At 35.2% G+C, this 57,671-nt stretch carries 50 protein-coding genes (1 of these 50 only partly in view); 15 read left to right on the forward strand and 35 right to left on the reverse strand.

Features of this window, described 5'->3' with window-relative positions; all coding sequences use genetic code 11:
• The first annotated feature begins 225 nt into the window (after positions 1-225).
• Entirely contained in the window at positions 226-1,749 is a 1,524-nt protein-coding gene (locus tag C240_RS03215; RefSeq protein WP_271490874.1) for a UDP-N-acetylmuramoyl-L-alanyl-D-glutamate--L-lysine ligase, read from the forward strand.
• A gap of 47 nt (positions 1,750-1,796) precedes the next feature.
• Here the strand turns inward: C240_RS03215 and C240_RS03220 are convergent, their stop codons facing one another.
• Positions 1,797-2,705, reverse strand: a complete 909-nt coding sequence (locus tag C240_RS03220) for an AEC family transporter (protein WP_271490876.1) — start codon at positions 2,703-2,705, stop codon at positions 1,797-1,799.
• Positions 2,706-2,867: 162 nt separating this feature from the next.
• Between C240_RS03220 and C240_RS03225 the strand changes: the two genes are divergently transcribed.
• Positions 2,868-3,284: a hypothetical protein gene (locus tag C240_RS03225; RefSeq protein WP_271490878.1), complete on the forward strand. Its 417-nt coding sequence runs from the start codon at positions 2,868-2,870 to the stop codon at positions 3,282-3,284.
• Between the two features lie 150 nt (positions 3,285-3,434).
• Here the strand turns inward: C240_RS03225 and C240_RS03230 are convergent, their stop codons facing one another.
• The gene (locus C240_RS03230; protein ID WP_271490882.1) at positions 3,435-5,900 is read right to left on the reverse strand and encodes a heavy metal translocating P-type ATPase; all 2,466 of its coding nucleotides are present in this window, start codon (positions 5,898-5,900) and stop codon (positions 3,435-3,437) included.
• Between the two features lie 554 nt (positions 5,901-6,454).
• Here C240_RS03230 and C240_RS03235 point away from each other — a divergent pair.
• On the forward strand, positions 6,455-7,093 hold the full coding sequence (locus tag C240_RS03235; protein WP_271490884.1) for a lytic polysaccharide monooxygenase: 639 nt from the start codon (positions 6,455-6,457) through the stop codon (positions 7,091-7,093).
• 154 nt (positions 7,094-7,247) lie between these two features.
• Here C240_RS03235 and C240_RS03240 read toward each other — a convergent pair whose 3' ends face one another.
• The 5 genes from C240_RS03240 to C240_RS03260 form a co-directional block, all read right to left on the reverse strand.
• Complete coding sequence (locus tag C240_RS03240; RefSeq protein ID WP_271490885.1) at positions 7,248-8,057, reverse strand: ParB N-terminal domain-containing protein; 810 nt, start codon at positions 8,055-8,057, stop codon at positions 7,248-7,250.
• A gap of 4 nt (positions 8,058-8,061) precedes the next feature.
• A complete protein-coding gene (locus C240_RS03245) occupies positions 8,062-8,871 on the reverse strand; it encodes a chromosome partitioning protein ParB (RefSeq protein WP_271490886.1) in 810 nt (269 codons plus the stop codon).
• Between the two features lie 302 nt (positions 8,872-9,173).
• Positions 9,174-10,193, reverse strand: coding sequence for a LacI family DNA-binding transcriptional regulator (locus tag C240_RS03250; protein ID WP_271490887.1), 1,020 nt, complete (start codon positions 10,191-10,193; stop codon positions 9,174-9,176).
• A gap of 138 nt (positions 10,194-10,331) precedes the next feature.
• Complete coding sequence (gene pgmB, locus C240_RS03255; protein WP_271491013.1) at positions 10,332-11,006, reverse strand: beta-phosphoglucomutase; 675 nt, start codon at positions 11,004-11,006, stop codon at positions 10,332-10,334.
• Positions 10,999-13,278, reverse strand: coding sequence for a glycoside hydrolase family 65 protein (locus C240_RS03260; protein ID WP_271490892.1), 2,280 nt, complete (start codon positions 13,276-13,278; stop codon positions 10,999-11,001). Before C240_RS03260 ends, pgmB begins: the two co-directional genes overlap by 8 nt.
• A 243-nt stretch (positions 13,279-13,521) precedes the next feature.
• Here C240_RS03260 and C240_RS03265 point away from each other — a divergent pair, with 243 nt between their 5' ends.
• The 3 genes from C240_RS03265 to C240_RS03275 all read left to right on the forward strand — a co-directional run bounded on the left by C240_RS03265 (position 13,522) and on the right by C240_RS03275 (position 17,419).
• Positions 13,522-15,699 carry a PTS transporter subunit IIBC gene (locus tag C240_RS03265; protein ID WP_271490895.1) on the forward strand — a complete coding sequence of 726 codons (2,178 nt, stop codon included), beginning with the start codon at positions 13,522-13,524 and terminating at the stop codon, positions 15,697-15,699.
• A gap of 86 nt (positions 15,700-15,785) precedes the next feature.
• Complete coding sequence (locus C240_RS03270; RefSeq protein ID WP_271490898.1) at positions 15,786-16,682, forward strand: endonuclease/exonuclease/phosphatase family protein; 897 nt, start codon at positions 15,786-15,788, stop codon at positions 16,680-16,682.
• 101 nt (positions 16,683-16,783) lie between these two features.
• Entirely contained in the window at positions 16,784-17,419 is a 636-nt protein-coding gene (locus C240_RS03275) for an NAD-dependent epimerase/dehydratase family protein (RefSeq protein ID WP_271490900.1), read from the forward strand.
• A gap of 340 nt (positions 17,420-17,759) precedes the next feature.
• Here C240_RS03275 and C240_RS03280 read toward each other — a convergent pair whose 3' ends face one another.
• The 16 genes from C240_RS03280 to C240_RS03355 form a co-directional block, all read right to left on the reverse strand.
• Positions 17,760-18,554: an immunoglobulin-like domain-containing protein gene (locus tag C240_RS03280; protein ID WP_271490902.1), complete on the reverse strand. Its 795-nt coding sequence runs from the start codon at positions 18,552-18,554 to the stop codon at positions 17,760-17,762.
• A gap of 194 nt (positions 18,555-18,748) precedes the next feature.
• Entirely contained in the window at positions 18,749-19,417 is a 669-nt protein-coding gene (locus C240_RS03285; RefSeq protein ID WP_271490903.1) for a hypothetical protein, read from the reverse strand.
• 11 nt (positions 19,418-19,428) lie between these two features.
• Positions 19,429-20,562, reverse strand: coding sequence for a DUF916 and DUF3324 domain-containing protein (locus C240_RS03290; RefSeq protein ID WP_271490905.1), 1,134 nt, complete (start codon positions 20,560-20,562; stop codon positions 19,429-19,431).
• 113 nt (positions 20,563-20,675) lie between these two features.
• On the reverse strand, positions 20,676-21,467 hold the full coding sequence (locus tag C240_RS03295) for a WxL domain-containing protein (RefSeq protein WP_271490908.1): 792 nt from the start codon (positions 21,465-21,467) through the stop codon (positions 20,676-20,678).
• Between the two features lie 72 nt (positions 21,468-21,539).
• Positions 21,540-22,343 carry a WxL domain-containing protein gene (locus tag C240_RS03300; RefSeq protein WP_271490912.1) on the reverse strand — a complete coding sequence of 268 codons (804 nt, stop codon included), beginning with the start codon at positions 22,341-22,343 and terminating at the stop codon, positions 21,540-21,542.
• Positions 22,344-22,682, reverse strand: coding sequence for an LPXTG cell wall anchor domain-containing protein (locus C240_RS03305; RefSeq protein WP_271490914.1), 339 nt, complete (start codon positions 22,680-22,682; stop codon positions 22,344-22,346).
• Positions 22,683-22,694: 12 nt separating this feature from the next.
• Positions 22,695-24,608: a WxL domain-containing protein gene (locus tag C240_RS03310; protein WP_271490917.1), complete on the reverse strand. Its 1,914-nt coding sequence runs from the start codon at positions 24,606-24,608 to the stop codon at positions 22,695-22,697.
• A 330-nt stretch (positions 24,609-24,938) separates the two neighbouring features.
• The gene (locus tag C240_RS03315; protein ID WP_271490920.1) at positions 24,939-25,700 is read right to left on the reverse strand and encodes a winged helix-turn-helix domain-containing protein; all 762 of its coding nucleotides are present in this window, start codon (positions 25,698-25,700) and stop codon (positions 24,939-24,941) included.
• A gap of 23 nt (positions 25,701-25,723) precedes the next feature.
• Positions 25,724-25,987 carry a hypothetical protein gene (locus tag C240_RS03320; RefSeq protein ID WP_271490923.1) on the reverse strand — a complete coding sequence of 88 codons (264 nt, stop codon included), beginning with the start codon at positions 25,985-25,987 and terminating at the stop codon, positions 25,724-25,726.
• Between the two features lie 183 nt (positions 25,988-26,170).
• Positions 26,171-27,271: a tyrosine-type recombinase/integrase gene (locus C240_RS03325; RefSeq protein ID WP_271490925.1), complete on the reverse strand. Its 1,101-nt coding sequence runs from the start codon at positions 27,269-27,271 to the stop codon at positions 26,171-26,173.
• 854 nt (positions 27,272-28,125) lie between these two features.
• A complete protein-coding gene (locus C240_RS03330) occupies positions 28,126-29,307 on the reverse strand; it encodes an immunoglobulin-like domain-containing protein (protein ID WP_271490927.1) in 1,182 nt (393 codons plus the stop codon).
• A 188-nt stretch (positions 29,308-29,495) separates the two neighbouring features.
• Entirely contained in the window at positions 29,496-29,822 is a 327-nt protein-coding gene (locus C240_RS03335) for a hypothetical protein (RefSeq protein WP_271490929.1), read from the reverse strand.
• 17 nt (positions 29,823-29,839) lie between these two features.
• Positions 29,840-30,355, reverse strand: coding sequence for an RNA polymerase sigma factor (locus C240_RS03340; RefSeq protein ID WP_442896571.1), 516 nt, complete (start codon positions 30,353-30,355; stop codon positions 29,840-29,842).
• 1,143 nt (positions 30,356-31,498) lie between these two features.
• Positions 31,499-32,338 carry a sugar ABC transporter permease gene (locus tag C240_RS03345; RefSeq protein WP_271490934.1) on the reverse strand — a complete coding sequence of 280 codons (840 nt, stop codon included), beginning with the start codon at positions 32,336-32,338 and terminating at the stop codon, positions 31,499-31,501.
• A gap of 6 nt (positions 32,339-32,344) precedes the next feature.
• Positions 32,345-33,700: a carbohydrate ABC transporter permease gene (locus C240_RS03350; RefSeq protein WP_271490936.1), complete on the reverse strand. Its 1,356-nt coding sequence runs from the start codon at positions 33,698-33,700 to the stop codon at positions 32,345-32,347.
• An 88-nt stretch (positions 33,701-33,788) separates the two neighbouring features.
• Complete coding sequence (locus C240_RS03355) at positions 33,789-35,024, reverse strand: extracellular solute-binding protein (RefSeq protein ID WP_271490938.1); 1,236 nt, start codon at positions 35,022-35,024, stop codon at positions 33,789-33,791.
• 379 nt (positions 35,025-35,403) lie between these two features.
• On the opposite strand from C240_RS03355, the gene C240_RS03360 reads away from it, so the two are divergent.
• From C240_RS03360 to C240_RS03370, 3 genes are read left to right on the forward strand one after another with little or no spacing between them, the layout of a single operon-like run.
• On the forward strand, positions 35,404-37,269 hold the full coding sequence (locus tag C240_RS03360; protein WP_271490940.1) for a glycoside hydrolase family 13 protein: 1,866 nt from the start codon (positions 35,404-35,406) through the stop codon (positions 37,267-37,269).
• A complete protein-coding gene (locus tag C240_RS03365; RefSeq protein ID WP_271490943.1) occupies positions 37,190-38,842 on the forward strand; it encodes a glycoside hydrolase family 13 protein in 1,653 nt (550 codons plus the stop codon). Before C240_RS03360 ends, C240_RS03365 begins: the two co-directional genes overlap by 80 nt.
• A complete protein-coding gene (locus tag C240_RS03370; protein WP_271490946.1) occupies positions 38,835-40,496 on the forward strand; it encodes a glycoside hydrolase family 13 protein in 1,662 nt (553 codons plus the stop codon). The genes C240_RS03365 and C240_RS03370 overlap by 8 nt, the downstream gene beginning before the upstream one ends.
• A gap of 47 nt (positions 40,497-40,543) precedes the next feature.
• Here C240_RS03370 and C240_RS03375 read toward each other — a convergent pair whose 3' ends face one another.
• Together C240_RS03375 and C240_RS03380 are read right to left on the reverse strand one after the other, a co-directional pair.
• Complete coding sequence (locus C240_RS03375; protein WP_271490949.1) at positions 40,544-41,164, reverse strand: GyrI-like domain-containing protein; 621 nt, start codon at positions 41,162-41,164, stop codon at positions 40,544-40,546.
• 230 nt (positions 41,165-41,394) lie between these two features.
• On the reverse strand, positions 41,395-42,873 hold the full coding sequence (locus tag C240_RS03380; protein ID WP_271490952.1) for a lytic polysaccharide monooxygenase: 1,479 nt from the start codon (positions 42,871-42,873) through the stop codon (positions 41,395-41,397).
• 392 nt (positions 42,874-43,265) lie between these two features.
• Between C240_RS03380 and C240_RS03385 the strand changes: the two genes are divergently transcribed.
• Positions 43,266-44,729 (forward strand): helix-turn-helix domain-containing protein, encoded by a 1,464-nt coding sequence (locus tag C240_RS03385; RefSeq protein ID WP_271490955.1) that lies wholly within the window; start codon positions 43,266-43,268, stop codon positions 44,727-44,729.
• A gap of 61 nt (positions 44,730-44,790) precedes the next feature.
• Here C240_RS03385 and C240_RS03390 read toward each other — a convergent pair whose 3' ends face one another.
• Together C240_RS03390 and C240_RS03395 are read right to left on the reverse strand one after the other, a co-directional pair.
• Complete coding sequence (locus tag C240_RS03390) at positions 44,791-45,552, reverse strand: MurR/RpiR family transcriptional regulator (protein WP_271490959.1); 762 nt, start codon at positions 45,550-45,552, stop codon at positions 44,791-44,793.
• Between the two features lie 20 nt (positions 45,553-45,572).
• Positions 45,573-46,346 (reverse strand): LysR family transcriptional regulator, encoded by a 774-nt coding sequence (locus tag C240_RS03395; protein WP_271490962.1) that lies wholly within the window; start codon positions 46,344-46,346, stop codon positions 45,573-45,575.
• Positions 46,347-46,463: 117 nt separating this feature from the next.
• Between C240_RS03395 and C240_RS03400 the strand changes: the two genes are divergently transcribed.
• Positions 46,464-47,006: a DUF4865 family protein gene (locus C240_RS03400; RefSeq protein WP_271490965.1), complete on the forward strand. Its 543-nt coding sequence runs from the start codon at positions 46,464-46,466 to the stop codon at positions 47,004-47,006.
• A 61-nt stretch (positions 47,007-47,067) separates the two neighbouring features.
• Here C240_RS03400 and C240_RS03405 read toward each other — a convergent pair whose 3' ends face one another.
• The 4 genes from C240_RS03405 to C240_RS03420 form a co-directional block, all read right to left on the reverse strand.
• Positions 47,068-47,631, reverse strand: coding sequence for a DNA-3-methyladenine glycosylase I (locus tag C240_RS03405; RefSeq protein WP_271490968.1), 564 nt, complete (start codon positions 47,629-47,631; stop codon positions 47,068-47,070).
• Between the two features lie 168 nt (positions 47,632-47,799).
• The gene (locus tag C240_RS03410; RefSeq protein WP_271490971.1) at positions 47,800-48,063 is read right to left on the reverse strand and encodes an LPXTG cell wall anchor domain-containing protein; all 264 of its coding nucleotides are present in this window, start codon (positions 48,061-48,063) and stop codon (positions 47,800-47,802) included.
• 186 nt (positions 48,064-48,249) lie between these two features.
• Entirely contained in the window at positions 48,250-48,948 is a 699-nt protein-coding gene (locus C240_RS03415) for a glucosamine-6-phosphate deaminase (RefSeq protein ID WP_271490972.1), read from the reverse strand.
• Between the two features lie 129 nt (positions 48,949-49,077).
• On the reverse strand, positions 49,078-49,845 hold the full coding sequence (locus C240_RS03420) for a C39 family peptidase (protein ID WP_271490975.1): 768 nt from the start codon (positions 49,843-49,845) through the stop codon (positions 49,078-49,080).
• A gap of 248 nt (positions 49,846-50,093) precedes the next feature.
• Between C240_RS03420 and C240_RS03425 the strand changes: the two genes are divergently transcribed.
• Both C240_RS03425 and C240_RS03430 read left to right on the forward strand, forming a co-directional pair.
• Positions 50,094-50,459, forward strand: coding sequence for a hypothetical protein (locus C240_RS03425; protein WP_271490979.1), 366 nt, complete (start codon positions 50,094-50,096; stop codon positions 50,457-50,459).
• 335 nt (positions 50,460-50,794) lie between these two features.
• Positions 50,795-51,190 carry a DUF1622 domain-containing protein gene (locus tag C240_RS03430; protein ID WP_271490982.1) on the forward strand — a complete coding sequence of 132 codons (396 nt, stop codon included), beginning with the start codon at positions 50,795-50,797 and terminating at the stop codon, positions 51,188-51,190.
• Between the two features lie 31 nt (positions 51,191-51,221).
• Here the strand turns inward: C240_RS03430 and C240_RS03435 are convergent, their stop codons facing one another.
• Complete coding sequence (locus tag C240_RS03435; protein WP_271490985.1) at positions 51,222-52,004, reverse strand: hypothetical protein; 783 nt, start codon at positions 52,002-52,004, stop codon at positions 51,222-51,224.
• A 267-nt stretch (positions 52,005-52,271) separates the two neighbouring features.
• Between C240_RS03435 and C240_RS03440 the strand changes: the two genes are divergently transcribed.
• The gene (locus tag C240_RS03440) at positions 52,272-53,009 is read left to right on the forward strand and encodes a class A sortase (RefSeq protein WP_271490988.1); all 738 of its coding nucleotides are present in this window, start codon (positions 52,272-52,274) and stop codon (positions 53,007-53,009) included.
• A 413-nt stretch (positions 53,010-53,422) separates the two neighbouring features.
• Here the strand turns inward: C240_RS03440 and C240_RS03450 are convergent, their stop codons facing one another.
• From C240_RS03450 to C240_RS03460, 3 genes are all read right to left on the reverse strand, one after another.
• A complete protein-coding gene (locus C240_RS03450) occupies positions 53,423-53,881 on the reverse strand; it encodes a low molecular weight protein-tyrosine-phosphatase (RefSeq protein WP_271490993.1) in 459 nt (152 codons plus the stop codon).
• A gap of 143 nt (positions 53,882-54,024) precedes the next feature.
• A complete protein-coding gene (locus C240_RS03455; RefSeq protein WP_271490996.1) occupies positions 54,025-55,719 on the reverse strand; it encodes an oleate hydratase in 1,695 nt (564 codons plus the stop codon).
• A gap of 108 nt (positions 55,720-55,827) precedes the next feature.
• Positions 55,828-56,403, reverse strand: a complete 576-nt coding sequence (locus C240_RS03460; protein WP_271490999.1) for a TetR/AcrR family transcriptional regulator — start codon at positions 56,401-56,403, stop codon at positions 55,828-55,830.
• A gap of 270 nt (positions 56,404-56,673) precedes the next feature.
• On the opposite strand from C240_RS03460, the gene C240_RS03465 reads away from it, so the two are divergent.
• On the forward strand, positions 56,674-57,671 hold the 5' portion of the coding sequence (locus C240_RS03465; protein ID WP_271491002.1) for a hypothetical protein. Its footprint extends 307 nt past the window's final position; the window shows 998 of its 1,305 coding nt (coding positions 1-998); its start codon is at positions 56,674-56,676; the stop codon falls past the right edge of the window.

Below are 57,671 nucleotides of genomic sequence, written 5' to 3' on the forward strand. Positions count from 1 at the left end.
AGATTTTTCTTACATAACTCAGATATAATGTTTATAATTATTTGTTATTTTAAATATTCAAAAATCCAAAAAAAAATCACCCCTGATTAAGATTTCTCTACAATCTTTTTGTGCACCAACAACTGCCTTGATGTTTTTCTGTTTAAATTGTATGATAAATGCCTAAATAGTTTTTTCGTCAGAGACTTGACTTTAGTTTATTAGATACCGCTTGGAGGCGTAATGATGAATATTTCTTTAAACAAAATCCGTGAATGTTTACTTGAAGAAAAGCTTTTAAAAGAATTTATTTTAGCTGATGACTGGTCATTAAATTTACCTAGTCCGCTGGCCGACAAAACATTTAACGCTCTTTCTTATGATTCACGAATAGTAAATTCTACTACACTTTTTTTCTGTAAAGGAATGAATTTTAAATCGGACTACTTGGAAGATGCTGTCAAATTAGGTCTTGAAGTATACGTAGCCGAGACGCCTTATGATGTTTCAGCCACTGTAGGGATTATTGTGACAGATATCAAAAAAGCAATGGCCGTTTTAAGTATGGCATTTTACGACTACCCTCAAGAAAAGTTAAAGCTGGTTGCTTTTACTGGTACAAAAGGGAAAACAACCGCTGCTTATTTTACAAAATATATTCTAGATCAGACAACTAATAAAAAAACTGCAATGCTGTCTACTATGAATTCAACTTTAGATGGACAAACTTATTTTAAATCTCATTTAACAACACCAGAATCACTTGATCTTTACCGTATGATGGCTGCTGCTGTGGAAAACAAGATGACTCATTTCGTTATGGAAGTTTCATCTCAAGCGTATAAGACTAATCGCGTATATGGATTATTTTTCGATGTCGGAATTTTTTTGAACATCACTCCAGACCATATTAGTCCAATCGAACATCCAACTTTTGATGATTATTTTTACTGTAAACGACAATTGATTAAACATTCTAAAACAATGATTCTAAATCATGATTCTGACTATTTCCAGATGTTAAAAGACACTGCAGAACTTTTTGAAACACCTTATATTGTTTATAGCGATCATCCACAAGCGGATGCAGATTATTTCTTTAAGACTAGCGAAGATGACTCTTTAGCATTCTCAATTCAAGCAAAAACTGACTCTCTCGCTATTTCTGGTGACTATCACCTACGTTTGGCTGGCGATTTCAACAAAGGAAATGCCTTAAGTGCTGCTATTGCCAGTGCTCTAGTCGGCGCAACACGAGAAGATTGTCAGCTTGGTATCAAAGAAACAACTGTTCCCGGAAGAATGGAGCTTTTAACGAATACAAATGGTGCCAAAGTCTATGTCGATTATGCACACAATTATGATAGTTTAAAGAATCTTCTAGCTTTTGTCAAAGAAGAACATTCTGATGGTCGTTTACTTGTGGTTATTGGCAGTACAGGGAATAAAGCCATTTCAAGACGTAAAGATTTCGGTACTGTTCTTTCCGAGCTTGCTGACGTAGCTATTTTAACAACGGATGATCCGGCTAATGAAGATCCTATAGCTATTTGTGACGAAATTGCAGCTCATATCACTTCTAATATTCCAACAGAAATAATCGTTGACCGCAGTGAAGCAATCGCCAAAGCATTAGCTATGAGTAAACCTGTAGACGCTGTTATTTTAGCTGGAAAAGGCGCTGACTTATACCAAAAAGTTAATGGTGAAGACACTCCTTACGAAGGTGACTTCCATATCGCTGAACGTTTAATTCATGAAACTATCTAATTCAACAATGGTGAACCAGAAAATTTTCTTTCTGCTTCGCCATTTTTTTATCCCATCAACATCATTACCAGAGTCATCAACACTAAACTAATTAAAATACTTGCTGAAGAAGTAAAACCAACTGTTTCTTCCGGCATACCTGCCTTTACACTATTAATTACAGAAAAAGTCGGCATCGGTGCTACACTTAATACAACTAAAACAATTCTCAGCATTGGATTCAACGGAATTACAAACGCAAATAACAACGCTAAAATTCCACCGCATAGATAACGCCAAAACAAGACTTCTTTGACTAAATGCAATGCTCGCTTTGGTAAACGTACTTCAAAATATAACCCAATCATAAACATGGATAAAAACCCATTCGCTTTAGCAATTAGTTCCAAAATAGCCAATAATTCCAGCGGTAAGTTAATATCTCCGATTCTCAGCAGCAACATAACCAAGTAAGCTGTAAACGGCACCGATCTTAATAGTGATAAAACAATTCGTTTTGCTGACGTTTCCTTTTTACTGCCAATCATTTTATCAATCAACAATGTGCTTCCACCAGTCAACATCACACTATTTCCAATATCAAACATTAAAAGAAACGGAACTGCTAATGGATAGAAGCCTTGAATAAATGGTAAACTAAAATTTCCAATATTGTAACCTGACATCGAATACATTTGAAACTGCTGTTCTAAAATAGAACGTTTTTTACTTACTCGACTGCCAATCAAAATGACTAAGATATTCATAATAATACCCATTATCAATAAGAAAAAAAGCGTTCCTGAGACAGCCACATTCGCTAAACTGACAATTACCGTTGCCGGTAAGGTAATATTTACGATAATAATCGATAGTGTTCCGCCATCTGCTTTACTTAATAAGCCAATTCGTTTCATCAAAAAACCTAAAAAGATCATAAAACAAAAAGCACCCGCTTGTACTAAAATCTCTTTCATCCAATTTGCCCCTCACATTTCGTTTTCCAACACTCTTACAAATTATAGCAAAAAGATCCTAATTCAGCTGGCTTTACTATAAAACATTGTTTCCCTGAGTTAATTCTAGTTGATTGAAGTCATAACTGCTATACTAAAGAAAAATTCTAGGAGGAACACGATATGATTCAGAAAATACTCATAGGACTAAACTTAATTATTGGTCTTGGCGGCGTTGTAGGTGGATTTCTAGCATTATCTAGCAGCGCAAGAGCAAGTGTCGGCATTAGCGAAACAATGTTAAAAAACTCACCGTTTACAACTTTTTTGATTCCCGGATTGTTTTTACTTTGTATAATTGGTTTTGGAAACTTGTTTGTTAGCTATACAAGCATCAAAACAAAACCATCATTTGCTTATTTTGATTGTGTAATTGGGTTAATATTATGTCTATGGATCATTGCTCAATGTATTATGCTACTATCGATTGTTCCTTTGCATGTTATTTTCTTTTTACTAGGTTTTGTACAATTTTTAGGGGGATTATTATTGATTCGAAAAGAACATTTATTGCCGCCATTTTCTGCGCATCAAAATTGAACAATAGTATATTTATTTTGCTGATTAATACAGAAACTCATTGAGTATTACAAAAAACAGCTGTTTTTAATCGTAAATTTTTCTTAAATCAAAAAACCACTATCTTCCTCAACAAAGCAAGATAGTGGTTTTCATATTTTTCATTCTATACTATTTCTTCAATCCAGAAGGTTTGAAGCCTTTCAAACGCAATGCATTCAGCAACACTGAAACTGAACTAAAACTCATCGCTGCTCCGGCAATCATTGGATTTAACAAAGGTCCGCCAAATACGTGTAACAATCCCATCGCCACTGGAATTCCCAATGTGTTATAAGCAAACGCCCAGAACAGATTTTCTTTAATATTTTTGATCGTAGCTTTACTTAACTCTACAGCAGTCGGGACATCCATCAAGTCACTGCGCATTAGTACAATATCTGCAGATTCCATTGCCACATCTGTTCCTGATCCAATCGCAATTCCAATATCTGCTTGAGCTAATGCTGGAGCATCATTGATTCCATCGCCAACCATCGCTACTTTTTTACCTTCTTTTTGTAGTTTCATCACTTCATTCGCTTTATCTTCGGGCAGTACTTCGCTTAACACGCGGTCAATCCCAACTTGTTTTGCAATTGCTTGAGCTGTTCGTTTATTGTCACCAGTAATCATTGCTACTTCAATGCCCATTTGATGTAACTTTTTAATTGCCGAAATACTATTGGGTTTGATTGTATCTGCTACAGCAATAATTCCAGCAATTTTACCGTCTTTTGCAATATACATCGGTGTTTTTCCTTGTTCAGCTAATTGATCTGAAACAGTACTTAAATTTTCCAATGTGATTTTTTGGTCGTCCATTAATTTTTTATTTCCTAATAATAATCTACTGCCTTCAATTGTGACTTCAATCCCATGACCGGGAATTGCTTCGAAGGCGTCTGTTGATGCAAGTGTTAATTGTTTTTCTTCAGCACCATTGACAATCGCTTCTCCAAGCGGATGCTCAGAGCCTTTTTCGGCTGAGGCAGCTAATCGAAGTAGCTCTTCTTTTGTGATAAACTCGGCTGTCACAATATCTGTTACCTTAGGTTTACCTTCTGTAATTGTTCCTGTTTTATCAAAGACAATCGTTTGAATTTTATGCGTTGTTTCAAGCGCATCTCCACTTTTGATTAATACACCGTTTTCTGCTCCTTTTCCTGTTCCTACCATGATAGCCGTTGGCGTTGCTAAGCCTAGCGCACATGGACATGCAATAACAAGTACAGAAATTGTGATTGTCAGTGCAAAAATCCATGATTCCTGACCTAAGAAATACCAAGCTAAACCTGCTAAAATAGCTAAAACAATCACGATTGGTACAAACACACCAGAAATTTTATCTGCCATTTTAGCAATTGGTGCTTTAGAACCTTGAGCATCTTCCACTAGTTTGATGATTTGAGATAAGGCAGTATCTTTACCGACTTTTGTGGCTTTAAAACGAAAGCTGCCGTTTTTATTAATACTAGCACCAATCACATTATCTCCCGCTTTTTTCTCTACAGGAATACTTTCACCTGTTAACATCGATTCATCGACTGAAGTTGAACCTTCCGTAACTAGTCCATCAACAGGAATTTTTTCACCTGGACGAACAACAATAATATCATTTAGTTGAACACTATCCACAGGCACTTCAATTTCTTCATCATTACGCAAAATACGTGCATTTTTAGGAGCCAAGCCCATTAATTTTTTAATTGCTTCAGAGGTTTTCCCTTTAGAGATTGCTTCAAAATATTTCCCTAGCGTAATCAATGTTAAAATCACAGCTGCTGATTCATAATAAAGAGCCATCGTAAAATCATGATTGCCAGCGAAAATCATCCCAGTTCCGTACAAACTATACAAAACAGCCGCACTAGTTCCCAAAGCAACTAATGAATCCATATTGGGATGTCCTTTGAACAATGCTTTGAACCCAACAATAAAGAAACTTCTGCCTAAATAAACGACAGGAATAGTTAAAATCAATTGTGCCATCGCAAAAGTGTCCGGATGCATCATTGGATCTAGAAACATTGGCAAAGGCATTCCGATCATATGCCCCATAGCAATATAAAGCAACGGAACTGTAAATACAGCCGAAATCCAAAAGCGCTGCCACATTTCTTTAATATGTTTTTGTTTTTTCTCCCGATCTTTATCAACTGAATCAGTCGTATCAATTTGTTCAATTGCTTCATAGCCAGCATCTGCTACAGTTTTAGTAATATCGGATACATTGACCATAGTTGGATCAAAATCAACTATCATTTTTTCAGTGGCTAAATTAACAGTTGCTTTTGCGATCCCATTTAGTTTGTTTGTCGCTTTTTCAATTGTTTGCGCACATGAAGCACAAGTCATGCCTTCAATATCAAATGTTCTTTGTTGATTATTACTTAAGGCTTCATACCCGGCATCTGCTACCGCTTTTTGGATCTCTTTTTCAGATAATTGGCTTCCATCATATTCAACACTTAATTTTTCTGTCGCTAAATTGACAGTTGCTTTTGAAACTCCTGATAACTTGCCTGCCGCTTTTTCAACAGTTTGTGCACAAGAGGCACAGGTCATCCCCTCAATATCAAACGTCTTTGCTTCCATTTTTTACATCTCCTTTGATAGACTTTGGTTTTATGACTAATCTTTAACGACTACATTTATAGTCGTTTCATTTCTTCTTTATATTAAAATAGATCAGCAGGTTTGTCAACCTAAATATCTGAAGAGTTTATTGCGCTTTGAATTGATAATAATTAACGCTGATTTATTCTAAAAATCTGAAAAAACATTATTATTTATCTAAAACCCTATCTTATTTTCTACTATATTTCATTATTTTATATTTATAATATAATTATTTTGTATGTAATTACTCACTAAAAAATTTACTATTCACTCTTTTTGTAATTAACAAGAACTAATAGCATTATTAAAAAAACTCCTTGTATCGTAGGATATACTTATTTTAAAGATTAATTTACATAAAGTGAATATATATAATTTTCAAAATCCCTTCCAACTTTTATTCCATGTTATTTAATTTGAAGGAACACCCATTAATTAAATAACGTACATAATGATTGATAAACATTTACAGCATTGATATTATCATCTTGTAAATAATTATTTAACAAAAATTTAAAGGAGATTACATTTTGAAAAAGAAAACTTTATCGTTATGTTTATTAGTTTTAGGTGTTTCAGGAATCGCGATGTTTGGAGGAAGCAAAGAAGTTTCTGCTCATGGTTATGTTAATCAGCCAGCCAGCAGAGTTGTTAATGCAAAAGCAAATGGTTTTGGCTGGGGACCAGGAGAAATTTCATCTCATCCTGCAATTATCTCTACACCACAAGGGATTGAAACAAGCACTTCTAAATTAGATTCAGGAGAATTAAACGGTAAATTAGCATCTGCTGGTTTAGAAGGATACTCACCATTAAATGTGCAAACTTCAAATAGATGGGCTAAAACGTCAATCAATACTGGTGTTAATAACTTTAATTGGCATCACACTGCTGTTCATAAAACAAATAGATATAGATATTACATGACGAAACAAGGTTGGAACCAAAATGAACCATTGACTTTAAAAAACATGGATCTTATTACAGTTATTGGTCAACCAATCGGAGAAAATCTTCCAAGTGGTGAAGGTTTCACGCCTAAAGTAGATGAATTACAGAAAGTAACGATACCTTCTGATCGTAGCGGTTATCATGTGGTTTACTCAGTTTGGGATATTAATGATACAACTAATTCATTCTTCCAAGCGATCGATGTGGATGTAAAATAAATAGTTTAAGCCAGAGGTGTGCGCCTCTGGCTTTTTTGTACCTTGCCGAATATCTATATACGAATTTCTTTTATTTAGCTAAAACCCTCCAATGCGCATCTATTATTTCCCATCTCATTTTTTACTACTCTAATGGTATTCATCCTGACAAATTTCACATTCTAACTTGTACTGGGTTAATTAGATTTTTTATTCTTTCATCTGTTATAGCAACTGTACGATTTTTTTTCATTTTGTATTCAATATAACTATTAGAACCTTCTTTTAAATTATAATTATATGCTCTAACAAACCTTTTAAGGAGCTGTTCTCCATTTCTAATACCTATTATTTTTGTCTTTATATCTTGTTCATTTATTTTCTCTATAAACAATTCCAGATTAAACTTCTTTATCGTATACATATTAAAAAAAGCAATAAATAAACCAGAAACAGATTTTAGCTCCGTCTTATAGATAAAATCATTAAACTTGAATACAACCAGTTTAAACTCTTCTACATCAAGAAAGTTGAAATTCCCTTCTTTAACTATATCAATATCTTTTGTACTTTTATTTAAATTTCCTAGTGCAGCTGAAACCATATCTCCTAAAGGAATATACTTAAATCGATGTATTAATTCGTTTAATTCTGTATAAGCTTCCTTTCCATCTTCCACATATTTATTGATAAAGTCTTGGACACTCCAATTATACACAGTATTATTAAGCTCAATAATATCAGCCATATTTTGGGATATAGTTACATAATATGGTAAGTTTATTCCATATTTTTTAGCAATATAGAATCTATGTTGCCCATCAAGAATTTCGAGTGTACTATTAACAGCTATGGGTGTTAATATACCTTTTTCTAAAATCGAGTTTTCCAATTTTCTATTCACACGAATTTGTCTATTGCCTTCAATTAATCTAAATTGATTATATTCGTTTGTTGTATATATATCGCTTATCACTTTATCCATATCTCTAATCCGCCTTTCGACTCATCTGGAGTAGCAAAAAATCGCGTTCTTCTGATATAATCGGTTTTTCATTTTTAGATAAGTTAAATTTGATTGCTTTTCCTGTAATTGCTTCTTCTCGTAAGCGATAATTATGTGCCTCTAAAAAAACTTCTGTCACCACATCTAAACTCATAATTCCGTTTACTAATTCTTCTTTTCCTCTCATTCCTTTTATCATACGATCTCTATCAAATTTTTTTACTGTGTAAAGATTAAAGTAGCCCAAAAAAGTGTAAAGACTACTTTTTAAGTCTGTACATTTTATAAATTCTGAGTAATCTTCAAGAAATAAACAAAAATGAGGATAATTATAAAATTTAAATCTTCCTTCACGAACATTTTTGCTAGACTTCAATGATAAATTTAGCAGACCTTGGGCTGCCGTCATTAACGAAGATATTGGAATGCTTGAGTACTTCTTAGACAATTTCTGGAGTTTTTCATATTCTAAATTTCCATCACTAACATATTTATTTATATAATCATCAAGTTTCCATGCTTTTTTGGTATTATTTAAATCAATAACCTCTTTCATTCCAAAACCTTGACTTACCCTATATAATATTTTCTTTCCAAATTTTTTTGCGATTTCATAACGACTTTGTCCATCCAGTATCTCCATATTTTCATTAACTGAAATAGGTATTAACATCCCATGCACTAAAATTGATCTTTCCAAACTAGGATTTCTTTTCACTTTCCTATTTCCTTTTAAATACTTAAATTTGTCATAGTCTTCTGTTTCATAAACTTTACCGATATTTCTACCCATTTTTTTCTTCCTCCTACCTTAAAATAATCTCCATTTTTTACATCCAACTTGTATTTACGCTCTTATTTCACACATAAATATACGTTGCTACTGATGATACTTAACCACTATTCCTCCTTTCAACCATCTTATATAAATTGTATCTAAATTTAGTTACAATTTAACAACAGTCAAACGATATATTTCGTAATATTTGTCAGAAAATCGTAACTAATCTGAAAAATATTTTTTTAGTCACAAAAAAACTACCTTATTCTTATAAGAATAAGGTAGTTCATTTTATAAACAGTTCACTTAATTAGCTAGTTTATTCCATTCAAATCAAGCACAGTTTCTCGTTTAATTAGCTGATGAGGTATCACCAACCGCACGCCTGTCGCTTCTTTTTGCTGCAATGATTCGATTAATTTTTGCATACCCATTTTTCCTAGTTCAGCGATATCAATATCGATACTTGTCAAATAAGGATGTACCAGTGTAGCATAAATCGAATTATTGAAACTAATAACAGAAAAATCATCCGGCACACGATAGCCGTACATTTGTGCTAGTTGAATCATTCGCATCGCAAAAATATCATCAATCACAACCGCAGCTGTTGCTTTCGTGTCTTTTAAAAGCTCTTCAAAAGCCACATAATCTTCTGGTTTCTCCATATCTACAGAAGGTAAGACAGTTAAGCCAGCCAGCATCATTGCTTTTTGGTACCCAAAATAGCGTTCATAATAAACGTTCTCATGAGTTGTATTGGTAATAAACAAAATAGTTTTGTGCCCATTTTCAATGAGATAATCTGTCGCGTGTTTTCCTAACAACTGGTTGTCATTATCGACATAAATAACTTGATCTTCATTTGTATATGGCTGACCAATCAAAGAAAATGGAACCTGATTTTCGAACAAATAGTTAATAACCGGATCATCTTTATCCGAATACAGCAAGATAAAACCATCAACTTGCTTTTGCCGATGCATCAGCTGAACATTTTCCAGTAAGGTCTCGAAAGACTGAGCAGTAGCGATAGCTGTAGTCATGCCATGTTTGCGCGCTTCATCATTAATTGATTCAATAATTTCCAAGTAAAACGGATTACCCATCCGCTCACGAGAATCCAATGGCGGCAAGATAACACCCACAGCTCCTGATGAACGCTTCCCTAAATTTCGAGCAGCAATATTCGGAACATACCCCATTTCTTCCATTACTTTATATACTTTTTTCTTTGTAGCATCTGAAATGCTGGGGTGATCGTTAATCACTCTGGAAACTGTAGATGTCGCAACACCGGCCTTTTTAGCCACATCTTTTACTGTAATCGTCATCGGTTCCACTCCTTTCATAGTTAGTCATTAGTTTATTATTTACATTCAAATCAATACTGTCGTAGAAAATAATACCATAGATTGAACCTTAGTTGCTATCGTGATTTTCGAATCTAAGGCTTTTTTGGCTGGATGCACTTATTTTTCGGTTCTTTTTATTTCCCAAATTGATGTTAAAAATGAAAAAGTCAGTTCTTTGGTCGATGCGACTAGTGGAATTCCCGAACCTAAATCTGCTTCACGCCCAACACCAATTGGTACAGCTCCACTTGCTAAGATTGCTTGAATCCCTGCTTTTGCATCTTCAATACCAATACATTCTACTGCTGATAACCCAACCTCCTTAGCAGCTAATTCAAAAATTTCTGGATCGGGTTTTCCTTTAGCTACTTTCGCTGGATCTGCAATACCGTCAAAATAATCCATTAATTTCATTTTTTTTAATAGAAATGGCCCATTTTTACTAGCTGATGCTAGAGAGATTTTTATTTCCTGTTTCTGTAACTGTTGCAGTAATTCCAAAATCCCCGGATAAACATCTGCTTCACTAACTTCCTGAATCATGTCTACATAGTATTCATTCTTCCGTTGCGCTAATTCAGCAAATTGTTCTGGTGTAAAATCTTGTGAGCGTCCACCATGAGCTAACAATAATTTTAGTGAATCTTCCCGACTCACACCTTTTAGTTCTTCATTAAACGTACGATCAATGCTAATCCCGATTTCTTTGCCTAAACGCTGCCATGCTTGGTAATGATATTCCGCTGTATCCGTTAAAACACCATCCAGATCAAATAATACTCCTTTAAACATGTTCATTCACCTTTTCCATCGCTACTGTTAATTCATCTGATAAGAGCATTTTATTTCCATATAATGTAAGTGGTAATTCCGTTCCTGAAATCAGTTCAATACGCACATTATTTTGATCCACTGTTACATAAATCAAACGGTCACGATAATTTACATGGAATGCATAATTCGTCCAAGTACTTGGTAAAAACGGTGCAAAACTTAATGTTTCATTCGCTGTTTTCATTTGAGCAAATCCTTGTACAATCGCCAACCAGCTACCTGTCATCGAGGTAATATGCAGACCATCTCCTGTATCATTATTGTAATTATCTAAATCAAGTCGAGCTGTGCGCTGATACATTTCTACAGCTTTTTCTTCCATTCCTAATTCAGCAGCCAAAATTGCATGGACACTTGGTGATAAAGAAGATTCATGTACCGTCATTGGTTCATAAAAACGGAAATTACGCTCCTTTTCTGCTGTTGAAAAACGTTCTCCGAAGAAATAAATTCCTTGTAAAACATCTGCCTGCTTAATAAAACAAGATCGTAAAATCCGATCCCAAGACCAATGTTGATTTAAAGGTAAATCATTTGGAGAAAGTGCCGATCTTGGCATTAAATCTTTATCTAAAAAGGTATCATGTTGAACAAAAACACCTAGCTCTTCATCAAAAGGATAATACATATTTTCGATAATATCTTGCCAATGAGCTTGTTCTTCAGGTGTAATCGTTACTTGTGTTTGCTCTTGATATTTTTGATAGTTTTCTAAAGTATATTGTAAAACCCACGTTGCAATTGTGTTGGTATACCAGTTGTTGTTGATGTTATTTTCATATTCATTAGGCCCTGTTACTCCATGAATCATGTATTTTTGAGCTCGTTTTGAGTAATGTACACGATCTGCCCAAAAGCGGCTAATTTCCGTTAACACTTGCAAACCTTCGTTTTTCAAATAATCATTGTCGCCAGTGTAATTTACGTAGTTATAAATCGCGTAGGCAATTGCACCATTTCGATGGATCTCCTCAAATGTAATTTCCCATTCATTATGGCATTCCACCCCAGTAAAAGTCACCATTGGGTAAAGTGCTCCAGCTAAACCTTGTTGACGAGCATTATGTTTAGCTTGTTCTAATTGATTAAAGCGATATTTCAACAGATTTTTTGTGACTTCGGGTTTCGCTAACGCCAAGTAAAGCGGCACCGCATAAGCTTCTGTATCCCAATAAGTAGCACCGCCATACTTTTCACCAGTGAATCCTTTCGGTCCAATATTTAAACGCTCATCTTCGCCATAATAAGTCGTAAACAGCTGGAATAAGTTAAAACGAATACCTTGTTGCGCTGCATCGTCACCTTCGATTACAACATCTGCCAATGCCCAACGTTTTCCCCAAGCTGCTGTTTGTTCTTTTAGAAGTTCTTCAAAATTCTTCGAGCTTCCTTCAAGTATGCGGCAAGCTTTTTCTTGCTGTTCTGCTTCTGGAACATCGCGGCTCGTCAAAACAATCACTTGTTTTTCTAGTGAAATTGTTTCATTTGCTGCTAGTTCTGTTTGGAAAGTTTGCTGCACTTTAAGCGCTTCTGTTTCCGCAATTCCAGTGTTAATTTCGGTTAAATGTTTCATTGCAGCAGTGACACTGAATTGTTCAATTCCGAAAGCATTTGGAATCGTCCGAGTAGTTAAAAATCCGACCGTTTCTTCAAATCCAGATTGTTGTGCTTCCCAAAACATTTCGTCGTAATTGCTATCTTCATTACGAACATCGCCATCAATTTTTGATACAATCTGAATGTCTGCTGTCCCTTTTAAAACTGTTGCTGTCACTCGAATGACAGCTAATTCTTGTTGAACAATACTTAAAAAACGTTCAAAACGGAACTCAATACTGGTATCAGTATTTTCAAAAATAAACGTACGTGTTAATAATCCATTTTTCATATCTAATTCTAAATAAAAATCTTTTGGTTCTTGAACACCTAAATCAAGTGCTTCTCCATTTACAAAAATATCCATTGCAATAAAATTCAGTGCATTAATTACTTTACCAAAATAATCCGGATAGCCATTTTTCCACCACCCAACTCTGGTCTTATCTGGATACCAAACACCGGCTAAATAGGTTCCTTGATGATGATCTCCTGTGTATTGTTCTTCAAAATTACCTCGCATTCCCATATAACCATTACCAATAGATGTTAGTGATTCTTGCAGGCGACGTTCGCTGCGTTCTAATTGATGTGTTGCAATTTTCCATGGGTCTATCTCAAATAAGTGATTCATTTGCTTTCCTCCTATTGACTGTCTCATTTCATACTATCATATTAAACGCAACCGATTGCGTTGTCAAACATTTATTGTTCAATTATTTAATTTTCCTCTATCAAAATCTATATATCTTGAATATCTAGTATAAGGTCACTTGGTAAGTAAAGTTTTAATTTAAGAGTTTACAAAAATAAAAATCTCCTTTATACTAATACCAACGAAATCGATTGCATTAAAATTGCAGAGGAGAGAAAACGAATGAAAAAGTTACTAAGTTTTGAATTTTGGCAAAAATTCGGTAAAGCTTTAATGGTTGTCATCGCGGTTATGCCAGCGGCTGGATTAATGATTAGTATCGGGAAAACAATTCCGTTAATTAATCCTGATTGGACAGCACTTGTCACAACAGGCGGCGTGATTGAAAATATTGGTTGGGCTGTTATTGGCAATTTACACATTTTATTTGCTTTAGCAATTGGTGGAAGCTGGGCGAAAGAACGGGCTGGCGGAGCTTTTGCTGCTGGATTATCTTTCATTTTAATTAACCGAATTACTGGTTCAATTTTCGGCGTAACTAGCGCCATGTTAGCTGATGATAAAGCCTTCACACATACTTTATTCGGTACAAAAATTATGGTTAAAGGCTTTTTCACTAGTGTGTTAGAAGCACCCGCTTTAAATATGGGAGTTTTCGTCGGGATCATCGCTGGTTTTGTCGGAGCTATGGCTTTTAACAAATATTACAATTATCGAAAATTACCTGATGCTCTATCATTTTTTAACGGAAAACGTTTTGTGCCTTTCGTTGTAATTCTTTGGTCAACAATTGTTGCAATTATTTTAGCTATTATTTGGCCTTATATTCAAGCTGGAATCAATAATTTTGGTTTATGGATTGCTCAATCACAAGACACTGCTCCTGTTTTAGCACCATTTTTATATGGAACTCTTGAACGTTTACTACTACCTTTCGGGCTGCATCATATGCTTACAATTCCAATCAATTATACGCAACTCGGCGGAACTTATGAAATCTTATCTGGCGCACAAGCTGGAACACAAGTATTCGGACAAGATCCACTTTGGTTAGCTTGGGCAACAGATCTAGTTAACTTAAACGGCGCAGGCGATATGTCACAGTACAATTACGTTTTAAACAACTGGACGCCAGCTAGATTTAAAGTCGGACAAATGATCGGCGCTTCCGGCATTCTGATGGGTATGACCTTAGCGATGTATCGCAATGTTGACGCTGACAAACGAGCTAGTTACAAATCAATGTACATTTCTGCAGCTTTAGCAGTCTTTTTAACTGGAGTTACTGAACCTTTAGAATTTATGTTTATGTTTGCTGCTGTACCCCTTTACATTGTTTACGCTGTTATTCAAGGTGCAGCCTTTGCGATGGCCGATATTATTTCATTACGGGTTCATTCTTTCGGAAATATCGAATTACTGACTCGCACACCTTTAGCGATCAAAGCTGGTTTAGGTGGAGATTTACTAAATTTCGTGATTTGTGCGATTCTTTTCGGAGTTGCAACTTACTTTATCGCTACCTTTATGATTAAGAAATTCAACTTTGCAACACCAGGAAGAAATGGAAACTACGATAACAACGATGACCAAACAGATTCAACTATATCCAGTAGTCAAAATATCGGCAATAACGATCCGCAAATTATCGAAATCATACACTTATTGGGTGGAAAAGAAAATATCGTTGACGTTGATGCTTGTATGACAAGATTGCGTGTAAGCGTTACGGATAAAGAAAAAGTTGGATCAGAAGATGATTGGAAAAAAGCTGGAGCTATGGGCTTAATTGTAAAAGACAGCGGCGTACAAGCTGTTTACGGACCTAAAGCTGATATTCTAAAATCAGACATCCAAGATTTACTTGATTCAGGAGTGACAATACCTGAACGTCAGAAAAATACTTCTGGAGACACTCCTAACGTAGAAACAAACTATCAAGATGTTTCAAAACCACTTGTTCCAGTTGCTGAAGGAGAAGTCATTTCAATTGAACAAGTTGATGATCCAGTCTTTTCACAAAAAATGATGGGTGACGGTTTTGCTGTAATCCCCATAAACGAAACGATTTACGCACCAATCGCTGGAACAGTTACTAGTATTTTCCCATCTAAACACGCTTTAGGTATTCAGACTGACGAAGGCGTTGAGGTATTAATCCACATGGGGCTGGATACAATCGAAATGACCGAATCCGCGTTTACCATCCACGTGGCTGAAGGTCAAAAAGTAACCGCTGGCGAAAAAATTGCTACCGCAGATTTAGAAAAAATCAAAGCAGCTGGCAAACAAACAACAATGATCGTCGTGTTTACCAATGGCGAAAAAATCAAAAAATTCACATTAAATAAAACAGGTAATCAAGCACCTGGAACCATTATTGGACAGTTAGAAGTCTAAGTTTATTACTTATAGGGTTAGCACGAAGCATTTCAGGCTTTGTCCTGACCCTATTTTTCGATCAAATCGCCGCAGGAGGAACAATTATGAAGATCTTAACTTTAAATACTCACAGTTGGTTAGAAGATCAACCTTTAGAAAAATTAAACCAGCTAACTGAACAAATTATTAAGGAAGAGTACGCATTAATCGCTTTGCAAGAAGTGAATCAACGTATGGACAGTTTGCCTGTCATTTCAAATCATGGTTTCCACCCAACAGAAAATCAATTATCAATCCACGAAGATAATTTTGCATACTTACTTGTTCAACAATTAAAAAAACGAGGGCATCACTATCACTGGAGTTGGGCATACAACCATATTGGCTATTCTATTTATCATGAAGGCGTGGCATTACTTTCCAAATATCCAATTACCCCAAGAGCAATTACCGTTTCAGAAGAACAAGATCCAGCTGACTATCGTAGAAGGGTAATGTTGATCGGGCAAACACAACTTGGAGATAAAACAATTACCGCTTTAAGTTGTCACTATTCATGGTGGACAGAAGCTGGCGGTTTCGCTCACGAATGGCAGCAGACAGAGCAATTTTTACAAAAAAGCACTGAACCTTTATTAATTATGGGTGATTTCAACAACGCAGTTACAGCAAAACATACAGGTTATGAGTTAGTAACCAATAGTCCGTTAAAACTTCAAGATAGCTTCATAGCTGCGGATACGAATATTGGTGAACACACGATCGAAAAAGCGATTGATGGCTGGGGAGAGAATCAGGAAAAATTGCGGATTGATTATATTTTCACTTCAGATGATTTCAACATTTCAACATATGAAATAGTCTTCGATGGAAAAAAAACACCAATAATCAGCGATCATCTTGGCGTTTCCGCAACGATTCAATATAAATATGATAGCAACATTTCTGTAACTACTAAAGAAAACCCGAACTCAGAACTCCTTAGTACGCAAACTGACTAACTTATTCCAGTTCATTTTTTTGAAAAAAACAGCTAAACTTTGCTAAACTTATAACAGGAAGCGTTTCAAGGTAAATTTTTTTCTGAAAGCAGGAACTTAATATGAAGATAGTCATTTTTGGAGGCAGTGGTTTTATTGGTCAAAAATTAGCTGAAGAACTCGTTAACAGAGGTCACCATGTCAGTAGTATTTCCCGCAGTGGAAAACCAGCTGATTTAACTACTCCTTGGAGTCAAAAAGTTGAGTGGATTCATTCGGATATTTTAAATGACACTGCTTGGCAAGATACCATAGCTACTTCCGACTGGGTTATCGATACCATCGGAATTCTTTTTGAAAAACCACAAAAAAATATTACCTATGATCGGTTTATTATAGAACCCGTACGGATTCTTTTACATTATTTAACCCAAACAAATAGCCGAGCAAAATTACTTTTCCTTTCAGCTAACACTGCGCCACTACTCTTAAAAAAATACATGAATGCGAAACTTTCTGCTGAAGAATTAATTAAGGAACAAAGTCCGCGCAACCTGATTGTTTACCCTAGTCTAGTAGTCGATCATGAACGGCCTTTTTCCATGATTAGTGCTAAATCAATTCGATTTAGCAAAAAAATCCCCGGATTACGCCAACTTGTTAAAGGTTATGATCCGATATCTAGACAAACGTTAGCAATCGAAATTGCAAATGTTATCGAAGGAAAAAGCTCTGTTTATACCAAACGGCGACAATAGTGTGCAGTACTTCAGGCATAAATTCTAATAAAAAATAAGAACACCTTTACTAAGATAAATTGACTAAACAAATAAATTAGTAGGGTGTTCTTATAATTGGAGCATAAATCAATCAAATGATTCTTCCTTGGTTGATTCATACTCTAAAAGCAATTGCTAATCTTCGTTTGTTTTTATATATTAGGAAACATCTAGAAAGATAATAGCGCTGGAACCTAACAAATCATTACTAAATCTAACCAAATGAGACCAGTTAGTCAACATAACAATTTCAAAAAACTGTCTTAGAAACTAAGTATAATTGATTGCCACTTACTATTTCTCTTAAAATCCATTCAATTTATCTAGACATACTAGGCTCCACTATAACATTTCTGTTAGCGCTAGTTGTTAACCTTGTAACAGGATCAGTAACAGAATACGTTAAATTATACAGTCCTGGAATATCTGTATTAACTGTTCCAGTTACACTGATTTGTGACGTTATGTTACTTCCGCCAGCGCCTACTGCCGTCACTCCATCCATCGGATCGAACGAAGTTCCTTGATCAATCATTACATCTTGCACGCCTCTCAATTGTGGTGCGGATGCATTTATATTCTGATTAATCATAAGCGTTCGAAAATCTAATGATTTCCCAAATTTACCTACCAATTCAACCTCAACTCTGTCTCCTGCGGCAAACAAGTAGTCTCTATTAAAATTAATTCTTGCAAGACCTGAGGCATCTAGTAACCCAGGCGAACGTTGCAGTGATACTGTTCCATTATTAATTACACGCCCGTTTCGGATATGTCTCCACCTCACCGTCTCGCCTTTAAAATACATACAAGTACCTACATATATCGTTGGCGGATTATTCCTCTCGAAATAAAGTGTTCTAATTCTATTTAGTGACATTCGAGCTGCAACTTCTTCACTGTCTAACGTTGCATCATCTAACCCTATTATCTCTTCAGCAGCATCACTTGAGCTTTCAACGCTTTCTTCAGCAAATACTGGTGCAATTCCGCTCAGTAAAGAACCTCCCAGTAAAAAGATAATTGATGTAAAATGAATAAGTTTTCTAATATTAATATTGATAACACAACTCCTCCTTTTGAAATAGTAAAAATAGTTTTTATATCTATGCATTTATAACTTTTCAATACGAAAATTAAGAGCAGAGACAATCAATAAGACAATTTTGCGAGATTGTTATGCTGACTAACTAGTCTCATTTTTTTTAAGTAACGTTCACAGAAACATTCTTTTCTAATCTAGATAACCTAATAATTCCATCGAAAGATATAGAAGTTTGTTGATGTACTATCAATCTTCATTTCAGATTATCTTTCTTCTGAAAAGACGTCTTCATTCACTTTATAATATACAAAAGTAGCTTGCTCATATTTTTGCACTTTAGTGATATCTTTTAAAAATTCTTCTACTAATTCTGGGTTGCCATAGAAATTTTTAATTTGAGTACTGACATTCATCCCTAATTGCTTGGTTGCGTTGTAATAGCGATTTAAGGTCAGTTGACCTTCTTCGGAATTTAAGTTGTTGGCTTTTTTTGTTCCGTAGCTGGCCATTGCTGTTGCTAGATAGCGGATATTTTGTTGCAGTTTTTCTTCCTCGTCTCCTTGATCTCGTGCTAAAATTAATTGTTCTTCAAAATCTCGGAGAAGATAATAACCTCGAATCACCGAATCAGAATCATCTGCGCTTAAGTTCATAGCTTGATAGTAGGAAATGTAGGCGGATGTACCTGAAAAAGTCAGAGTTAAAATTATCAGCCAGACAATCCAGATTAAGTTTTTCTTTTTCTTTCGTTGGTATTCTTTTCGTTGCATCGCTATTTTTTTGTTTTTCTTTTTATTCTTAATTTTTTTCCTCGATAATTTGGTCAGCTTTTTTCGTTGAACAACATACTGGATGAAAAAAAAGAATATCCCAAGGAAAGAAAGGGTGGCAGCCGCAACACCGCCTATAAAAATGGTTTCTAAAATAGACATTGTCTCAGCCCCTATTCACCCAGTAGTCGTTTTTTCCCTTTGCTTTGGCTTGCTTTTTTCTTTTTGTTAACTTTCTTTTCTTCTAATTCTTTTTGTTGTTTCTTTTTACGAAGGTACGTCATAATCCCGAAAATCATCCCGATGATTAGTAAAACAGCTCCAACAATCAGCGCAATTAGCTGCCAGTTCAGTCCTTTTTCCTGCACCAAACCAACATCTCGTTCGTTAAATTTATCCGCATCTTCTTGGGTGATTTCAAATTCTTCTGTCCATGCCCATTTTTGATCACCCGAAGTGATTAAAATGTTCGCGACATAGGTTCCCGAAACCATTCGTTCACCGTTCATGCTAATGGGAAATTGAATAAATGAATTTGGTGCCATACGCATCGCTGTTTGTTTTCGCTCGTATAAAACAGTGTCGTTTCCTTTGGCATTGATTTGGGTTTCAACCGTCATATTGTTCAAAAATGCTGGGATGATATTGGAGAAATCAACGAAAATGGCATTTCGGTAATTGCTTTGACCAGCAAATACCTGGTTTAATTTCAAATTTGGTGTTAACTTACCCTCGGATTCTTGAAGTAACATCGCAATAACATAGGCATATTGATTAATAATTCTAGAGCCGCCTTCGTCCGAGATATTATCCTCTTGATTGACTTTCATTAGTTGAATACCACCAGCGATTACACCTTCGATACCTGTTTCCGGCATTTTGATTTGTAGTTCAAGCGTTTTTGTTTCGCCCGCTTCTAAGTCAACGAATTCTGGCCCTGTTACAATATCAGCAAAATCAAATTTTAGAGATTCATCGTTTTCGATGTCGGAATCTCCATATTCAATGACACCATTTTGATTGGTTACCGCACCGTTTAGTCCAACATTGACTGTTAGTTTTTCTTCACTCGGGTTGGTCAAGGTCACGTTTATAGTTTGTTCCTGGCCTTTAGCCATTTTTAGTTTGTAATAGCCAATGTTGTCTTCCATTTGATTATCCGGAAAGTGGACTCTATAGGTAAATCCCGTCGCCCCAGCAAGATCATCATTATCATCAGCATGTGCTGTGTTTGTAAAAAGGACACTCGGCAGAAGCATCAATACAATTAATGAAATAATTTCTATTACGTTTATTCTTTTTTTCATGTTTATAACCTCATGTCTTTTTATTTTTTCTATGTATGGGAAAAATTATTTTTTTAAAAGCAAGCTGGCGAGAAATCTCGTCAGCTTACTTTAGGAAAAGCTGCAATAATGAATTAAGCTTCTGTATCGTCTTCGTCTGCAGTCGGTGCTGCTACAACTTTCCACGTTACTTTCGCTACATAATCGTCTTCAGCCATGTTTGAAGCAGTTGCTGCTGGAACTGTTAGTTTTACTGAGTTCGCATCTGTTTCGTTTCTGCTGTCACCAAAAGCCATGATGTAACGACCCTTTCCTTCTTCCTTATCTTGGTCTGCAGTTACAACTGCGACAGCATCATTACTTTCAGTTAATTGGAATGCTCCTGTGCTTGATGGAATTACGTTTGTGTTATCACCTTGTGCTGCTATAAATCCATTACTGAAGTTAATGGTTGAACCCGTTAATTTATTTGTGTCTTTTCCTGTAAATTGTTGTGTCATTTGTGCTGTTACTGTATAACCAAACGTTCCTCCAGCACGAACATCACGCCATTGAACATACGCTCCACGTGTTGTTGCATTATCGCCTTCACCAAACATCATTGGTGATGCAAATGCAGTTACTTCATTCGCAGATGTTTTGATTGTGCCAAATTCTAAGTTTGTTACTTTTTCAATCATTAATGGTCCACGATCTGGATTTGTAATTTCATCTGGCCCTTCTGGATTGGGTTCTGGTAAAGTCTCTCCTGGTTCTTCCGGATCAACGGTGTCTATCTCTTCATCGGGATCTGTTCCACCTTCTTCAACAGTTACTGTACCTGTTGAATCTAGTTCTGTTGCATCCGCTAATGCTACTGTCGGTGCTAATGCTCCGATTGTTAGGGCAGCGACGATCGCTGCTGATGATAATGTTGTGAATTTCATAATGTGTTTCCTCCTAGTGTGTTTGTGTATAATTTATTTGATAACCTGGACGAATCCAGAAGTATCACAAGTTTAAGGTAACTCGGCTAATATCCAAGTTATTTCTGTTGCGTATTGTACCGGGTAGATTTTTGTTGCAGTTGGAATGGTTAAACTGATGGCTGAATTATGATACGCCGGTTTACCGGAAAACTCATCCCTCACAGCATTTCCTGCTGCATCTACCACTGGTGACAAAGTGTTTTCCATGTTGTTACTGTTGGTTTCAGAAGCACCGAAGGCAATCGTCCAGACGCCACGGCCATTTCCAGCTGTCGCTGTGGCTAATTCGTAGGCTGTGCCAATCGAATTTAAGGCAATCGTTTCTCGAGTCACCGTTGGTGAACCGCTGTTGCCACTGCTGTTAGCCCAGCCTTTATCTAAGGAAAGGACCGCACCACTTAGTTCTTGTTCGCTGGCTTCTTGAATCACCGTGTTTCGAAACTGGTGATTTTGCTTCACTTGAAGTGTCCAGCCCGTTGAGACTGTTCGTTGATCGGTAATTTGGATATAACTACCTCTTGGCCCTGTATCTCCTAAAAATTGTTGGGCTAATACAGGATAAGTGCGGTTGGCACCTATTAATTTGGCTCGTCCAAAGTCAAGAGATGATACATAATCGATACGAAGTGGGCCGTCCGTAGAAGGTCCTTCTCCTGGATCAGCGATATCATCAGGATTTTCTGGATCCACAGGAAAAGATTCACCACCAACCACATTGACACTACCGGATTGATCCAAACTCTTAGATTCTGCCTCGCCTATTGAGATGAAAAATAAAGTCCCTAGCCAAATGAGCAAACCACTGGTTACTGAAACAAAAAATCGTTTCTTCATCTACTTTTCCTCCTTTATCTTTTTCCAGATAAACCAGAGAAGTAGAAACAACATACCTAATCCAACCAGCCCAAAGCGTTGAATCATCTCACCAGTACTCGGTAATCGACCAACTGATTCTGGATTTTTCTCTGTCGCTGAAGAACCGAAATCACTAGACGACTGCTGAGTCTCATCCTTATCAGAAACATTTTCAACTTCATAAAAAGAGATATTCCCGCCATTAGAAACTTGTCCGCCAGTTCCTTCAGTTGCACAAGTAACTACTGGTATCATTGCTAGGCTAAATATCCCTAACAAAGAGCAGAAAAATAATCGCATCCGGTTCTTTTTTATCATTTCCCACTCCTCCTAAGGCTGTCCAGCCATTATTTTCCATGTAATCATTCCTGTGTAACTCCCTGTATGTAAAATATCAGATGAGTCAATTTGCAGCTTCAAACCATCAGTACCTGCTTGAGTTCCCCAGTAATTACTAATATTGAAAGTACCAGCTATACCCGCAGTGTTCGAATAAACCGTTTGTGCATTCATATCTAAAATCATTTCTTTCCCATTCGCCACATAACGTAAGGCGTTTTTTAATTCCCGTCCTTCATTATTTTTCATAGGGGTGGATAAAGTCGCTGTTAATATCCAGCCACTACTGACTCCAGCTCGCATATCTGTAACAATCAAAGGTTGGTCGATTTTTGGATCCTCCACTCGTTGGGTAGTAGCATCATAAGTCAGTGTGCCAAAATCAAAGGCAGTAGGTACAGAAGCTAACCTGAGCGTACCTTGAATCTTATATTGAACAGTTACTTCAACACTATCCAGTGCTACACTGGTTTCATTTGGCGGACGTTCTACCACTTCATAACCTGATTGTTCTAAATTATTTAATTGGTCAATTACTTGCTGTTCCTTCGTCAGATCAACAAGATCACCTAATTGATAATTATCAATGATAATAGTATAGCCAGGTAATAATTGATCTAACTCATTGATGAATTCTACATTTAAAATAGTTTTTGACTCTACCACAGTTACAGGTACCACAATAGTATTTTGTATGCCGCTAATTTCTGATTCAATCACAACATTTACAGATGTCTCACCTGTCACATCGAAGTTTTTTTCTTCCTCGAACCCTACAACAAAAGGAGTATCGTCTGTTAGTTTATTTTCTAAATTTTTCACAAAATCTAAAGCCGAGACATCAGCTGTAGACGTACCTTGAGCTATTTCTTGGGGAACAGATTCTGCCCATGGGCGTGCCCAAGTCAGAGCATTACCTGAAACTGGATCAGATAGATAATTAGTAAAAGCTGTAATTGGAATCTCAAGGTAGTCCCCCACCAAGTAATCAGGCAATTTAGAATAATCTTTATCAAGTGCTCCTTCCAGTTCAATAACAAACGCTCTGGAACGAAGTGAAGACATCTCCTCTTTAGATAATTGAATAGCAAGCCCATCCTCTTCATAAGTTATGTCCGCAATCTTTGCCAAGTCATTCCCTTGATCGTCTTTAATAGAAATAACAGACATGTCCTTATGATGATTTGTATTATACTTTACGTCTAACTTATAATTTCCATTCGTAACTGATCCAACATCTTGTGTAACTAAATACTTACTTTTAAATTCTTTCTCTTCTTTTATACCTTCAATCTTGGGTGAAGGAGAATTGTTATCAGGCAATACACTGGCCGCCCGTCGATTGAAGATAGGCATTATCACACCGGTAACACTTCCTAGCGGACTCGAATGAATTCCAAATATGTACTCACCAATTTCCGGAGGTGTAAGAAGTGTCAAAGGTCGTGTATTATTGATAATTTCTATTAAATAATTAGAAGGACGTGACTGAATTACATATTCTTCAACATCTGATGTAGGAACAACAATGCCTTTAACAGAAGATTGAGAAATTTCAAAATGAATGTTACGAGAATGCCCCCATGTCGCCCCCAAAACAATTCCCTCTGGTAATGCGGTACCATCACTAAACTTATATTCGATAGTCATAGTCTGTGTAGGATTAATAATAGAAATATCTGGACGATTAAACCACAACCATAAATTATCTGTATCAAATCTAAGTTGCACGCTACTAAGGCGATCTCGAATACCGAATCTCAAATTCGCCTCTATTTCTTTCCCCTCATATATGCCTAAATTCGTTATACGCAAGGTTGAGTTTGCCGGGATTGAATAATTTAGAACAGAATTTATTTCCTGATTATTAACAAATACCTTCGTATCATCTGATCTTCCTAACATTGTAAAGGCAGCTGGAAGTATCTCTCCTCCTGTATCAACTTCTCCATTTTCATTTATAGCTATGAGTTGAGGAAAACCTTGAAGGCTTCTGGAAGATATTTCTTCATCTATTTTGTGGTTCCTTCTTTCAATAGGCACATCTATATTTTCTGCAAATGCTGTATGTAACGTCCAAAAGAAACATGTACTTATAAAAAATATTGCCCAAAGCATAGTTTTAATCTTTTTCATTCCTAGCCTCCTCTTCTATCGTGTCTATATTTAAAAATATTTATTTATATAAGTTGCAGTCATACAGTAGCTTCAAAAGAGGCGTAATAATAAGTACTATCACAATTGATCATTTTGGTATTCATTTCCGTTAGCATCTAAAACACTCACCTCACCTATACCAAAAGTATCATTTAATACATTTGTATCTAGCAAATATCCAACAGAGCGTACAGTTCGTAATAGTTCTGGTTCTATTCCTTGTTGAATAAACTTACTTCTAACATGAAATATCATATTAGCAATCCGATACTTCTTTTTAGCTTCATCTGTCTCTTTTTCTATTGACCAAACTTGATGATAAATCTCATCATATGTAAATACTTGATTAAGACGCGTTGCCAACAACTCCAATAATTTCGATTCTAGATTAGTAAGTCTAATCTCTATATTATTGGGAAGTTCCATACTATGATTTTGATTATTTAACTTTAACAAGCTTTCTTCTGCGCTATTTTTTATGTTTCCTATCAGCCGAGAATCAAGTAAATTCAAAATATTTTTAATCATGACTACCAACTCTTCTTCTGAAATTCGCTTATCTAAAACTCCGATAGCACCCAATTCAAGATTTAGTTTTCGATTGATAGCACTTTCTGTCTCATCTCGGATCCAAATTGGTAACCGTCTTTGTTTTTTGATAGACAGAACTAAGTCAAAAACAGTATTTGAGTTTTGTCCTTCTTTTTGATAGATGATCACTCCGTCTACCTTCTCCAATTGAAGTAACATATCCTTCGGATCAGAAAAAAAGACCCCTCGTAGATTTAACGTTTCTGGCAGAGAAATATTTTGATCATTGATGATGCCAATCGTGTACATATCTATCACTCTCCGTTTTTTTATCATGGTACAACTGGTAATTTTTCTTTTCGATCAGTAGTTGTTTGTTCTTTTAGATACAAGCCGTCTTCAAGTATATCTACGTATAATACTTCTACAACATTAGCCAAATAGTTGGGTATTAGTTGATATACCTCATCTTTCGTTACATAGCTATGAAACACTAATGTTTTTCTATTCCTCCGTATCTGACTTTCTTTTACTGATGATGTAAACTCAACTACATAAACTGTAATATCACTCCAATATTGTTCAATTCGTCCCATTAATGGTTTCCTCCATCCTTCTTTTTATTGATCACTAAAGTATCAACTCTTTTTCATTTTGCATTCTTTTTAATTTCTTGTTTGTACTAAGAACAAGAGAAAATACGATAAACAACTGATATTAAAACTGTGTTCCTTTATTTGTACGGCTATAGTGACGGCTCATACCATTTTTCTATCAAGCTATCTCTTATTCACTAAGCGAATCGCTTCTCTTTTTTCACTTAAAAAAGCTGTCAAATACGTATCCAAAGTCATTTTTGTAGAGTGATGCCCTAGAAGAGCACTTATTGTCACAATCGTTACTCCTTCTTCTAGACAACGTGTCGCGAAGGTGTGGCGTAGCGCATGAAAATGAATATTGGGCAAAGACGCAGACTGACAAATTTTTTTGAACCAATAAGAGATTGTCCTTGGTTCACATGGGGTTGTTCCTCCTAAAACATATATTCCATTTTTAGCTTCTCTTCTATTTTTTAAGCGTTTGCACATGTTCTTCGATAATGGAATTACTCGCTTAGATGAGTGTGTTTTAGGTGAAGTTTCGATGATAATAGTTCTCTTTTCACTAGTGTTCTCCATATTTTGGATTCGTTGAATCGTTCGTCGAACATGTATTGTTTGGTCTGAAAAATCAATATCTTCCCACTTCAACCCAGCGAGCTCACCAATTCTTAATCCAGTTTCTAACGCCAATATAATCGCAAATCCTTGCTCATAGTTCAGTGCATGATTGTACAACCGCTCCTGTTCTAATTTGGTTAATGCAGTCACTTTTTTCAGCTCTGTTTTAGGCAACTGTATATTTTTATATGGATTACTAGGCAATACCCCAGCTCTAACTGAATCTTCCAAATAGGTTCGCAATACTTGAGCGACCGCTCGAATTGAATTAGCTGTTAATACTTGTCCCAATTTGTTTACCCAGTGATTTATGTCTTCTTTGGTTAGCTCCACTAGTGTTATTTGGCCTAAATAAGGAGATATATGATGCTTATACTTGTTAGAATAACTAACAAAGGTACTCTGTTTCACTCGTTGTTGTAAAATCGTAAACCAATATTGACTCCATTGATCTAACGTATCTAAATAGACTGACGAAGCTGATATTTTTGGTGGTTCAGAACTATTCTTTACCTGTAGCATTTTTTCTTTCACTTCTTTGTAAGAACGTCCATAAATATACCCATAGTGAATACGATTATTTTCTTTCCGCCCTTTTACATAACGTCCCTCCCAACGCTTATCTTTTCTTTTATAAATATTTTCTCCCTTTTTCACCATGATAGTAGATCATCCTCTCATATTTTTTTGACGGCGTTATGACGGTTAATACAGTCACTTTTTCACCAGACAGATAAAATATACCAGCTTTTGCAAGAAATGTGAGGGATATATAATTAGAAACTATTCCCTAGTATTAAAAGAACAAGAAGATTATTACAATACGAATATAAAAAAGTTGACACGTGTAAATAAATACGATATTATTGCTGTATAAATTAAAAGTTTCATCATTTTAAATACCGATTTTTTCTCTTGTTCTTAGTACAAACAAGAGATGTTTTGTGTATTATTTTAAGAAAAAATAAAGTGGTCGTTTTCCTCATTTAAAACAACCACTATGGATCTTTAGCGTAAATTATGTCGATAAGACAATTAATTAAATTTTTGAGAAATAAGCCTTCATTTTGAAGGCTTATTTCTGTATTCATATCTGTTACTACCTTGTAAATTTTTATGTCAAGTAAATAATTTCAGCTTTAATTACGTTACTCCAGCAGTCTCCAGACATATAGTTTCTTGTCCATCGTTTCTTCGGAATTTTTAATCACAATACTATTCTTGCTTGGTCCACTCATTACTCCACACCTGAGAAATCAGATACAGTTCAAGTTTAACCTTCATAAAACGATGTTTTAAACAAAATAAGCATCGTTCAATTTTTTATATTGTGGTCAGTCATAACTAATTTATAACTACAGTACTAACTCTACTTATGCAGACTCCCACTTAATAATTTTCTAAATAATTGACATTTTAGTTGTTCAACACAAAAACATATCAAGAAATTGTCCCACCAATTAATTATGACCAATTTTTGCAGATAATTTATTCTATGCTATGACCTACTTAATTTACATAGCTGGCTGTACTAAAATATTTCGCTCTTTGCTGATAGTCAAATTAGTCAAAGGATCTGTGACAGTATAACTCAAAGTATACATTCCTGAAATATTTGTATTCACTGTTCCACTTACGATAACTAAGTTCGTGATATCTTCCCCAAGAGCTCCTCTAGCAGTCACTCCAGACATCGGATCAAAGGAATCCCCCAAGTTGATAATCGTATCATACACTCCATTTAATTCAGGTTCCGTCGCTTGTACCAATATCGTTCTCTCTTTACTGATAGTCAAATTAGTCAAAGGATCCGTAACAGAATAACTCAAAGTATATGTTCCTGGAATATTTGTATTCACTGTTCCACTTACGATGACTAAGTTCGTGATATCTTCCCCAAGAGCTCCTCTAGCAGTCACCCCATACATTGGATCAAAGGAATCCCCCAAGTTGATGGTCGTATCATACACACCATTTAATTCAGGTTTCGTTGCTTGTACCAAGATAGTTCTCTCTTTGCTGATAGTCAAATTAGTCAAAGGATCCGTAACAGAATAACTCAAAGTATATGTCCCTGGAATATTTGTATTCACTGTTCCTTTTACGATAACTAAGTTAGTGATATTTTCCCCAAGAGCTCCTCTAGCAGTCACTCCAGACATCGGATCGAAGGAATCTCCCAAGTTAATAGTCGCGTCATACACCCCATTTAATTGAGGTTCAGCTGGGTTGACAGCACTATCCATTTTGAGTTCAAAGCTATCTACAATTCTTTTAAATGCGTTTAATAAATCCAGCTCAATTTTATCCCCTATCGCAAAAAAATAATTTTCATTAAAACTAATTCTCGCCATACCTTTTGCTGATAAATCTGCTGCCCAAACTTTTGATATTGACTCTACCCCTTCCCTCAATACCTTACCATTACGGATGTGCCGCCATTTTACAGTTTCTCCTGCCCAAAACCTAGTAGTATCCACCACTATTGTAGGTGGATTATTTTTTAAAAAATTGACATCCTGAAATTTGTTATCTAAGGCTCCTTTTACTGTATGATCAATTTCTATTTGATTACCATTCTCAGAAACTTGTGCATTCTCTTCTGCAGAGACCGATCCAATTCCACCTAGTAAAAAGCAACCCATCAAAAGAACAAGTGATGCGGAAGTAAAAATTTTTTTTATGCTAATATTCAAAACACATTTCCTCCTCTTGAAATAATTTTTATAAGCTAATATACCCTCTAAAGCTAAAATTTTATATTGTAACATTTAGAGCCAAAACAACTAGCGGGACAACTTCTTAATATATGTTCTTGCTGAACAACAAGAGTCATTTACTAAAGTTTTTGTAAACGATTCCAAAAAAGAGACATTCATGATTCTCAGCTGATTTTATTATTAATATCCGGTTGTATTTCCGGAAGAAAGACATATACTTCTATCCCCTCCTCAATAGAATCTTCATCTATAATTGTTTCAATGATCTTATCTAATATAGGAACACGTTCAGCAAAAGTTCTAAATTGTTTGTTTTCAAGAGCCATTAGTAATAAAACAATCGAAGAAAATGCTACAACTACAGATACTATTAACTTTTTTTTTAACTTCTTTTTCCTGAAAAATCTTGCTTTTTCCGATTGGAACCTATCTACAACTTCTTGTTTTATGTCTGCAGAATTACTAAACGACTTATTTATTTCGGGTATCATAATCCCTCCTCTACATTTTATTCCAATGCTTTTCTTAGTTCGTTTAAGGAACGATACATCTTGGTTTTCACTGTATTTTCATTCATATCTAGGATATTTGCTATATCTTTCAGTGTAAACCCTTCAAAAAATTTAAGGATAATTATTTCTCGAGCCGGACTAGAAAGTTGTTTCAAAATAGAATGTATATCAATTTTAGAAAAGGCTTTATCATCAGTAAAAGAGAATAACGAAATTTGCTCGTCAAATTGGATAATTGAAGGTGCTCTTTTTTGTTTACGCCATTTGTCTACTGCTGTAAAAACTAAAATTTTGTAAAACCACAGTGATACATTTTCAATTTTCTTTCTACCATTCAAATTATTTAACGCTTTCTGAAAACTATCCTGAATAAGATCCAACGCTTCTTCCTTATCATGAGTGTAACTATATGCAATATGGAATATCTTGCCATACTCATTGGTAGCTATGCTTTCTAGCTCTTTTATATACGTGTTTACCTGCTTCTTTTTCATAAATTTATCAAAAACAATCCCCTCCTTCACCACAATATAAAAATTTTTATACTTTCAAATTGCCACTGTTAGCTAAAATGCAACTACATCCTATCACCTACTTTTTCGTAATAATTTTTTTGTCACTCATAAATTAAGACGAATTGGCAAGGATAAAAGTTTCAAAAAACGAAATATTTAAATTTAATACCATCTATATAAAACTAAATCACGAAAAACATATAACATTCGATAAAGAATTAGCGCTAGAAAATCTTTCAATCGCTGTGTTGGTTAACCACGCCCCAATTTTACTTTTAATAAATATCCACTAAAATGAACTATCGGCTAATAAAGTTTAATAAGTGAACACAACTAGCTATAGCATCAACGATTCTACAAAAAAAGTTACATACAAATAAATGCAGTAACTCTCTGTTAACCTTATTAAACAAGCTTTTCATTTCCAATTCCTCGTTGGCAAATCTTGTACTTTTTAAAAAATCTACTTCGTGAATATGTTTCCCGCTTAAGCAAAAAAACAGATACTACTTTTGCTGTAATTGATGGATTTATCAATAAAAAAATAGAAAAAAGACTCCTATAGCATCCATTCCTGCTGCAAGTAAATTTCTCTGATCCACTGTCAGTGATCAGCAAGGAAAATTCAGAAACTCACTTTATGTCCCTCTGTACGAATAACTGTAACAAATTTTTCTCAACATCTCATGAAAAGATTTGCTTAGGGTAGCGCAAAACTTTACCTTAGACAAAAGCTAATACTAACAACTTCAAATAAGTTAAAAATGACTAGCACTCAGCTTCAATTACTTGTTGATAATAATACACTGAGGTAACTACTTTGCTTGAATCTACATGTTCTTTCTATCCACACTGTTTATTTTTCTCATGCCCACACTCTATTAGAATCGGAAATTAAAAAGTTATCCATACACTTAGTTGTTACGAACTTCAGTGAATATGTTTTTGATTTACCTAGCGAGATTCATTATTTATTATTCAGCTATGTTGGGTTTAACAACTGATCCCTAAAAAAACTATTATCTTTCACATAGAGGAGAAAAATAGGTATAAGATAATCAAAAAAACCGAAGTTTGAAAATCATTTTCACGATTTTCAAACTTCGGTTTTTTTTAGCTTTGAACTTAGTATTATTTTATTTACCCTTTCACTGACCCGCTCGTTATTCCTTCTACATAATATTTTTGCATAAAGATAAACAATAGCGTAATCGGCACAGCAATCAGCACACACCCAGCTGTAAATGCCATAAAGTACTGATCGATTTTATCTTTCGTCTGCATCGTAAACAACCCAATCGCTACCGTATATTTGTTCACATTGTCTCCTAAAATAATCTTGGCAAAGATAAAATCCATCCACGGCGCCATAAATGCCATTAATGCTGTATAAACAATAATCGGTTTACTTAACGGCAAAGTAATCTTGGTGAAAATCTCAAATTTGCTGGCACCATCAATCATCGCTGATTCATCCAACGCCATTGGAATTGTATCAAAAAAGCCTTTCGCAATATAAAACCCTAAAGCTGCACCTGATGAATAGACCAAAATCAACGCCAATAAACTGCCTGTTAAATTCATCGCTTTTAAAATATAGTAAACCGCAATCATACTCATAAAACCTGGAAACATATTTAACACCAACGCCAATTTCAAAAACGGTTTTCTCGCTCTAAAACGCAAGCGGCTCAACGAATACGCCATCGCAATCGTAATCAATGTTGATAAAATACAACTACAAATGGCCACAAACAACGTATTGAAAAACCAGCGAACAAAAGGATACGTCGAACTAGTCAACAACATCTTATAATTCTCAAAAGTAAACTCTTTCGGAATAAAATACGTCACAAATGCTCCGCCTTCTCCACGAAAACTTGTTAACACAATCCAGACAATCGGAAAGATCCAAACGATAGATAAAATCGTCAATAACGTATAGTACATGATTAAATTCATTCTTTTTTTCGATTTCATAAATAGTTACGCCCCTTCCGTTTTAAACGAACTGCTTCTTGTGTAAGCAAGTAATGAAAACACAGCCGAAAGCACAAAGATAATAATCCCGATAACTGATGCTAAATTGTAGTCAGCTGCATTTACGGTTAACTTATATAACCACGTAACTAATAGATCCGTCTCACCAGCCGAGTGAAAATTACTATTAGCCGGTTGTCCGCCAGTTAACAAGAAAATCACATTGAAGTTATTAATATTTCCAATAAACTGTTGAATTAAACTCGGTGCCATTACAAATAAAATCTGCGGAAACGTGATATTTCTAAAAATTTGAAACTTATTCGCTCCATCAATTTCAGCCGCTTCAATCTGATCTGACGGTAAATTGGTAATAATCCCTGTTGCAACTAACATTGTCACTGGAATACCAACCCACATATTCACAAAAATAACCGTAACTTTCGCTAATAACCCATCTGTTAAAAAAGGAATCGGCTGATCGATCCAGCCCCAATTTTGCAATAACGCATTTACTGGTCCAGAACCATTAAATAAATTCGCCATCAACAATAAACTTACGAACTGCGGCACTGCCATCGTAATGACAAAAATCGTCCGCCAAACTTTTTTCCCTTTCACTCCTTTTGAATTAATCAACAAGGCTAGTAACACACCAAAGAAAAATGTCGTCGCTGTCGCTAATACCGCCCAAATCAAGGTCCATGTCAAAACAGGAAAAAAAGTCTTTGCTATATCTCCGGTAATCACATTCCCAAAATTAGCAAAACCTACCCAGTAAAACAAATTTTTCGGCGGCAAATGATTATGATCGTAGCTCGTAAAGGCAATTGAAATCATATACAACAATGGTAAAATCGTAAATGTTAAAACACCTAACAACGGAATACTCATCAAGGTAATATAAAACTTTTCATTCAACAAACTATTTAAATCTTCTTTTAATGTCGGTAAACGCCGCCCGTCTTCTTTCAACACAAAGATCTTTCGAGCGCTTCTTAAATTTACAACATATAGAAAAATAAAAAGTAAAATCAGAATAATTGCAGCAATCCCAAATAATAGCAGCAACATCGAATTATCCCCCGGCTGCTGTATCTCAATCCCTAACTCTTCATCCATTACCCAGCCTTGCGATTTCGTCCCTAATGTCCGAAGCATTGACAAGGCATGAAAACCATTGAATACTAACCAAGCTACAAATCCAATTTGCAGCAGTAAAAATGCTAATCCTTTCACAATTTGGCGATTCATTATATTAGCAGTACCCATAAAGATAAATGAAAGTTTTATAGGTGTATCGCCTTTTTTAAATAGTTCGCGAAAAGTAATCTGTCCATCTGACGTTGCTTTTAGCTTCATTGTACGTTCACTTCCCATACTTTAGAATTGTAAGGCTGAAGCAAACATTTTTAGTTTACCCCAGCCTTATAGAATTAATTACGTTAACTTAATTTCCTGATTTGCTTGTATCTGCCACTAACTTATCCAATTTAGCTAAATAATCATCTTCAGCAATTTTGCCGTTGTACGTATCATTAATCACAGCATCTGCCGGTCCCCAGAAAGAAACCATTGCAGGCAATTTCGGCATTACCACTGAATGATCCGGATCACTCATCGTCATCACTGCTTCAGCGACAGTATCTGATTTCACTTTTTCATCTTCTTGCGCTTCTTTATTTGCTGGAACTGTCCCATTTTTCTCGAAAACAGTTAATTGATTTTCTTTACTCGTTAGAAAATCAGCTAATGCCATTGCAGCAACCGGACTTTTCGTTGAGGCATTGACCCCGAATAATTTAACTCCCAAGAAAGCTTTCTGCTGTACTTCACCATTTCCAAAATCGACTGTCGGATATGGCGCTACCGCAAAATCATCACCTAAGGCTTTTTCTACATCATTTTTAGACCAAGGACCTGATAAAAATGCATCAATTTTGCCATTGCCTAAATTAGATAATGCATCTGCATTTGATTGGATGACACCAGGATTATCTTTTTGTGCACGAATCCATTTTAGAACCTGAACACCATTTTCATTATTAAAGTTCGTTCCATTGATATCTTCACCATCTGCACCATATAGCTCATCTCCGTTAGACATAAACAATGGTGTGAAATTATAATTTGCGCCTGCTTCGCCAAAGTTTGCACCTAATTTGCCTTTAGACGTCATTGTATCCCAGCTTTTTACATCGTCTTCCGTTAGTTTAGCTTTGTTATAATATAAGATTTGCGCTTCCACACCATATGGATAGCCGTATAGTTTACCATCATAAGTTGCTGCTTCTACCGCACTTTCAGTACTATTTTCTTTGACGCTATCTTCATATTTTGTATTAGCATAAATAATCCCTGCATCAACCATTTGTCCTAGTTGATCGTGAGGCATCATGAAAACATCCGCTGCCGCACTAGGATCTTTTTTCAAATTTTCTTGCGCTGTTGCAGATTCACTTGGTTTAATCGTTACTTTCCAATCTTTATGTTCTTTTTCAAATTCCTCTACTAACGGCTTATACGTATCAACAAAAGCGACATCTACCCACAGCTTTATAGAAGCGTTTTCATTTTCGCTCGAACTATTACTTTCTGATGAGCCCCCACCACAAGCTGCTAATAAAAATGCTGCAGTTCCCACTGTCGCTCCTAATGCTAAAAGTTTTTTCATGTTTCTTTTCATCTTTTGTTCCTCCCGGAATTTATTTATTTGTTTATCTTTTTACATTATGCAATCGTTTGCGTTATATGTCAAACAAAATTCATAAAAAAACCGAAAAAAATTTATTATTCTTTGCTTAAGGATAATAGCAAACAGTTGTTTTTCCAAAAAAGTACTGTTCAAAAGCTATAAAAACGTGAATAAACTTGGATTCCCCTTTGATATACTGATAAACAAAGCGATTTTCATTATTCTATCTTCTATTTATCAGTTTATACAAACAAATGCAATCGATTGCGAAAAATATGTTGAAAACGTTTTTCTTATATGGCATAATATGAGTGATTTTTAGAAAACAGATGGACAAAAAGAATATTTATTGTCAGGAGGGCATTATCAAATGAACACTGCAGCAATCTATCACCAACCCGAAAGCGAATTCGCCTATTTATATTCACCCAACAAGATGCATATCCGCCTACGAACAGGTAGAGGTGATATTAAGAAGGTCGATTTAATTAATGGCGATCCTTATCAGCTTGAACACGCCGAATGGTTTAAAATAACCAGTCCGATGGAAAAATATCTTTCTACAAAGACACACGATTATTGGACCATTGAAACATCTGCTCCTTATAGACGTTTAAGTTACGCATTTAAAATTGAGGGCATGGATGATACTATTCTTTTTTATGGCGATCACGGCTTTTTCCCTTACCAAGAAACGACATTAAAAGCTGCTAGCAATTATTTTAAACTACCTTATTTTCATGAAGCTGATCGTTTCAAAGCACCACAATGGGTTAAAGAAACCGTTTGGTACCAGATCTTTCCCGAGCGCTTTGCTAATGGCGATCCCACGAATGATCCTAAGGGAACGCTACCTTGGGCAAACAAAGAACATCCCGATCGAGACGATTTTTACGGCGGAGATTTGCAAGGTGTTTTAGATCATTTAGATCACTTTACTGATTTAGGCATTAACGGTCTTTATTTTTGTCCGATTTTTAAAGCAAGCAGCAATCATAAATATGATACAATTGATTATTTTGAAATCGATCCCGCATTTGGTGATAAGGCCCTATTTAAAACATTAGTTGAAGAATGCCATAAACGTGGAATCCGTGTAATGCTGGACGCTGTTTTTAATCATATGGGCGATTTTTCACCACAATGGCAAGATGTCATTAAAAATGGTGCCGATTCAGCATTTGCCGATTGGTTCCATATCCACAAGTTTCCAGTTAGCTACACGCCAACTGCCAATTTTGAATTTTCTGATGACATTACCTATGACACATTTGCCTTCACACCACATATGCCTAAGCTGAACACCGCAAACAAAGAAGTTCAGGAATATTTACTAGCTATCGCGAAATATTGGATTGACGAGTTTGATATTGATGCGTGGCGTTTAGATGTAGCTAATGAAGTGGATCATCGTTTTTGGCGAAAATTCCATGACGTATGTACTGATGCAAAATCGGATATTTATATCCTAGGTGAAATCTGGCACTCTTCCCAAAGTTGGCTGCAAGGTGATGAGTTTCATGCCGTAATGAATTATGCTTTCACAGATGCAATCCTTTCTTATTTCGTTTACCAAACAATTTCGTTAAGCAAATTAGTTTCTGAATTAAATCATCAGTTAATGCTTTATCGGGAACAAACCAATCAAATTATGTTTAACGTGCTAGATTCTCATGACACCCCGCGCTTACTGACTATTGCGCAAAATAACAAAGAACTAATGCAGCAAGTTTTAGCTTTCACTTACTTACAGAAAGGTGTTCCTTGTCTGTATTATGGCGATGAATTTTCGATGACTGGTGAAGGAGATCCGGATTGCCGAAAATGCATGAATTGGGATAGCGCTACTCAAGATCAAGAAATGTATGCTTTTGTAAAAGCTTTAATTGCTTTTAGAAAAGAGCATCAACCAATTTTGTCAGAAGGAAAATTACGTTGGCATGATATCGATGAACAAACAGGAATCATTGATTTTGCCTATGAACATGACGGAAAAACCGTACGCAGTATTTTCAATACAGGTACCTCACCTATTTATATTGAAAAAGATACCATAGTATTTTCAGCACGAACGCAATCATTAAACGAAAACATAATCGAGCTCGCACCATACGGTTTCGCCGTATCAGCCGACATGATCGAAAGGATTGATAAAAATGACTCAACCATTGACAAACACACATTGGTGGCAAGAAGCCGTAGTGTATCAAGTCTATCCACGCAGTTTCCAAGATAGTAACGGTGATGGAATTGGTGATTTAGCCGGTATCATTCAACGCTTAGATTATTTAAAAAAACTGGGTATTAGCGCTATTTGGCTGAGTCCAGTTTACCGCTCACCTAATGATGATAACGGTTATGACATCAGCGATTATGAAAAAATTATGGCTGAATTTGGCACTATGGATGATATGGAGCAACTAATAGCAGAAGCCGCTAAAAGAGAGATCAAGATCATCATGGATTTAGTAGTAAATCATACCAGTGATGAACATCAATGGTTCATCGAATCACGTTCAGCTGTTGATAATCCTTATCGTGACTTTTACGTTTGGCGGAAAGGCCGCAACGGATCAGCACCCAATGACTTAGAATCGACATTTTTAGGTCCAGCCTGGCAATTAGATGAAACTACCGGGGAATATTATCTACATTTATTCAGTAAAAAACAGCCGGATTTAAACTGGGAAAATCCGAAAGTCCGAAATACCATCTACGATATGATGAACTTTTGGATTAATAAAGGAATTGGCGGTTTCCGAATGGACGTTATCGACCTAGTTGGTAAAATACCCGATCAAAAGATTACTGGAAATGGACCAAAACTTCATGACTACCTAAAAGAAATGAACGCTGCTACATTCGGCGGAAAGGATCTATTAACTGTAGGAGAAACGTGGGGAGCAACTCCAGAGATCGCAAAATTATACTCTAACCCTAACCGAAACGAGCTATCTATGGTCTTCCAATTTGAACATGTGGCTTTAGACGAAATACCTGGAAAAAGCAAATGGGATCTGCGTCCGCTGCAAATTTCAGAGCTAAAAAAAGTTTTTGCTAAATGGCAAACAGAGCTTGGAGATGAAGGTTGGAATTCTTTATTCTGGAACAATCACGATTTACCTCGAATTGTATCAAGATGGGGAAATGATGGCATTCACCGTATTAAAAGCGCTAAGATGTTAGCAATCTTACTACATCTACAAAAAGGAACTCCTTATATTTACCAAGGAGAAGAAATCGGCATGACCAATCGGACAATTGAAAATATTTCTGAAATCGAAGACATCGAAAGTATTAATATGTACAATGACCGCATTGAAAAAGGTTATTCCGAAGCTGATATCTTTACCTCACTCAATGCTAAAAGCCGTGATAACGCCCGTACACCCATGCAATGGAATGCAGAAAAAAATGCTGGTTTCACAACAGGTACACCTTGGTTAGCAGTTAACGAAAATTATCATGAAATCAATGTTGATGAAGCTTTAACGGATCAAAATTCCATTTTTTACACGTATCAAAAACTTATCAAGCTTCGCAAAACAAATCCTTTAATCATTTGGGGGAGTTTTGAACTATTAGAAGACACTGCTGAAGAAGTTTTTGCTTACTATCGCCATTACCAAGGAGAAAGCTGGTTAATTGTTTGTAATTTTTCAGACCAAGTACAAAACTTTTCTTCAGAACAAATAGTTAACGAAACAATCATAGCAAATACTGAAAAAAACTATCACTCTCTTAACAATCTAGCGCTTGAACCTTACGAAGCTTTCGTTGTTCGCTTAGGAGGAAATAAAAATGCCTAATCTAGTCATTGAACCAAAAACAGTCGGCGCTTCTTCAAAAAACAGTTGGTGGAAAAATGCAGTTGGCTATCAAATCTATCCGCGCAGTTTTAAAGATAGCAATCATGACGGTATCGGTGATCTTAACGGTATTCGCCAAAAATTGCCTTACTTAAAAGAGCTAGGTATCGATTTTATTTGGATTAACCCAATCTATGCATCTCCAAATGTAGATAATGGTTACGATATCTCAGATTATCAAGCAATTCATGAAGATTTCGGCACAATGGACGATTTTCAAAACTTGCTTAACGAAGCTCATCAGCTCGATTTAAAAATCATTATGGATTTAGTTGTAAATCATACTAGCGACCAACATCCTTGGTTTTTAGAATCGAGAAAATCAACAGACAATCCATACCGCAATTATTATCACTGGGCAGATGCAACTAAAGATAAAATGCCTAACGATTGGCAATCTTTCTTTGGCGGTTCGACTTGGACATATGACGAAACTACAGAACAAGCCTATTTCCATGTTTTCGCCAAAGAACAACCTGACCTAAACTGGAAAAATCCAAAAGTTCGCCAAGAAATTTATCAAATGATTCGTTGGTGGCTGGAACTTGGTATCGACGGTTTTAGAATCGATGCAATCAGCCATATCCAAAAAGAACCATGGGATTTCACGATAACTGATAATCAATGGGCTCCCTTTATGAATGTGACAGGTATTGAAACTTATTTAGAAGAGCTAAAAGCTATTTTCAATGAATACAATGTCATGACGGTTGGTGAGGCTAGCGGCGTTCCGCATAACGAAGCTGCTAACTGGACCGGTGATAATGGCTATTTCAATATGATTTTTGAGCTGGAACATTGCCAGCGCATCGGTGAACAAGGCCGTCAAAAAGGTTCCATCCCTGACTTAAAACACTATTTGAATTTATGGCAAACAAGTTTAGCTAACGACGGTTGGAACGCTCTTTATTTAGAAAATCATGACACACCGCGCAGTGTTTCTGTTTTCGGCGATGACTCTCCAGAAGCAGCCAAAGCGTTGGCGACTATTTTACTTTTACTAAAAGGAACACCATTTATCTACCAAGGACAAGAAATCGGCATGACTAACTACCCTTTCCGTTCTATCGAGGAGATTGACGCAGCAGATACGATACACTTTTATCAAACCTTACTGGATCAAGGAAAAATGACTACTGAAGCGCTGGCGATTGCCGTTAACTGGTCTAGAGACCATAGTCGTACACCATTTCAATGGGAAGACACCTTGCATGGTGGTTTCTCCACAACTAATCCTTGGCTTGCTGTAAATAATAACTATCAAACAATCAATGCCGCACAAAAAAATAGCGTCTTCCAACATTATCAATCATTAATTCATTTAAGAAAACAACATGATGCTTTCATTAACGGAAGTTTCCAACTGATTGCACCAGAACATCCAACTATTTTTGCTTACACAAGAACAGCTGAATCTGAAAGTTGGTTAGTTTTAGTACAACTAGATCGAGCTCAGACAACTTTTTCACTGCCTACTTCTTGGAATTACTCCGATTGGGAAGAAATAATTACCACCGATGAAGCCCGACCGTTAAACCAAGAAATGCTTCTTGCTGATTTCGAAGCTCATGTCTACCGTAAAAAAATCAACTAAGTAAAAAAAAGTGATCTAGGAAATCTTACTCCCTAAATCACTTTTTTCTATTTAACAAAATATCTCAATACGGTTTTCATTTTTTCCGGCGCTACTTTTCTTGGATCAGATAGGTAAATTTCTTTATGAGCAAGTGTCGTCTGCTCCAATTGATGCTCTTTACAATATGCTTTCATCACTTCAAATGTTTTGTGCTCATCATCATAAGGACCTACATGCAGCATTTGTAAACATTTACCATCCTCGATCGTTTCAAATTTGACGTTTTGATTATTAGGATTTGGCTTCTTTTGAGAAATTTTTTCTAAATTTGCCAAAGCCAGTTCTTTTGTAACAAAATCAGGTTGACGGATCATAATTTTGTATACCAAATCCGCCTTATCAAATGCTCTTTTTTCTGCTATCGCTTCATCTGACAGTGTCCAAAAACCTTCCAATGGGTAAACAGTATATTCGAAATAACCTGCTGGAGTTACACCATTTTTGGGCATCATACGAATCCCATAGGACATTGCGTATAACGCCGCTGTTTCTTCCCCAAATTGAGGATCATTTGGATTACCTTTTCCAGATATAGTATAAAATTTTTGTTTCGGTACAACAACTTCCGTTGGTTTAGCCTTTGGTAAATAAAGTTCTTTTTCCTGTTTCCGCCATTCGAATTTCATGAACGTTTCCTCCTTTATTTAATTCTCAGAATCTCCACTACGTAGTATTTTACTTTTTTAATAGAGATTATAAAGTGCTTGATTATATTTATTATAACAGGGGAAACAGAAATGAAGTATCAAATTAAAAAAAAGTATTAAATCAACTATTTAACAGTTGATTTAACACCTCTTTTAATACTGCTATGTCGTGGTACTTGTTTATTACTATGTCATACAGATATTCTGGATTACTTTAATTCCCAAACGGCGGCTGTTCCAGGTTTATCACCTTGCGTCCACCACTTAGCTTCGTAAGTATTCCCTTGGAAAGTTACTCTATCTCCACCACTATAGGCTTTGCTAGCTTCCCAAGTCACTGCTGCATCTGAAATAAGTTTCCAAACATCGGATTGGTCTGGACGCTCACCCTTTGTCCACCATCTTGCTTCATATTCTAAGTCATTAAAGATAACTTTATCACCAAAATTATAAATTTTGTCAGCATCCCATGTAGTTTGCCCGCTTGGTGCTTCTTTCGTTTTTACAGAAAATACTGCGCTAGCATCTGAAACATTTCCACCAAGACTAATCGCTTTTACAGTATATTTGTACGTTGTATCAGCTTTTAAACCAGTATCTTTGAAGCTTGTTTTTTCAGTTGTTGCAATTTTTTTGCCATCACGGTAAACTTCATAGTTTTTAACACCTAAGAAGTGTGTTGACTTTGTCCACATTAAATCAACAGAAGTTTCTGTTGTTCCCATTGAGTGAACATTGGTTGGTGCTGTTGGTTTTTGGTTATCTTCTACTGCTGAAGACAGTGTCGTTACTTTGACCATCGAGCTTTTTTCTGAGACTTTTCCATTACTACCTACGGCCTCAACTTGATACACATACGTTGTATCTTCAGTTAAATTTGCATCGTTAAACTGATTTCCACCGACTGTAGCGACTTTTTTATTATCGCGATAAACATTGTACTCTTTTGCGTTTGAAACAGTGTCCCAAGTCAATTTAAGAGAAGAAGTTGTTATGTCTGTCGCTTTAACATTTGTTGGTTTCGCTGGTGCTTCTTCTACTGGCGGTGTAATTTCGCCGTCTCCTTTAACATTTACATCAATTACGTTATAAAAAGCATTTGATGTATCTGCAACATCCCATACAGCTAAAACAACATGGTAACCAGAGCGATCAGCCGGAATATTCACTTGATGTGATTTATTATTCGCTGCACTTGAACCATCATGTTTGATTTCACCAATTAATTCTAAATCTTTTCTCGCTAACGGTTTTTCAGGATTCCAACCCGTTTTTGTAATATAGTAATGCCATTTTGATGTGCTATGAGGAGCTGTATAGTGCCAAGTAAATGTATTCGTTCCTGTTTTAATATCTGCTTTATCCCATCGATCAGCTCCAGTACTATCTAAAACAAAATCCGTAATCTGACCTTTACCACCTTGAGCAGATGCAATACGCCCATCAGCTGGTCCGGCTTGCGGAAACCCTTTATCAAACTCTAATGATTGCGGGTTCGTAATTACCATTCCGTATTTTTCTAGTGCCGCTGTCCAACCAATTGTATTTTTCGCCAACGAACCTCGGTAACCACGTGCAGCAGGTGTTTCTACATAACCATGCGCATTTGCTTCATCTGCATTTAGCAAAGCCATCCCACCAGTAATTATTGTTGTCAACATTGCTAAACCTAATAATTTTTTCTTCATACATTCTCCTCCATTCATCATTTCGCCTTTAATTGGCTCAATATTAGTTTAAACGTTATGTTAGAAAAAAAAGAATCATTTCTGGGCAAAAAAAATCGATACCTGAACGTTTAAACCCTCTCACCCTAAAAATATATAAATATCATACAAAAAACATAAAATATCACAAATGTTATCGAAAAAATATCAGTAAAAAGTTCAACAATGTCACTTAGCAAGAGAAATATGACCTTTATGTGTCAAATTGTTACAAAAAAATTAATATTAACTTCTTTTAATTATCTAGACAAAACGAATTACTCAGAGGTAAAATAATAAATGATTTTAATTTTATTTAAATATATATCATACAATTGTAAAAATAACATTTATTAAAAGAAAGTGTTGATACCTTGAAAGAAATCCTATCATCCCGATTTAAGCGACAATTGGAATTAATAGAACTTTTAGCTGACAATGATTGGGTCCCTTTCACTGCAGCATCAGAAAAGCTGGCTATTCCTATAAAAACTTTAAAATCAGACATTATTGAATTAGAAACTTTACTTGCACCAGCAACAATCGAATCCTCTAAAAAGTACGGAATTCGTTTAACAACAACAATTAATTTTTGTAAAACGAGTATTTATCAAAAATTTTTAAAGAACAGCGTTGAGTTTCAACTGATTGAAAAGATTTTTCTGCATAATTTTTCTACGATTGTTGATTTATCTAACAATCTTTATATCAGTGTTTCTACTATCAAGCGAATGGTTCAAAGAGTGAATCAACTACTTCAGCTCGAAGGTTTTACTATTAACTTAAAAAAAATGCAGCTTGTCGGAGATCCCCGCAGTATTTGTAATTTTATGCAGTATTATTTTAGCGAGAAATACGGTATAGCAGAAAGTCTTTTGACCCCTGCACAGCTAAAGATATTGGATGAAATTAGTTTAGAACTGATGAAATATGCCAAACCGAATAGGTCATCTTGCGAACTAGATTTTTCCACATTAAATCGATTACGTTTTTACACATACACGACTATTAATTTATTAAAATTCAATAGCGAAAACCATTTGCCCGACATCCCTGATAAGAATTTTGCTATTCTTGAAGATACATATATCTGTGATGAATTTTATAGTCAATTTAAATTAACCTTATCAGCAAGCAATTTAAATACTATTTTCTCATTGATTTTTAGCGATAGTTACGTTGATTCTTTTACCTCTTTACAAAAAATAATTGAGATTGATCGCAAAGCCTATTTGAAATACCAGAAAATCGATAGTTTACTTCGCGAAATTGAAAAAAGAATGGGTTGTCAGTGTGATAATTTCGAAGTTATTTTTATGCGGTTATATAACTTGGATAGCCAAACACATGGCAGAACTTACATTTTACATGATAAGAACAAAGAATTTCTCACAAGCATCAAAAATCTTTATGGACATTTCCCAATGGAATTGATTCAATCTTTACAAGCTATTTTTTATTCAAATCCGTACAAAGAATATCTGATTTACGAGTCGATCTCGATTTTGTTCACGAATTGGCCTAATTTACTGGATCGTTTAGAAGATTCTAGTCCAACGCTAAAAGCTGGTCTTTTATTTAACGAACGAATGGAATACATGGAGATGCTTTGTGAACGCATTACTTACTACTCTCGTGGCCGTTTTTCTTGCACACCTTTACGCCTGACATCATTAGCTTCATTAGAAAAAATCGCGGCTGATTACGACTGTATTATAACCAATATTCCTGAAATTCATCTGGATAATATCCCAGTTGTGGTAATTCCATTAATCCCTGATGCAAAAAGTTTTGATAAACTAATGCTTGTCTATGAAGAACATTTTGATAAAAACTAACTCTTTTCTAAAAAAGCATAAAAAACCGAGATCTAACTCAAGGAGTTAAATCTCAGTTTTTTTAAGATAAGCTAGGAACTTTAATAATCAATGTTTCATAAATCAGGGTACTCATTACGTTCAACATTAATAACGAACGTAACTGCTTATGATTTTCTTGACTACTGTATGCTCTCAAAGTATACGTACTGATAGCGTCAAGTTGTTTTGAAACAAAATTGGTAACAGTAATAATTTTCGTTCCATTTTCCTTTGCTTCAATGATACTTTTATTAACCTTTTCAAGTTGATCGTTTACTGAAAACATAATTATCACATCTTGCTTCGTACTAATTTGAGGAATTCGTTCAATTAGGCATTCTTCAGAATAAGCATTTGTCCAACAATCAATTAATTTTAAATTACGATTGAATTCTGATGCTACTTCAGAGCTAGCCCCTGTTCCTATACAAAAAATTCGTCTGGATTCAAGTAAACAATTGCAGATTTGTTCAATATTTTTCTCATCTACTTGTTCCAAGGTGACTACAGTATCCTGCTTTATTCCATCTAAAATTTGTAAAAAATCTGATTCATCGGTTTCTTTAAATTGTTGTTCATTTTTCAAGCGCGCAAACGCATATTTCAATTCATTAAAGGTCGCATAATTTAATTTTTTACACGCTCTATAAATTGTTGCATTAGAGATAAATAAACTATCTTTAATATCCTTTAGCTTTAACTTACCAGCATCTTCAACTTGTAACATAAAATCAATAACTTCTTGTTCTGTCTTGGACAGTTTCTCATAATTATAGTGAATCTTGTTGTAAACATCACTCATACCACTCAACCTTCCCAATTTCAAGCGGTCGCATTATGCTCAATCAATAAATGAACATGTTGAATATTCCTTTTACTCCCCAGAACATAAAGCGGAACCCGTTGTGTGACTTTGCGAAAGATAAATGCCTGAGTTTGCTTTTTCTCCACTAGAAACTTAGGTAAAATTGCTTGTCCAGTACCTTTTTTTATTAAGTCAATCATCACGTAAATGGAATCAACTTCAATAATTGTGGCAGTATCACTTTTAATCAACGACAACGTGATTTTTCTGTATGGACAATCTTTATCACGGCTAATAAGATAAACAGCTTCCGAATTTTCTACTGACAGCCAACCAACTTCTTCTGTTAGTAAAATTTCTTTTTCAAGCGTCGTAGCTTTGTTAGTAACGACAACATCCAGTTCGCTTCTTTTATACATCGTTTCCAACTGATCGGTTGACTTAACAAATAACTCTGTCGGCTCCTCATAAGCAATGATTTCGGCTAGTTCAAAATAAATATAGGCACTGGCTTGCGTACAGCCGATTCTTAACGGACGTTTTTGATAATATGCCTCGATTTCATCAACTTGGGTCAAAATTGAATCCGCATATTCAAGCAGCTTTTCTCCCTCAGGTAAAAGCTTCACGCCACGACTAGTCCGCTCAAAAAGAATCGTCGTCAACTCTTGCTCTAACAATCGAATCCGTTCGGTGATATTCGACTGAGCATAACCCAGTATTCTAGCAGCTTCAGACATTGATCCTGCATTCGTTACACATTGAAATATTTTTAAATCATTCAGCTCCATCTCAACACCTGCTTCTCCCTATCATTTTTACTGATGTCTGACATCATTTATTCATATTATGCAAACACCTCTGTGCAATATATACTTAATTCATCAAGAAAAAAGGAGTTGTCATAAATGAATGCGATGCAATATAAAATTACTTTGCCTGATGATTACGACATGTCATTGATAAGAAAAAGGGTCAAAGAAAATGGCGCAAAAACAGATAATTTTTCTGGTCTACTCTTTAAAGCTTATCTTATTTCCGAAAAAGCGCAAGGGGCAGTTTCAAATTCTTACTCGCCACTGTACGTATGGAAAAATTCTGAAGGGATGAACCGTTTTATTTTCGAAAGCTTCTACGACAATATCATTCGGGATTTTGGCTGGCAATCAATCCAAATAGGCATACCTTTAACCGTTGAACTAGGAAATAAATTTGCAGATGCAAACTATCTCCTTGAACAAAATATTGCCATCCCCGAACAACTGTCTTTAAAAGATATACCAAGCCAACTTTCAGAAACATCAGAATTGCTCTCGCAAAATAAGGTTGGAAAACTGATTGTTTACAATCCAGATAAATGGCAAGCTGCTTCATTTACATTTTATACAGAAAAACCTAAACAAAATCAGCCTACGCTCTATGAGATACTTCATATTTCTTCAGAAAATTAATTAGAAACAAGTACCCGAAAAAAATCAGCTTTCTGTTTGATCTTTTTCGGGCTTTTTAAATTTAGTTACTTTTATTTTTAAAACAATACGATAAATGATCGTCCACTATACCGGTTGCTTGCATAAATGCATATACAGTGGTTGTTCCTAAAAATTTAAAGCCTTTTTTCTTCAAATCTTTACTAATTTTATCTGATAATTCTGTTGAGGCTGGCACATCTGTAATACTGGTCCAATGATTGCGAATCGGTTTGTCATCGACGTAGGACCAAATAAATTGATTGAAACTGCCATATTCTTCTTGAATACGCATAAACACTTGGGCATTATTAATAGTCGCATTGATTTTCAATTTGTTTCTAATAATACCTGGATCTTCTAATAAAGAATCAATTTTTTCTTGGGTATATTTGGCAATCTTTACATAATCAAATTGGTCATACGCACTAGTTAAAGTCTCTCTTTTTTTAAGAATCGTAGACCAACTTAAGCCAGCCTGCATACTTTCTAAAATCAGCATCTCAAAGAGCTTTTGATCTTCGTGCTGTTCACTGCCCCATTCTTCATCATGATATTTTTCTTCTAATTCATTACCACTGGCCCAGTCACACCGAACTTTTTCCATACTTTTCTCCATTCTTTTTATCTAAGGATATCACGAGAACGTACGTTTGTAAACTTGAAATATATGACATAATTAAATAAATTTTTTTATACTTTTAACAAGTAATAAAAGGATAGAAAGTAGCTAGATTCGCTGCTTTCTATCCCTTTATTATTATCTTTTATTGAATCAAAGATTCATCTGCGAATCTTTCTTTCGTAAAATCCAGCCCATACCAAGGACTATTATCCCCATGATGATTGTCGTAAGTGAGGAATTTTCACCTGTATGAGGGAATTTTTGCGCATTTTTATCTGAATCATTAGTCGAAGTCTGATCTTCTCCTTGTGATAGATCCTCTTCAGATAAATCAGAACCTTCTTTAAACGTTATGCCTACCCTACTTGTTCTTTCATTAGCTGCGTCACCATGAGCAATCATCGTTGAAAACATTACAGAGCAAATAATGGAAAGAACTGTTAATCCTACTTCAAAAGCTTTTAATCAGTCAATATTTTTAAACCTACTATTCCTGGCTGAATCAATTATTAACCCTTGAGCTCTGTAATATAAAAACCCAAATTCCCAACTGATTGTTCAGTTAAGAATTTGGGTTTTTGTTATTAAAATTGTATATAATTATTTTTCTAATTTACTCGCTGCTGCTTCATCTAAAATAACAGTAAGATTTGGATGTAACTGTAAAATTGATGCTGGGAAATCTTCTGTTACAGGACCTTCTAAGACTTGTTTGACCATGTCAGCTTTTTTCTCGCCATTAACGATCAAGATTAAATGTTTTACCCGCATCACACTTACAGGTCCCATCGTGACAAATTCCATGCCTTTTTCCATCATTTCAGGTTCAAACCACGGTTCTTCTCCAGAAACTTTGACTTTATACGTTGTGTTTTCAAAACTCGTTGTTGTCGGCATATTACCACAAAAATGTCCATCTCCGCCAAGTCCAATTAACATGGCATCTAGCCCGCCGTCCAGTGCCAAACGCTGATCTTGTTCTGCATAATTTGCTACAGTTAATGGATGAACATTGGCTTCTTTAATATTTGCAGGTGTTAAATACAATTTTCTTAAGTCTGTAATCGTAATTCCTTCCGCTTGATCTGGTACAGGAATTTCATCAAAATTATAGTAATGAACGTTGTCATAATCCGGCGAGTCTTTCAAAATTTCTACCATTTTTTGATATACGCCAACCGGTGTATTCCCAGCAGTTATTGACAAATTCACACGTTTATCTTGACTCATATGACCTAATAAAATATTTTTCGTAGATTCACTCATTGATTCAAAGTCTTTTTCAATAATAATTTTCATTTGGTACACTCCATTTCCTTTTTATACATCAATTGTATAATGTGGGAACCATCCCATGTCAATGGTTTTTGAAAATTATTTTAAAGCGTTTTCTTAGCTTTTATAAAGCTAGATAACTTCAGTTTACTCTTACTTGTAAATCGCCCAGAAATTCATTGATTCATTTAGCAATTCATCCGCCGTAAACTCTTTTCTTGAATGACCTTTTTCTTCTGTATCATTAGGATCATTTACCCAAAATTTACCGTCATTTGTCCCGCTAAGTACCATAATATGACCTGTTTCTGTAAATACTCCCGGTTTAACGGAGATAACTACAGGATGTTGTTGTTTTAAATGCTCTTCTACGGCAGTAATATCATTTTCAAGGTCTTCAAACTGATAACCTTTAACCATCGCAAAATCAGAAAAAGCAGCCCAAGCTGTGCCTTCTCCTTCAATATAGTAATCATTTTTTGACCAGTCTAAAATATCTTGAGGTACATATTCTTTATTGTCTAAGAACGAAGCAACCATCGCTAAAGAAAGGATCGCACAACCATTAATTTCCAAAGTATTCCCTTCAGGATTCCCCATTCCATATGCTGTCGATTTCCATCTATCATCCGTTTGCAATAATAATTTGATTGGCATCCGGTTAGTAAATTTCCCTTCACTTAAATCAGAATTCACTTGTTCTACATATGTTAATTTTTTTACTTCTTCTGTAGGCTGAGTTTGTTCTACGCTTGTTTCAGTTGTATCTACCTCTTCGATTGTCTCACTCTTAAAGGCAGATGAAAAGCCATGTCCTTCTTCCATTGGAGCAACCTTAGCCAATACTGCTCCCAGAATTACTGTTCCTACTAATAAGGTAGTTATGTATAATTTTGATTTTTTTGGATTTTTTGGTTCCATTAAATTCTCCCTCTTTAAATTGAAAGTTTGATTTGAACTATTTGCTTTCAATCAAAATTGCATAGGTAATCAAGTGACTACTACTTCTTAATATTACTGAATCTATCAAAAAATGCAAGTCTGAGAAATTATTTATATGTAAAAAGCGAACATATTTTCTTGAAATATTGTTGGATTTTAGGTAAAATAGTAATATCTGAACATCAAGAGTCTGATAACAACAGTAAATTCGTAAAGGAGGTAGAAGAATGGACAATAACCATAAATCAACAATGAAAAGCATTTCAAAATTGATCAGCCAGTCTTCCCAAAGTTTCTTTTCGGCATTTTTAGATGACTCAAAAGATAAGAATAGTAAAAATAAAGAGCGTGAAGAAATTCTTAAGAAATTACAGATGGCCTCTGCTAAAAAAAGCCTTGTAGTTTTGCAATTAAAAGAAGTGCCGACTTCTCAAAAATTTGAAACAGTTTCCGGTTGGATTGTATCAAAAAGTATCTCTGATTCAATCATGCTGCGATTACAAGAAGACAGCCAACAAATCCGGATGATTACTGTTGAACATATAAAAAAGGTAAGTACGATGTCTAGAAACGACAATCGTCAAATCAAATAAAGAATTAAGCAGACCGAGTTGTCTGCTTTTTGTTTCCTCAAAAAATGATTTTCTTCTTGCTCTAATTTAAATCTTTTTTCGTATAATTTAGCACATTTATAATGGAAATGAGAAATTTAATGTTATTATCAGTTCTTTAGCCTTTCATTCATGTTTCATTATTTGATCGAATTGCTAAAGAGTCAATTACTGTCTACGTTTATTGATATCCAAAATGAGTTCCTCACACAATGATGCTCTTAGTTTTTACTAGAAAAATCACATAACATTTCCACTTTAAAATTGTATATCTAAATTTTGGCTGATATACTTAAATCAACAAGGAGGGAAATGGTATGCACGATCTAGCGCAAAATATTATGGATCATCTAATTCCTTTTTTTGATCTATTTATCTTAGCCCTAAATATTTTTTCAATTCTCGTTCTAATTTGGGGTGTTATTGTAGCAGGAGTCGACTTTTTCAAGAGTGAAATCTCAAACCGCAGTCGAATTACTATTGCTCGGCAAAATAATTTTATTAAAAGTTTTTTAGGAAGTTATATTTTATTGAGTTTGGAGATTCTGATTGCAGCTGATATTATTGAATCGATTATCAAACCAACTTTTCAAGATATCGCTATGCTAGCAATTTTAGTCGTAATCCGAACTGTCATCTCCTATTTCTTAAATAAAGAAATAGAAGACGCCTTACGAGAAAAAGAGAACGAAAAAAACGTTCAGGAAAAGTAAATTCTTTTCTTGAACGTTTTTAATTATCTGTTTATGCATGTCTAGATAAATCTGTAAACCCAAATTCATCTTCTTGAATCAGGCGCCATGTGCGTTTAGCTGTATTGTAAATCAAAATAGCAATGACAGGCTCATTTCGGTAAGCAAAATTCTTCGTTTTCCATAAAGAATCTTCCACTACATGAATTGGAATATGGTACTCTTTTCCTTTAACATCCATCTGATCGAAACAAAAGACCACGCCTTCTTGTAAGATCGTTTTCATTTCTTTCAATAATTCGACATCCATTTTTTCGACAGGCGTTCCTCGTTTGAAAAAAGTCTTGCGGTCATTGACTTTCTCCAAGATTACACGAGTAATTTTATCCGCTAAAATACGATAGAATTCATCAATATAACGATAATAAACGCGGGTCATGTGATCGACAAATTCAAAAAAAACAAAATCATTTTGTAATTTATAAAAGAATGGAGAATGTAGACTGGTTTTCATATGTCCAAAATAAAGCAATTCCGATATTTCTAAGGGCGTCAGTTCTTTTAGCATAGTCACATCTGAGAAATCAATCCACTTTATTTCTTCATTAATTTTTCGACGATGCATAGTAGAAAAATACTGATTAACGCTCTCTTCTCCACGGATAATCTTCAATCCGCTGTGCATATCGTATTCTCCTTCTTCAGCAGAAGGATTTAGCAAAAGCAAGTTTTTAGGGTGATGAACAATGGAATGGGTAAAATCGCTATGTGTAATCCCTTTTGATAACACTGCATTGCTTGTCATATCAATATGTACGTAAATTAATTCCAACATGTGTGTTATCACCCTTCCTAATTAGTCTTCTCTTATATTCTACAATATTTCTACAATAAAAGCTTGTTTCTTTTATTTTAAGATTCAGTTACAAAGAGTTTGAAAGAGAACGCTTCCCGTATTGATTATTAGATAAAAATAAAAAAAACCTACCCAAACCGCTTTTTCAAAAAATATTAAAATTAATTATTTTTAGAAAAAAATTAATCTTTTAAACTAGGGTTTCAAAATAATTTATGATACACTAAGTAAAAAAGGAGGGAGCATATGGCCTCAAGAAAACAATCACCCAAAAAGAAAAAATCTAAAAAAAGAAACTGGCTAATTAATATATTTTTATTCTTATTACTGCTTGTCGGTCTTGCTTTGGTATTTAACACTCAAATTAGAAATATGCTGATTCAACATAATGGAAAAGCATATGCTATTGAAAACGTCACACCAGAAGAAATTGAAAAAAACAATACTACAGATACAACTTTTGATTTTGATGCAGTTGAATCCTTAAGTACAGAAGCAGTTCTTAAAGCTCAATTTGAAAATAAAAATCTACCTGTTATTGGTGCAGTTGCGCTTCCAGATGTGAAAATCAATTTACCGATCTTCAGAGGATTGGACAACGTTGTCTTATTAACTGGAGCAGGCACTATGAAGCCGGATCAAGAAATGGGCAAAGGTAATTACGCTTTAGCCAGCCATCGTGTTCAAGATATGGTTTCACTTTTTTCACCTTTGGAATATTCAAAACCAGGTGAGTTAATCTATACCACTGATTTAAAAAATATCTATACATACAAAATCAATTATGTTGAAAAAATCGATCCTTCTCGAGTAGAATTAATTGATGATGTCCCCGATAAAAAGATGATTACCTTAATCACTTGTGGCGACATGTATGCTACAACTCGAATTGCGGTTCAAGGTGAGCTAGAATCTGTGACACCTATCAATGATGCCACAAAAGAAATGACCGATGCTTTCCAAATGGAACAAATGACTTTATAATCTGAAAAAGCTGGATCAACATTCGTAAATGTTGGTATCCGGCTTTTTTTATTTATTACTATAAATGACTGGCCTTCTTCATTCTCTGAAAACTATACCGAACCGCTGATAATAGTAAAACAATTGGATAGAGGAATACCGTCACACAAAGCCATTCCATACTAAAAACAGACATAAAAACTAATTGATTTGTCACCGCATAAATTAACGGCAACACCAGAGCCAACAACCCATAATATAAACTCATTTCAACAACATATGCCTTATATGAAAACTTCATAACTATTCCCCCAAACCATTTTACTTATATATTCTGTTCTTTTATAAATTCACTACTTTTATAGTATAAAAGTTTTTACTAAAAGAATCATCCATCTTAAGTCCGAGATTTAGTTTTTTTTAATTTTTATCTATTAATTATCTAAATAAGATAATAAGGCTTCTGTTCCCTCGTTTATCAAAGCATATGTTTCTTCAAAATCACCTGTATAATATGGATCTGGTACTTCCTGACCTTCTTTACCTTCAACAATATCTAAAAACAAATGAATTTTTCCCTTCGTTTGCTCTGGTGCCATCTGCTTTAAATCTGCTACATTATTTGCATCCATACCAATGATAACATCATATTTTACAAAATCTTCTGGTTTAACCTGTGTCGATCTAATCCCTTCGTAAGAAATACCATGCTGATCTAATATCTGCTGCGTTCCACTATGTGGTTTATTACCTGCTTCCCAAGAACTTGTCGCTGCCGAAGAAACAACAAATTTATTAGCTAAATCAGCTTGCCTTACTTTCGCTTTAAAAACAGCCTCAGCCATTGGTGAACGACAAATATTGCCTAAACAGACAAATAAAACTTTTTTCATCTTACATCTCCCCTTCTTTTAGCTTTCTATTTAATTAGTAGCATAGCATGTTTTCTCTAGATTTTCATTTCAAAAAATAAGCTATATCTCATAAAAATTCAACGAGCAATTTTTATGAAACACAACTTACTTTATCGTAATTTTTATCTAAACATCGTTTGTGCCGCTTTGGCTAAGACTTTTGGATCACGGTTGTATGGAGTAACTGGAATGATTTCCTTATCAATATTAAATAATGTATAGACTGCAATTCTAGCAGCTCGTACGGAGTATTCTTCTGTAAAAACCATATCTTTTGGTATTTCTACAAATTGGCTAACCATCGCAAAATTCGTACTATTTTCCGGAACTACTTGTGGACGATCACTCATTTTACGAGGTTGGAATTGAGCATCAATATATGGCATGTATGCTGGAATCACATTCACAATATCTTGTTTGACTTCTTCCCAATCTTCTTCCCAGCCCATTTGACAAATCCACTCAAACAGAATTTCTTCACCCGTACAATCACGCATCGGTTTTTTCACGTAATCGCCGACTTTATCAGTATAAATACCATAGCCCCAGAAAATTGTAGTATCAGGATCTTGATTTTTAAAATGCGGTTGAGCAGCAACAACTGTACTCATTAACCAACTAGAATCTTTCAAGGTCATTAATGCACCTGATCCGGGAATATTACCAGAAAACTCTTCCATGCGTTTTAACAATTTATCTCCGCGGCAAGTTACAGTAAAGCTTTCCCAATTGGTTTCTTTTTCATTACCAAAAAACGGCTCCGGATTACCTAAACCAGCTTTTTTCTTAGCAATATTGCGCCAAAGCCGAGCAGAACGAGATTCCTCCGTAACTTCTGGCGCAGGATGACTCCAATCGCCTTCTGTAGAACTGTCTGTCATAGTGCCATTGGTCATGATAACAACATCACCTTCTGCCAGTTCGATTGTTTCACCATTTCCAAGTTTTAAGGCAGTCACCGTAATTTCAGCACCTGATTCAAATTCTAAGTCTACTACATCTTCATTTAACGTAAAATCCACACCATGCTTTTCTAAGAAAGCTTTCAATGGAAGAATCACACTATCATATTGGTTTAACGGTGTACGCGTTACACCTTCTAAAGTATCAATTCGTGAAAATTCTAAAATCATTCGATTCATGTAACGACGTAATTCAAAAGCACTGCTCCATTTTTGGAAAGCAAATGTTGTTTGCCACATATACCAAAAGTTTGTTTCAAAGAAATGTGCACCGAACCATTCTTCAATCGTGACACTATCTAAACTTTCTTCTGAAGCTGCTAATAATTTGGTCATCGCCAAACGATCATCGTTATCGAATCCCATTGTATGTGCGTCAACAATTTCTTGTTCTTTTGTTACTAGGCGTGCTTGTGCATGTGTAGGGTGCAAATGATCAAAATTCAAAATTTCTTCTGTTACGCTATGGTTTGGCCAGTCAATTGAAGGAATACTATCAAATAAATCCCAAAAATTTTCGTAAGTTTCCTCATTTAACATCCGACCACCACGAGCTACAAATCCTGTTTCATTTGTTCCAATACCATCATTACTACCACCGAGAATCTTCATACCTTCGATCACATGAATGTTTTTGCCATTAAAATTCGCATCACGAATTAAGTAAGCAGCAGCAGCCATTGTGGCAATTCCACCGCCAATTAGATAGACTTGTTTATCACCATAATAGCGACTGTTGATTTCTTCTTCTATTTCAACGTCTTTTACCGCTTTTTTTTCAGCTGTGACTTTTTTAGTGAGATAAGCCGCACCTAGCGCACCTACTGCAGCTAATCCAATGTGTCTTTTTTTCATGAGAATCCCTCCGGTTCATTTGATGAACCTAGCGTACAATGATTACTCAAAAAAGTCTTGTGATAGCCTTTCCATCCCGTCCGATTTTTAGACACTCTAGTGAGTTTGTCATAATAATTCGTTTTCTTTTTTATATAATCGATAAGAGAAAAATTCAGTATCTTTAGCCAAACGGAATAATTGCGTTGCAATTTCTAATGGCGATTCTTTATATCCATCTAAAATCCACGTAATTAATACACCACTACAACCATATGAAAAAAAGCGAGCATAAAATTCTTTGTCTTCTGGAAGAAGCTGGTGTTCCACATCCATTTGCTCAAATAGATTGGTAAAAAGTTTATTCGTAACTGCAGAAAAACAAATTCTTAAAACATCTGAATCCGAACTAACTGTATTATAGTAAAAATCACTTTTCGCTTGAATCGCTTTTAACATTTTTAATGCTTGTTCTTCCCAGTTGTCAATACTGACATCTGGTGAGTCTAAATAAATCAGAGCATCATGAATATATATCCAGCGTAGTAAATCATTTTTATCTGTGAAATGGTAATAAAAAGTCTGGCGATTTAAACCAACCTCTTTAGTAATATCTTGTACACTAATTTTACTGAATAATTTGCGGCCGCATAATTCAATTAATGCCGATGAAATAGCTTTTTTTGTTATTTGTGATTCGCTCATATATTTATCCTCACTTTTTTTAGTTGAGTTAATCATACCAAAAAGTAGAAGAATACCGCAATTTTTTTAAATATTATTAATAATTCTCTCCGTTACAAATGTATTTTATTTATATAATGAATATGATTTATAAAAGAACAAAAAAGGATTTTTTTATCAAAACATTACTCTTTTATTCAAATAAAAGAAAAAATAACCAGCTATTTTGTGCTATATTCAAGACACTGTTATTGCATATGCACTACAGAAAAAAATTAAAGGATGGATAAAATGGTGAGTTTTAAAAAAATACTAGGCGGGTCAATTCTAGCTTTAGGATTAGCTTTTTGCATTGGTCAGTCTGCCGATGCTGCTCAAGTTTTAACTGAAAATACAGATTTAAAAGGAGCCGCCGCAACGATCTCAACAAAAAATGATGGTACAAATGTATTGACTACAAAAAAAGGCGAGTATGTCTTAAATGAAGATGCTAAAATCTATAGCTCATTATCAATCATTATTACTCTTAACAACACAAAACCTGTAAATATTAATTCAATCAATACTAAACATACATTAGATTTAAGAGGCAACGGAGAAATGGTTGTTAACACTACAGACGACGTAGCAATCAATGTTGGAACTCATTTCCGAGCATTCAAAACAACAAAATACGGTAAAGGTAAAGTTACTGCTTCGGCTTCAAGAATTGGTTTAAATGTTAAAAACGAAATCCAAATGGAAGGTGGTTCTGTTGAAGCCTCTGGATCAGAATATGGAATTTACTGTGATAATGATATCAAACCCTACTATGATGCGGTTCTTAAAGGTGTAAGTAGTGATGGAATCGGTATCTATGCCTACCGTGATATTTATGCATGGAAAGGTGCTACAGTTATAGGCGAAGGTCAAATGTCTGGTGCTCGTTCAGTCATTGCCCACATTCAGGCTGAAGATGCTGGAAGTTCAATCACTGGTATCTCTCATGATATTAATAGTGCTCTCTCTGCTTTACATGCAGACAAGCAAATGTTGCGCGCCTATAACGGTGCAGTCGTTCGTGAAGAATATGTAAAACCCGACTTTAAAATTTCTGATGAAGATCCATTGATCTTAACGAAAAAGTATTCAACAGTTGCTCGTAATATGACAAATATGGCTAATTACAATTGGTCTTCAACACCAGAAAGTGTCTATTTATCAAATAACGGATTACTAGGTGATGTGACTAAACCATTTAAAGATGGAACAGTTGTTGGTACTCGCACAAACCCGGCAATCACTGTTGG

Source organism: Enterococcus sp. 5H (assembly GCF_028128615.1).
In the GTDB taxonomy this organism is placed as follows: domain Bacteria; phylum Bacillota; class Bacilli; order Lactobacillales; family Enterococcaceae; genus Enterococcus_L.

Coding starts and splice junctions, on each gene's coding strand:
- C240_RS03420 (WP_271490975.1), bottom strand. CDS start 49,845: ATGGAACCAAAAAATCCAAAAAAATCAAAATTATACATAACTACCTTA.
- C240_RS03430 (WP_271490982.1), top strand. CDS start 50,795: ATGCACGATCTAGCGCAAAATATTATGGATCATCTAATTCCTTTTTTT.
- C240_RS03425 (WP_271490979.1), top strand. CDS start 50,094: ATGGACAATAACCATAAATCAACAATGAAAAGCATTTCAAAATTGATC.
- C240_RS03405 (WP_271490968.1), bottom strand. CDS start 47,631: ATGGAAAAAGTTCGGTGTGACTGGGCCAGTGGTAATGAATTAGAAGAA.
- C240_RS03390 (WP_271490959.1), bottom strand. CDS start 45,552: ATGAGTGATGTTTACAACAAGATTCACTATAATTATGAGAAACTGTCC.
- C240_RS03260 (WP_271490892.1), bottom strand. CDS start 13,278: ATGAATCACTTATTTGAGATAGACCCATGGAAAATTGCAACACATCAA.
- C240_RS03455 (WP_271490996.1), bottom strand. CDS start 55,719: ATGAAAAAAAGACACATTGGATTAGCTGCAGTAGGTGCGCTAGGTGCG.
- C240_RS03285 (WP_271490903.1), bottom strand. CDS start 19,417: ATGTCTATTTTAGAAACCATTTTTATAGGCGGTGTTGCGGCTGCCACC.
- C240_RS03350 (WP_271490936.1), bottom strand. CDS start 33,700: ATGAAGCTAAAAGCAACGTCAGATGGACAGATTACTTTTCGCGAACTA.
- pgmB (WP_271491013.1), bottom strand. CDS start 11,006: ATGTTTAAAGGAGTATTATTTGATCTGGATGGTGTTTTAACGGATACA.
- C240_RS03220 (WP_271490876.1), bottom strand. CDS start 2,705: ATGAAAGAGATTTTAGTACAAGCGGGTGCTTTTTGTTTTATGATCTTT.
- C240_RS03415 (WP_271490972.1), bottom strand. CDS start 48,948: ATGAAAATTATTATTGAAAAAGACTTTGAATCAATGAGTGAATCTACG.
- C240_RS03215 (WP_271490874.1), top strand. CDS start 226: ATGAATATTTCTTTAAACAAAATCCGTGAATGTTTACTTGAAGAAAAG.
- C240_RS03280 (WP_271490902.1), bottom strand. CDS start 18,554: ATGCATAGATATAAAAACTATTTTTACTATTTCAAAAGGAGGAGTTGT.
- C240_RS03245 (WP_271490886.1), bottom strand. CDS start 8,871: ATGGGTAGAAATATCGGTAAAGTTTATGAAACAGAAGACTATGACAAA.
- C240_RS03335 (WP_271490929.1), bottom strand. CDS start 29,822: ATGATACCCGAAATAAATAAGTCGTTTAGTAATTCTGCAGACATAAAA.
- C240_RS03295 (WP_271490908.1), bottom strand. CDS start 21,467: ATGAAATTCACAACATTATCATCAGCAGCGATCGTCGCTGCCCTAACA.
- C240_RS03395 (WP_271490962.1), bottom strand. CDS start 46,346: ATGGAGCTGAATGATTTAAAAATATTTCAATGTGTAACGAATGCAGGA.
- C240_RS03250 (WP_271490887.1), bottom strand. CDS start 10,193: ATGACGATTACAGTAAAAGATGTGGCTAAAAAGGCCGGTGTTGCGACA.
- C240_RS03460 (WP_271490999.1), bottom strand. CDS start 56,403: ATGAGCGAATCACAAATAACAAAAAAAGCTATTTCATCGGCATTAATT.
- C240_RS03320 (WP_271490923.1), bottom strand. CDS start 25,987: ATGGGACGAATTGAACAATATTGGAGTGATATTACAGTTTATGTAGTT.
- C240_RS03265 (WP_271490895.1), top strand. CDS start 13,522: ATGAAAAAGTTACTAAGTTTTGAATTTTGGCAAAAATTCGGTAAAGCT.
- C240_RS03240 (WP_271490885.1), bottom strand. CDS start 8,057: ATGGATAAAGTGATAAGCGATATATATACAACAAACGAATATAATCAA.
- C240_RS03450 (WP_271490993.1), bottom strand. CDS start 53,881: ATGAAAAAAGTTTTATTTGTCTGTTTAGGCAATATTTGTCGTTCACCA.
- C240_RS03325 (WP_271490925.1), bottom strand. CDS start 27,271: ATGGTGAAAAAGGGAGAAAATATTTATAAAAGAAAAGATAAGCGTTGG.
- C240_RS03370 (WP_271490946.1), top strand. CDS start 38,835: ATGCCTAATCTAGTCATTGAACCAAAAACAGTCGGCGCTTCTTCAAAA.
- C240_RS03305 (WP_271490914.1), bottom strand. CDS start 22,682: ATGATAAAAAAGAACCGGATGCGATTATTTTTCTGCTCTTTGTTAGGG.
- C240_RS03365 (WP_271490943.1), top strand. CDS start 37,190: ATGACTCAACCATTGACAAACACACATTGGTGGCAAGAAGCCGTAGTG.
- C240_RS03230 (WP_271490882.1), bottom strand. CDS start 5,900: ATGGAAGCAAAGACGTTTGATATTGAGGGGATGACCTGTGCCTCTTGT.
- C240_RS03315 (WP_271490920.1), bottom strand. CDS start 25,700: ATGTACACGATTGGCATCATCAATGATCAAAATATTTCTCTGCCAGAA.
- C240_RS03435 (WP_271490985.1), bottom strand. CDS start 52,004: ATGTTGGAATTAATTTACGTACATATTGATATGACAAGCAATGCAGTG.
- C240_RS03270 (WP_271490898.1), top strand. CDS start 15,786: ATGAAGATCTTAACTTTAAATACTCACAGTTGGTTAGAAGATCAACCT.
- C240_RS03345 (WP_271490934.1), bottom strand. CDS start 32,338: ATGAAATCGAAAAAAAGAATGAATTTAATCATGTACTATACGTTATTG.
- C240_RS03300 (WP_271490912.1), bottom strand. CDS start 22,343: ATGAAGAAACGATTTTTTGTTTCAGTAACCAGTGGTTTGCTCATTTGG.
- C240_RS03275 (WP_271490900.1), top strand. CDS start 16,784: ATGAAGATAGTCATTTTTGGAGGCAGTGGTTTTATTGGTCAAAAATTA.
- C240_RS03410 (WP_271490971.1), bottom strand. CDS start 48,063: ATGTTTTCAACGATGATTGCTCATGGTGACGCAGCTAATGAAAGAACA.
- C240_RS03355 (WP_271490938.1), bottom strand. CDS start 35,024: ATGAAAAGAAACATGAAAAAACTTTTAGCATTAGGAGCGACAGTGGGA.
- C240_RS03400 (WP_271490965.1), top strand. CDS start 46,464: ATGAATGCGATGCAATATAAAATTACTTTGCCTGATGATTACGACATG.
- C240_RS03310 (WP_271490917.1), bottom strand. CDS start 24,608: ATGTTAGGAAGATCAGATGATACGAAGGTATTTGTTAATAATCAGGAA.
- C240_RS03360 (WP_271490940.1), top strand. CDS start 35,404: ATGAACACTGCAGCAATCTATCACCAACCCGAAAGCGAATTCGCCTAT.
- C240_RS03225 (WP_271490878.1), top strand. CDS start 2,868: ATGATTCAGAAAATACTCATAGGACTAAACTTAATTATTGGTCTTGGC.
- C240_RS03375 (WP_271490949.1), bottom strand. CDS start 41,164: ATGAAATTCGAATGGCGGAAACAGGAAAAAGAACTTTATTTACCAAAG.
- C240_RS03290 (WP_271490905.1), bottom strand. CDS start 20,562: ATGAAAAAAAGAATAAACGTAATAGAAATTATTTCATTAATTGTATTG.
- C240_RS03440 (WP_271490988.1), top strand. CDS start 52,272: ATGGCCTCAAGAAAACAATCACCCAAAAAGAAAAAATCTAAAAAAAGA.
- C240_RS03380 (WP_271490952.1), bottom strand. CDS start 42,873: ATGAAGAAAAAATTATTAGGTTTAGCAATGTTGACAACAATAATTACT.